Genomic DNA, 51,169 nt, shown 5'->3' with positions numbered 1-51,169 from the left:
GGCTTCAAGAGGCGGTACATACGCGCTGGTCAGCGCTTTGTGATCTTGGTTAACGGAACTTTGGGAAGCGTCAGTCCCAAGGGCCGAAGCGATGCGGAGTGCCCGCGCCTGAACATCAACGCTCCGTCACCGAAGGCGCAGGGTGGATGGTCATATCCGGGGGCGACGGTGGCTTCGTTCGCGGTGTCGGGTACGACGTACTCGATGATGCGGCCGAGGAACCCGCGCCGCGGGCCGGCAGGCCGTAGGCGTCGATGATGGCGCGCATTCACCGTGGCCGAGCAAGCGGTTTGTCGGGTCAGTGTTGCGCGAGCCGGCGATGGACCTGGCCAGCCAGCCGCGATGCCCAGCGGATCGGGCGTGCTGGTCCGCGGCCGCGCGTTCGATCAGCTCGTTGCGCAGCGCCGCCAGCGCGGCACTGGGTGGCCGTTCCGGGTTCACGGCTGTGCCGATCGAGTTCGCGACGTGGGAACGGCCATCGCTCGCGTGGTGGTCAGCAGGGCAGCTTGCGGCGGCAGGTCGACCTGGGTGGGTGGCTCGATCCAGTGCCACAGGCCCAGCGCTTCGGTCTCCGGCGAGGGCAGCACCACCACCGCGGTCTCACCGACCACGCTGACGCCCAGTAGCACCAGCGCGGCCAGCTCGTCCAGCGTCACGGTGCCTGGGCCGCTCAGCAGGGTCCATCGCTGCCCGCCGGGATGGGCCAGAGCCGGGGCCGGCATCGCCCGGACCCGCAGGCTCGCCACCACCTTGCGGCCCAGCCCGGCGGGCATGGTGACCGCGCCGAACACCCCGCCGAGCTGCAGAACGATCCGGTCATCGTCGACGAGCTGGGCGGGCAATCCACATTCGGCCCGGTAGTACTCGCACCGGTGCCAGGTCATGTCGCCAGTTGCTGAAGGGGTGATGTCACAGGGGACGGGCATGCTCGTCGTCTTTTCGCATATCGACGTCAAGCGCGGGGCAGGGAGGCATGACAGCGCTTCCCACCTGGGGCCGCGGCGTGGTCGTGTCGGCGTCGGCCGACGGTGAGCCACTCGATGTCGCGGGAGCGAACCGATCGGGGAAGTGCGGCAGCGCGCGACGCGGCTCCGCCGTGTTGACGCGCGCAGTCCATCCAGTAGCTGCTCGCAAGAGCCCTACCGGGTCTGCGCCTGCGACGACGGCCAGACGCTCGCCGAGGTCGAGATCAGTGACGGAGACGCAGGGGTCGAGCATCAAGCCGCGTCCGAGTCGAAGAGGCTCGCGAGGCGGGCGTGGCGCCCGGTGGGCTCGTCGTCGTCCTCGTGCAGCAGCACCGGGCCCGCCGATGCCGCGTCCGCCGTGTGTCGCCCGGCCGGGACTTCGCGGTGCGGGGTCGGCAGGGGCCCGGGATGACGGCGAGGTGTCGGTGCGCCCTCGCGGGTGGCGCCGTCGAGACGGGCGTAGAGCTCGATCGCCTCCCGCAACGCAGCACGCAACCGGCCGGCGTCCATCGGGTTGAGCACGGCGACGCTGGAACCAATCGCCAGCGCCGGTCCGAGACCCGCCATGCCTGGGGCTACCCCGCCTCCGACGTCGAGCGCAAGGTCATCGACCCGGAAACCGAGCCGAGCGTCATCGCCGCCCACCTCGATGACCCGACACCGCGGCCACCACCGACGAACATCCCGACGACGGCGACGACGAGGCTGGCGAAATGCAGCCCCATCAGCCGGGCCAGGACTCCGACAGCCAGGCGACTGGACGACATCGACGGTGACGGCGGGCCCGCCCAGGTTGCCCTCTAGAACCTCGACGACGTCGCCCGCGTCGACGCGGACGAGGCGGCGGACACGAACGAGGAGACCGACACGGTGGCCGACGTCACCAAACGAGCTGTGTGTTACCCCTACGGCGCCTGGCCCTCCGGCTCAGTCTGCCAGGACGCTCGGCTCGGACGGCTACGCCGGACTGCAGGTCAACCCGGTCGCCGATGCTGTGACCAGCGCGATTGCGAATCGTGATTGAACGGCGGAGCGAATGATACGCAGGCTAATTCGGTGACTCCGAGGTGGTAACCCTCGGCATGTTCGACACGACTTTCACCCAGCCGGCGGCCCGCCACGCGAGAACTTCCGCCCCTTCCCGGCCCCCGGCTTCTTCCCTCATACGCACCAGCTCCAGCAGAGCAAAATCGTTCCCCGCATCAGCGGCCACCAGCATTCGAACGGCAGATCTACTCTGCACCCTCAAAGTCGGGACTTTGACCTCTTACAATTGGTCGCATTTACAGCTCTCGATGCCCTTAGTGAAGCAATAGCGGAGTCCGATACCGAGACCTTGATGACCGCACCGCTACCGTTTCGCACCGCGAAGAATTCAGCATCGCCCGCAAAGTTGCAAGGCGGCCACCTCCTCGGCGTCATAGGTCAACGAGCCGGAGAGGTCGTGGCGGTCGGCGAACCGGGCGCGTACTTCGCCGGGTCTTTGTACTGCAGCAGCTGTACGGCCTGACCGAGCCCGTTAGTGTCAACGCTTCGGGAACTTTGACCCCGGGCGGTCTCCGGAAAATTGACCCCCTGCGCGGTGTTGTCTAGTTCTGGTTGGGGTTCTGCTGCTGGTCGCGGAGCAGGTTGCGGCGTTGGCGGGTGCGGTAGGAATCGCCGGTGAGGGTGAGGACCTCGGCGTGGTGGACCAGGCGGTCGATCATGGCCGCGGCGGCGACGTCGTCGGAGAAGGTCTCGCCCCAGCGGCCGAACGGCAGGTTTGAGGTCACCATCACCGAGCCCTGCTCGTAGCGGGAGGCGATGAGCTGGAAGAACAGGTTCGCCGCGTCCTGGTCGAACGGGATGTAGCCGACTTCGTCGATGATGATCAGCTTGTAGCGGCGGATCTTCTTGAGTTCGGCCTCGAGCCGGTTGCCGTGGTGGGCGGCGGTGAGCCGGGCGACCCAGTTGCTGGCGGTGTCGAACAGCACCGAGTAGCCGGCCTGGGTGGCTTTGACGCCGAGCCCGATCGCGAGGTGGGTTTTGCCGATGCCGGGCGGGCCGAGCAGGATCACGTTCTCGGCCTTGGCGACGAACGTGCCGGTCGACAGATGCGCCAAGATGTCGCGGCGCAGCGAGGGCAGGTGGTCAAGGTTGAAGTCCTCCAAGGTCTTGACCGCCGGGAAGTGCGCGGTGCGGATCCGCATCACGGTGCCTTTGGACTCGCGGTCGGCGACCTGGCGCTGCAGCAGCGCAGCGAGGTATTCCTCGTGCGACCAGTTCTCGTCGCGGGCCTGGCCGGCCAGTTGTTCCCAGAACGCCCCGATCGTCGGGGTCTTCAGCGCCCGGGTGAGGTAGGCGATCTGGGATGGCAGCCCATCTTTCGGCGCTGCGGCCGACGGTTTGGGCTTGGCGGTCGTGCTCACGTGTTGCTCGCTTTCGTTGGTGGTGCAGTGAAATCGACGCCGAACAGCGCGTCGTAGTCCGGCAGGGCCCGCATCGCGACGACGTGTCCGTCGGCGTGACGACGGGTCTCGCCGGAGACCTCGCGGCGCAGGCGTTCGGCCGCGAAGTTCTTCCGCAGCAAGGCTGCGGAGGCTTGGTGGGACGGGTCGGTGACCACGACCTGCTTGGCCCAGCAGCGGTTATGCCGGGCGACGACCTGACCGTCGCAGAGCACCGTCACCTGCTCCGGGGTTGCAGCGATGTCGACGAACCGGCCGATCATCCGCGGGTCGACGGAGTAGTCGACGGTGTCGACCCGCACGTAGTAGTCCCGGCCGAGCCGGACGCGCTGGTTCAGCCCGGTCGGCGGGGCGGCCGGCGGCAGCGGCAGCATCGCCTGGTAGTCGGTCTCCAGCAGCTCCACCGGGCGGCCCTGGATCGACCGGACGGTCCGGTTGTTCGCCCGGGCCAGCCACTCGGCCAGCTGGGTGTTGAAGTCGGCCGGGCTGGTGAAGACCCGACCGGGCAGGAACGAGGTCTCCAGGAACTGGTTGTTCCGCTCGACCATGCCCTTGAACTCCGGGTCCCGCGGCGGCGCGAGCACGATCTTCGTGGCCAGGGTGCCGGCGAACGCCGCGGCCGGGGCGCTGACCCGACCGGTCCCGCCGATCGCGGACTCCCGGTCCCAGACCAGCCGCTTCGTGACCCGGCCGATCCCGTTGACCAGCTGCCACATCCCCGACAGGATGTCGCCGGCCTGCCGCGACGGGATCATCGTCGCGGCCAGGAACCGCGAGAAACACAGCGTCATCACCAGCACCGGCAGCACCCTTTCCTGGCCCGCGGCGACCGGGATCCGTGGCTCGGGGAACCACAGGTCGCACTGAGCGATCTGGCCGGGCTCGTAGACCACCCGGTCGACCGGGTCGATCCCGGAATACTCCGGGCGCAACGCGGCCAGCTTCTTCTTCAACGGCGACATCGAGTGCGGCCACCCGATCTTCTGCGCGATCACCGGTCCCGGCATCCGCGGCCACTCCGCAAGCAGCGCCCGGATCTGCGGCTCGAACGCATCCGCCACCGACCCCCGTGAGGCCCGCTCATACTTCGGCGGGCCCTCGGACCTCAACGCCGCCCGGACCGTGTTCCGCGAGATCCCCAGCCGCCGGACGATTTCCTTGATCGGCACGCCCTCAGCCCGATGCAACCGGCGGATCTCCGCCCAGTCCTCCACGTTCAGCACCCTCCTACCTCAGAGGGGGTCAACTTTCGGAAGACTCCTGGGGGTCAGTTTTCACGAAGCGACGACAGTTAGTGATCGTGGTCAACGCAGTACCACCGACCGGCGGGATCGCACAACAGGAGGCGGAAGAGATGACCGCGACTGCGCTTGACCGGCCGTGGGCCGAAACCGCCGAAACCGCCGCGACCGCAACGCGGAGATTCCTTCGCTGTCGCGCCCCGGCCCGGCCCTCGGCGTCATCGGTGAACGTCTGCGCCGAACCAGCCGGCTCACGGGATTCCGTGCTTCCGATCTGCGTGCAGCCGTAGGTCGTTTGAGTCGTACCCGATGGACCTGAGGTCGTGACAGCCTCGACCGCGTGCGGGCGCGAAGCACCGGGAGCCGGGTACGTCGAGGCCGTCGTGACATCTCCGGACGTGGCGTGCTGGACCTGGGTCTTGCGGTTGTCGACGTCGTCGAACGTCCAGGACGGTGCCGCGCCGCCGAGGTCCACGGTCGTGGGCTGGGTCGTGCAGTCAGCCGAGGACGGCGTCCAGGCTTCGGTGAGCCGCTGCAGATAGTCCTGGCGGAAGCACTGGACGTCGCTCTTCGTGCCCGGCGGGGTGTCGGCGATCTTCGTGAGGTTGCCGACCTGGTTGTAGGTGTAGACGCGGTTGGCGATCCAATAGTCCGACGACGTCGAACGCTGCGCCTGAACCGTCTCAGGCCGGTTGGTACCGTCGGAGTAGGTGTTGGTCACCGACACCTGCTGCTCGACGCCGTCCCGCCGATCCGCGACGTGGTCGGCAAGCCACGTCGCCAACCTTGTCAGCTCTACGCTGACCTCGGCTACGACCGCGACAAGTACCGTCGCCTTGTCCGTGCCCGCGGCATTACCCCGCTCACTGCCCGCCGCGGACGCCGTCTCGGCGTAGTCGTAGCTCGCCCGGCCTTGGACCGTCACTCCACGAGCTCGCCGATGAGCAACACCAACCGCTTCGAACCGAGGTTTTCGGACGCGTTGAGCAGTCGCTTATAATAGTCCGTCCCGACAGGAAGGCTGTCCTCGTATATCCAGGAACAAATCGTGTCGAATGCAAGCGAGTACTCGCCCGCTTCCACAAGTTCTTGAACACTCGAGAAGACACTACCGTGTGCATCGAGCGGAGAATCATTCAACAATGACTCTACTTCACGTCGATATGACAACCAATCCTTTGTCATTGCTATCGCTCCTACCGTCATTGAAGAGGGAACCCAGTCACCACCCGGTCCGTGGCCGGTTCGTAAATGACACGAATTCTAACACCGTCGACCACGCCTTCGATCTTCCACCTCGACGGATCGCCCGACTTAGTGTACAGCGCCCCCGCCTTGCCGGTCTGCTGCTCCCACTTACTCGCCGGATTGGTTGCGACCTCAGCGACCCCGTTCAAGATGCGGTCGGTGTCCCAACTGGGCGGGAACACAGTCTTTCCCGGCTGACCAGGCCACTTATGCCCACCACCCGTCGCATCTCCGTTAATAATGTGGAATTGGGCTTGACCGTCGATCAGGTCACGGCCAGCACACCCCGAATTGTGAACCAGGACTGGCGACCGCCCGGCGAGCACGTAGTAGGTGTGGACACCATTCACAGTGAGGTTGAAGGTGCGCCAGGCCGCAGGGAACCGTCTCAGACCTATGATCTGCGTGAGTTCACCCTGCGGACTCGAGAGCGCATCGCCCACGCCAAGGTCGTCGGCATTCCGCCAAGCGTGCGCGGTGACGTCCCAGAACCGGTGGTGATCAGTTGTCTCGATGGTCTTCGGACCGTCGGGTGTCGCAACCTCGACGTCTACGAACTCGCGATCCTGAGCCGTCGCGTGCAACGCGACCACAGCGTGGTGCTGGACGACGCTATTTTCAGGCTCCGCGTTGGCGACTTCGTCGCCTACCTCGACCGATTCGATTGACTTGGTGCTACCGTCAGCCATTAGCACGGGCGTTCCAGCTACGAAGCTATTACAACCTCGGACGCTACGTCCTCCAGCTTTTCCACCATTAACCCCATCGATCAAAGCAAGGTCTTCTTCGGCAGATTGGACCACCGTTCCCCAGAACACCATATCGTTCGCACGGGAGACGCACTCGTCGTAGTGCTCAGTGCAGTACGTCGCCGCAATACTCTTGGCGCCTGCGACATCCTCCGGGTGATTGATCAGATAGATCCAGGCTTGTTGACAGGCCCAGCGCCCGAAGCAGCTTGTCTCAGCGCCGTGGTCGCCACCTATTTGGGGCAGCCACCAGTCCTTTTGGCTCGTCGTCATCTGGAACGAGTAGTAGAACAGGTCTTTCAGCCGCTGCGAGTCATTCGACGTGGGCGCGTGCTGCTTCACCCACCGTGGCCGGGAGCGTTCGTTACTACAGGCGGAGCCCCGTTTGCAGCCGCTGTTAGCGGCGATGTGGCGGAAGCTGTCGATGGACTGCTGGCTGTACCCGCGCTTCTTCATGAAGTACGCGCGGTTGTCGACGTAGTTGGGGTCCGACATCGCTTCGCCAGTCCCGCACAGGACTCCGTCGGGGCCGCACTCGGCTCCCCACATCAGCCCGAGCGGGTCGCTGAACGAGATCGGGCTGTTGTTGCCGTAGCTGTAGGCGTTCAACGCCTGCGGGTTGCCCGTGTCCAGCATCGGGTCCGCCGTCAGGAACCGGCCGGACAGCGGGTCGTACTCGCGCGCGCCCAGGTGGGTGAGCCCGGTCGTGTTCTGGTAGCCGCCGACGAAGCCGTGCCTGTCCGGCCAGGTCGACGGCGGTGTTCCGCGGCTGGTGCCGTACGGGTCCTGCCAGCGCTTGGTCACCGTGAGTTTGCTGCCGGAATCCACCGTCGCATACGTCGTGCCTTGGTGATCGGACAGCTTCCAGCTCAACACACCCGACGACGCGCGGGTCGCGATGACCTGGCCGTTGTAGCTGTAGAACCGCGTGCCCGAGGCAAAACTGCCGCCGGTGGGGACGAACAGCTCCATGTCCCCGACCGAGAGCGTCGTTCCGCTGGGGTCCTTGGTGATCAGCAGGTTGCCGTCGGCGTCGTAGAGGTAGCTGCTGTCGCCTCCGTTGGCCTCCTTCGCCGTCGCGACACGGCCCTCGGCGTCATAGGTGAACGTCTGCGCCGCACCGGCCGGGCCACGCGACTCCGTGCTTCCGGTCTTCGTGTAGCCGTAGCTCGTCTGGGTTGTCCCCGACGGCCCGGTGGTCGTGACAGCCTCGACAGCGTGTGGCCGTGAAGCACCCGGGCCGGGGTACGTCGAAGCCGTCGTGATGTCACCGGACGTCGTGTGCTGGACCTGGGTCTTGCGGTTGCCGGTGTCGTCGAAGGTCCAGGACATCCAGTACGGTGCCGCGCCGTCGATACCCGCCGTCGTCGGCTGGGCCGCACAATCCCCTGAGGACGGAGTCCACGCTTCGGTGAGCCGCTGCAGGTAGTCCTGGCGGAAGCACTGGACGTCGGCCTTGGTACCTGGTGGGGTGTCGGCGATCTTCGTGAGGTTGCCGACCTGGTTGTAGGTGTACACCCGGTTGGCGATCCAGTAGTCCGACGACGTCGAGCGCTGCGCCTGAACCGTTTCGAGCCGGTTGGTGCCATCGGTGTACGTACTGGTCACCGAGACCTGGTAGGGACTCTGGTCGTCGTTGAAGTTGGTCCGCAGCACCTGCCCCAGCGGGTTGTACGACGTCGACGAGACCAGCTTGGTGAAGTCGCCGGAGGTGTTGACCGCCAGCATCGTCTTCGGGGCGCCGTTGTCGTAATAGTCGAACGACAGTTCCTCCGGAGGCAAGCCGCCTTCCTCGGGCGTGTTCATGGTATGCACCGCACCGGAGTTCGGGTCGTAGGTGATCCCGAACCGGTAGCTGCCGGAGAGACCTTTATCGCCGGGCGGGATGGTGACCTTGCTGCCGGTGGGCCGGCCCGCGGTGTCGTAGCCGGTCGTCTCCTTGGTGTAGGCCTTGGTGCCGACGTAGCGAATGGAGCTGGTCGGCTGCCCAGGGAGCAGGGTGTCATAGGTCCAACCGGCGATCTTCGTGCCGGTCAGCGCCGGGCCATCGTACTCGGCGGTCTTGCGGCTGAGGTTGTCATAGGTGTAGCTGATCAGCCGCTGGCGCGCGTCCGTGGTGGTCAGCAGCCGGCCGGCCGCGTCGTAGGTGAATGTCGTCTTGCCGGTGTCGGGGTCGGTCGAGGCGATCTTGCGGTCCTTCAGGTCGTACTCGAAGGTCCACACGTTCTTGCCGGTCGTATCGGTGACCGTCGCCTGCTTGCCGCTGCGGGTGTAGGTGTACGTCGTCGTGTCGGCCGGCGAACCCGACGTGTACTTCGCCGGGTCCTTGTACTGCAGCAGCTGGACAGTCTGCCCGAGCCCGTTGGTGATGGTGGTCGACGCGGTGCCCCCGCCCGGAGGGATCGTGGTCGTGCGGTCCCCGTCCGGGATCGTCGTCGTCCGCCACTGCTCGACCGCGTGCAGCAGGTACGCGCTGGCGCGCGGGCTGCCCGCGCTGTCGAAGGTCGCCAAGGTCGTGTTCGGAACCGACGCGTCGTCGGTGACATACAGCGTCGCCGACGGGGCCGCGCTGTTCCAGTAGGCGTTGTGGGTCTTGTACGTCCGCCCCTGCGAGTCGTAGAAGGTGTCGGTGATGATCCGGCCCGGACCGTCGTCGGTGCGCGGCGCCTGGGTCTGGATCGTGCGGCCGAGCCCGTCCACAAGTGTGTACGAGGTGGCGTACTGCCCGTTCGCGAGCAGGGTCTGCGTGGTGACGTTGCTGACGCCACCGGCGTTGCGGACGCTGTAGCTGTAGATGACGTCCGCCGGCCAGTTCGCCGCCTTGCTGTGGCCGGGTTTCCACACCGACAGGACCCGGCCGAGGGCGTCCTGCGTGGCGTCGGTGCGCAGGCCGCTGGCATCCGTGCTCGCGACGGTGACGCCGGAGACCGGATCGAGGTATTTGGTGGAGATGAACTTCGGTGCTCCGGCGGCCGCAGTGACCGGCGGTGTGGTCGTGTCGACCTGCGTGACCGGACCGCCCTCAGCAGGGGTGTAGGCCGTCGTGCTGGTCAGACCGAGCGCGTCGGTGGCGCTGACCGCCCGGCCGTACTTGTCGTACACGGTCGTCGCGGCCGGTGACTTGATCTTCTCCGTGCCGCCCGCGGGCCAGTCGTCGAGGCTGTCGATCTGGGTGATGTTGCCTTCGCTGGGCGCCGCACCGAACGCTTGCTTGTCGTAGTAGGTCCGGGTATCGCTGACGATGTTGCCGGGCCCGGGCGGGTTGGTTTTGTCGTCGCAGATCCCGGAGATCTTCCGTACCTGGCTGGAGGAGTTCAGCAGCCAGGCGGTGGTGTTCTCCAGGTAGGTGGTCAGGGTGCAGCTGGTTTGTTTGGGGTCGCTGGTGTCGCCTTCGGTCTGCACGGCGGTCGCGAGCCCGTATTTGCCGTGGGTGGTGTGGGTGCGCGACACCCGCCATGTGCTGGTGGTGTCCAGCCAGGTACGGGTCCGGACCGTGTCGGTGTCGGTGTAGGCCGCAGTGCGGCCGTCGGCGTCGGTGGCGGTCGGGTCCGACACCCACGGCTCGGTCAGGCTGCCTCCGACGACCTGGCCGTCGCGGTAGGTGACACTCTCGCGGGCGACGCCGGCCGACTCCTTGCGGTCGGTGACCGACTCGTGCCAATTCGGGCTGGTGACCGTCGCGCCTTCCATGCCGCGCAGGTAGAACGTCTCGGTGGTCACCGGCGGGCCGGACGGGTCACCGCCCGCCGGGCCGAGCCCGGTGGTCGTCTTGACGTCGCCGTAACCACGCCACTGCGACCACGTCCGGTACTTCGGATCGGAGAACGGGTCGTCGTCGTAGTGCCAGGCCGCGCCGCCGAGGTAGTCGTAGTGCGTGACCTTCTGCTGCGGCTGCTGCGTGGTGTTGGCGTCTTCGATGACGTCGGTGACCCGGAACTTGTTGAAGTAGTCCAGCACCGGATCGGTCGCCCCCGGCGGTGACCAGTACACCGGGTAACACGACAGCGTGTTGCCCTTCAGGTTCGCCGGATCGGGCATCGGGCCGCCGGGCTTGCACTCGGGGTCGGCGTACTTGACCGAGGTCAGGCCGCCCTGCGGGGTGGTGATGGCGTCGATCCGGTTGCGGGTCAGCGCGGTGTACTGGATGTTGGCATTGACCCGGTTGGCCATCGACCTCGGGTGGAACGTCGTCGCGGGCAGCGTGATCGCCGAGCCGACAGTGTTCGGGCTCGAGATCTTCCCGGTCTCGGTGATCGAGTCCAGCCACAGCGCCGTCTTGTTCCCGTCCGTGGTGGGCGGGAAGGACTGCGTCAGCGCCCATTCACGGACCGGCTTCCACCCCGTGCCACCGTCGGAGACCTGGGTGGTGATCTTGGTGTAGCGCTTGCGGGAGAAGAAGGACGGCGAGTTGTACACGCACACCGCGCCCTGGGCGCAGATCGTTTCCGACGGCACGTCCGGCCACGACGTCGCGGTTCCCGAGTTCAGCTGACCGGGGTCACAGGTGATCGTGCCGCTGGGGAAGCATCGTTCGGCCGTGTCGAACAACACTTGCGCCGGCGCGTGGCTGAAGGTGTCGGCGACCTTGGTGTTGAAGCCGTACTCGATCTTCTGCAGGTAGCCGCTGCGGGTGTACTGCGTGCCGGGATTGTTGGCGGTGGAGGCATTGCGGTTGAGGCCGTAGAAGTTCGTCTCGGGCTGGTAGTAGTACGCGATCGCGTTGCCGTGCGGATCGACGACGTAGTCCAGGTTCCACCGCCACGCACGGTTGCACCAAGACGCAGCGTACGTTGCGGCGTTGCACGGCTCGAGGTTGTTGTTGCCGAAGACCGGAGCAGTCCAGGTCGACTGAGTCTCCGGCTTGCCGGACGACCAGCCGGGCAGATGGTTGAGGCCGAAGAAGTACTGGACACCATCAGGCGTGGTGACCTTCCAGTACTCACCGAACTTGTCGCCGTTTGCGCCACCGGTGAGACGTTCGACTCGGGTGCCGTCGTCGTCTTTCGGGTGCCACGTCTGAGTGTTCTTGTCCAGGATCAGGTCACCGTTGGCGCCGGCGAACGAAATGGTGGCGTTGTCGTTGAACCAGCACAGGTCACCGGTCTTCGTCTGGCCGTTGTTGCCACCCAAGTCCTGGCTGCAGCCCTTGTAGCGGCGTTCGATGAACCCACCACCCGACAGGCTCCACCCATCACCGACACCCGAGGCCTGGTTGTTCGTCGCCGAGGTCAGCCCGTCCACCGAACTCGAGGAATAGTTCAGGCTGACCGACGGACCCGTCCCCCCGAGCGCAGCAGGCGTACCGATCGGATAGGAGTAGTCGAAGTCCGCCGACGACCCGCCTGACGACCAGGAGCCGGCCGGTTTGAGGTCGGTCGCGGTGAAGTCGCCGCCGCCGCTCTTGGTGTCGGCTTCCGCGGCCACCAGCATCGACGTTGCGGCCTGTTTCTGCCCTAGGGTGACATCGGCCGCGACGTGCCGGGTCTTGGTGTTGTTCTCCGACGAGAGCGGAGTGCCGACGTGGCATTCGGGCTTGTCCGGCGTCGTCAGCAGGCACGAGGGGTACTGCACCAGGTGCAGGCGACCACCGAAATCACCGCCGTAGGCGTCGCCGAACGATCGGTAGTCGACGTCGACGTTCACCGGCCCGCTCGTGTCACCGAGCACCGGCTCCACCTTGATCAGCACGCCCTTGATCCCGGTCTTGGCCGTCGCGGCTTGGTCCAGGGTGCTGACCCGGACCTTGCCCGGTGTGTGCCGGGCCTCGTCTGTCTTCGCCTGCGACCGTGCCACGGCGACCGCCTGCCCCGCAGGCGCCTTCGCCGCGCCAGCGCCCACGGGGAGGTTGACATCGGCGCTGGTGGCCGCAGGCCAGCTGACCTTCGCGGGACCGCCCGATCCGGCCGGAACGACGGGTTTCGCACGGAAGCCGCCGTCGACGCCGTCCACGGAGCTGGTCTGCTGCAACGGGGGCAAGTCCCAGCCCAGCCCGTGCCAGCCGCCGGCCGCCGCTTCCGCCGCCGCGGTCTGCGCCGAACCCAGCAGCACGACGGCGAGACCGAGTGCCAATGCCCGTCTGCTTCTGGGGAATCGCACGAAGCCATGCGAGTGAGTCATGTTTGCCTACCTAGGTCTGGTGGGCGCTCGACGCCCCGAAGCCGGTGCTTGGCTAGTGGGTGACGCCGAAGAGATCGCCGGGGTCGTCGTCGCGCTTGTCGAGGTTGATCCGGTCCGCGCCGCGGAGGCCGGAGAACACCCGCACGCCGGCGACAGCCCCGTGGAGGTTGTTGGTACGTTGCCCGGTCCAGATCCCGCCGCCCACCAGCAGTCCCCCGGTGCTGGCCCCGACGTCCACCCCGGTGGCGTTCCCGGACGCGGTGTAGAACTTCCCGTGCTGCAGCTTGCCGTTGACGTAGAGGGACATCGTCTTGGTGGCGACGTCGTAGCTCGCGGCGAGGTGGGTCCACTGATTGTCGATCGCATCAGCGTCGCTGTACTCCGTGGACGCGAAGACGCCGTCGGCGCTGGGGACGGTGACGATCAGGCTCCACGCGCCGTGATCATGGCCGGCCGCGTCCTTGTACGGACGGTAGCTGAGAAAGAACGGCGAGAACTGCGCCTCGTCGGTACTGATCAGCGTCCTTGTCCCCGGGTCGACCGGGCCGTAAGCGGCGATGTCGGCCGCGGTCCAGGTGTGCTTCACCCAGCCCTCAACCGTGAACGACTTCTCCGTCCGCAAGTTCGCCGGCCGCGGTCCGACCAGCCGGCCGGTCCAGGTGCTGTCGAACTGCGCGGCACACCCGACCAGGTCACCGCCGGTGTCGCTCTCGGCCTCGAGCGATACTCCGCCGCCGGCCGTGGCGGTCGCGTTGGTGACGGTGTCAACGTACTTCTGGCCGGTCAACGCTGCGATCTGATCGTCGGTGAGGGCGTGTGACCACACCTGCCCTTGGTCGAGCACTCCCTTGAACAGGTTCTTCCCACCGGGCTCGGCGCCGAGCAGCAGCGGCCCGTTCGCCGTCCATGCCGTGGCCACCGTGGCATCGGCTTCGTGCTTCCCGTTCACCGACAGCCGAATGCGTCGGGTGACCTTGTCGAACGCCGCGGTCAGCAGGGTCCATGTCCCCGCTTGCGGCACCGACGTACCCGTCGCCCAGGTCATCGCCGCCGCAGTGTTGTCGGCCGGTGACATCCCGAACGCCCAGCGGTTGGCTGTCTTGTCATAGCGCATAACGAAGTTGGCGGCTTGGCCGCCCGCTTGGGAAAGCACGGTGTGATCGACGTTGAGATCAGCCGGGTTGACCCACGCCGAGACGGTGAAGGACTTGGCGGCGTCAGCGACCAGACCACTGGTGGATCCGTAGCCGCTCAATCCGTCCAATTGCAGCCCACCGCCGTCGTGGCCCGGCACCCAGGCGTGACCACCGGTGAGGCTAATGGTGTTGCCGTAGTCGGTGCTGTCGGTGGCGGTGTTCCCGCTGGTCTGCCCGAGCGCCCAGCTCGCCTGCAGCGACGGGACGCGCGAGGTTGCCGACGTCAGCTCCGGTCCGCAGCCCTCGGCAAGGCCGTAGTTCGCGAGCGGCACGGATACGCCGGCCAGGTCGTGGACGTCCTGTCCGGACAGGGCCCGCTGCCACACCTGCAGGTCATCGAGCGACCCGTGGAAATAGTCGGCGCGGACCCCGGCCCAGTTCGCCGCGCCCAGCACCGCCGGTCCGGTCGCCGCCCACGGATGAGCGATCACCGTGCTCTGCTTCGCGCCGTCGACGTAAAGAGTCGCAGCATGGGTCGACGCGTCGTACGTTCCCGCCACGTGGGTCCACACCCCGACTTGGGCCGGTCCACTCGAGAAGGCCCAGGCGGCCGCCGGTGTCACTGAATCATCTGCCGAGACGCGCAGTGCCCAGGCGTTGGTTTCCTTGTTGTACTGCAGCGCGACCGCCATCGCCTGGGAGCCGTCCTGGGCGATGATGGTTTGCGAATGCGTGGTGTCGGCGAGTTTCGCCCAGGCCGCCAGCGTGAACGACTTCGACGGGTCGAGCGCACGGTCGCCGGTCTGGGCGTAGCCGCTGGTGCCGTCGAGGTCGATCGCGCCTTTCGCACCGTCGCTGTAGCCGCCGGTGTCGGGGTGGGTCCAGCTGGTGCCGTGGTTGTAGCCCGCACCGCGGGTGACACCGCCGGACGTGGTGGCCGGGTGGGTGGGCAGAGTCGCGTTGTCCGGCGTCGATGACGCGGCGTCGATCAACGTGGTGCCGGACGGTTCGTCGGCACCCCAGGCCGCGACCAGGTTCTTGCCCGGCGTGAGCGGCTGGACGTGGTACGAGCAGGAGGGGCCGTCCAGCGCCGGGTTGGATTCGGCGAGCACCACGCACGTGGCGTTGGGGCTGGGCATGCCGGCCTTGTTCACCGACTTGACCTTGATCAGGTTCTGGTTGCCGTTGGCCGCCACCACCTTGATCGACGTCGTGGCGACCATCTTCCCGTTCGCGTCGACGCCCTGGGTGGCCGGCGCGGTCGGCGAGCCCTGAGGCTGGGGCTCGGAACCGTCGGTGGTGTAGATGAAATGATCGATGTCGTAGAGGTTCTCGGTGGCCATGCCGGTCCACACGCTGAACTCCACCGCGTCGCCCTGGACCTTGGGGTTGGTCCACGAGGCCATCGCCAGCACCGGCGGCGCCGGGACCTTGGTGTCCACGACGAACTCGCAGTTGCCGACCCAGTTCGACCACAGTTCATCGTCGTAGGCCTGCATCGACCAGTTGTAGATGCCGTCTTCGTTGATCCACCCCGGCGGGACCGCGGCCAGTTGCGCGGTCGACTCCTGGTTCGACCCGCCCGTGCCCACCGGCACGAGATTGTCGCCGTTGTCGTGGACATAGACGTTGTGGCCGAGCGCACCATAGGCGACGGCGAACTTGCCGTAGAGCGTGCCGCCGTCCGGATCGGACAACCGGCCCGCGATCTGCGGCGTCTTCGTGTACACCCACGGCCGGTCCGGCCCCGACGTACACGGCAGCGTCCCGTTCTGCATCGACAGCGCCGCCGGCGAATTCGGGTAGGAGTCGTAGTTCACCGCGAAGTACGGGTTCAGGTCGAACCGCCGCCACGCCGCCATCCCGTCGCCTTCGTTGGCGGCCGCCAGCACGAACCACGTGCTCTGCCACCGGTTCGCCGCAGCATCCTTCGCCGCCGCGGTGGCATTGAACACCCCATCCACGTTCGGTGTGTCGTGGCAATTCGCGACGTTCATGGTGGACACCTGGTAGCCCCACCCCGGCTGCGCGGCCCAGGTGGTCTCCGGGGATGCGGGGTTCGACAACCACAACCCGGTCGGCCTGGCGTCTCCATCGCACTTGGCGCTGTGCTGGACCTTGGTGTTCAGCGTCGCGCTGTGCACCACCGTGCCACCCAAGCGCTCACTGTTCATCTGGATGTAGGACCGCGACGTCCCGGCGGTGTCGTAGTTCTCGTAACCTGCCTTCAGGTTCGACAGGTCCCCGCCCGTGGCGTTCCAGTTGTGCGCGCCCGCGTGTCCGGACTGCACTACCACATGCGCCTGGTTCCAGCACGAATTGCAGTCGTAGCCCGGGTCCAGCGACACCGGGTACCGGGTGGCCGGGTCGCTCAGAAACGCCTGGTCCGGGCTGATGGTCACCTTGTCGGGAGTGAGTGCGACATCCATCACGGCCTCCCGCCGGCCGCCACCCTCACCGAGCTCCCGCTCGGCCGGTGAGCCGTCACCGGAGGAATCCCACATCCGCGAGGCATCCCCGGAAAACACGACCCGCCCAGCCGCGTCCTTGACCTCGAGCCCATCGGTCGGAGCAGCCTGCGCCGGCGTGCCACGGCCCTGACCTTCGGCAACGCTGACAGTCGTGTTGCGCGTGTGCAGGCCGAACGGGATCTCCCGCAGCTTGGGGTTCTTCGCTGCCTCCGGCGTCTTGATGACCAAGTTCTCCGTGAAGCCCTCAGGAGCCGCCTTCACCGTCAAGTCGACGCCAGGAAGCACTTCCCCGTAGGTGGCCGTGTCACCAGCCAGCGCCGGCACCGGCAAATCGCCCGTCCACTTCAGACCGACCTCTTTGCCGTCCTGCCCCGCCTGCACAATCGGCACACCCGCCGAACCCGTCCCACCAGGGTTGAGCTTGACATCGACCGTGACCGCCTTCGGCCCCACCGACCCATCCGCCCGCCGCACCAACGTGGCATCGACCGGCGCCCACGCCCCGGCCTGCCTCACCCGCACCGGGTGGACGTACTGCGTCATCGTCCACGAACCATCCGGATTCGCCATCACCTGCGACGTCTCGGTCGTCTCCGACGCCACCTCGACCGGCTTACCACCCTCACGGGCATAAGCAGCAGCCGTGACCTCGTCCGGAGCCGAACCCGGAACAACCCGAGGTGCATCCGCATGAGCCGGCGCGACCGTCACAACAGTCCCGACACCGACGGCAACGCACACCAAAAAAGCGCGCCAACGCGCACCACAACAACGCACGAGATCCCCCTCGCCCAAGAGCACCAGCACACAGCCGGGCCCCCGACGAACCCAAGATCACCCTGACCGATCACGCCGCGAAAGAAAAGAGACCAAGTGGGGTATTCAGCCGCAAAGCCACTAGCCACCTGAGTATCGCTCCACGCCATCAGACGCGACATTTGCACCATGTCGGGCATTTCGCCTGGCCGGCACGACAACCTGGATTTCCGTAACGCCACGGATCACCACGGCGATGCCGTCAGGAGCAAAGGAGCAAACTGCCATGACCGAGCACGACGCCGAACACCCGGAGACCGCGGCCGCGCCGCCCCGCCGACACCGAACAGTCTTGTTCGTCGGCGTCGCCGCGGCCGTCCTCATCATCTCCGCCGGCGTCATCCTCATCGTCAAACTCCCCAGCGGGCCACCACCGGTCGACTACATCGTCGGTGCCACCGGCAACCTCAGCGCCTCCTGGGTATCCGAAGACAGCGACGGCCAGCTCGACCTCACCAACGGCGGCAACACCGACAGAATCCGGGCCGGCACGCTCACACTGACCGTCCTCTCGAACATGCCCAGCGGCGCCAGCTGCAGCATCGTCGACCCAGACGGCAACCTCATCGACGCCCAAGTCACCTCACCCACCGGCGGCACCACCGGCGCAGCCGCCTCGACCATGGTCACCTGCAGCACCAAGAAACACTAACCATCAACCTCACCTTCCATCGCGATTCCTAAGGGATGTCTCGTACCCCGGCATCGGGGTGGGTGGGTCGTTGTGGTAATTGATCATGTCGTGGTGCAGGTGATCACAGCGTCGCGACCGGAGTGGATTGCCCCGTTCACCGGGCTGGAACCGGGCCAGTTCCGCAAGGTGGTGCGGTTGGTCGCCAAGCGCGGCGGGACGAGATCGCGGACGGGCGCCCTGGCCGGCAGTCGGCGTTGCCGCTGGCAGACCGGGTTCTGTTGGTCGCGACCTACTGGCGGACGAACCTGACGATGCGCCAGATCGGTCCGTTGTTCGGGGTCTCGCACTCCGCGGCGCATCGGGTGATCGACACGATCGGGCCGCTGCTGGCGCTTGCGCCGGTCCCCAAACGCCGGGTCGACTCCGTGGCGATCGTGGACGGCACCCTGGTCCCGACCCGGGATCACCGGCTGGCGACGCCGTCGAAGAACTACCGATACTCGACCAACGTGCAGGTCGCGATCGATGCCGAGACCAGACTGGTGATCGCCACCGGCGACCCGCAGCCGGGCAGCCGCAACGACTGCACCGTCTACCGCGACTCCGGCATCGCCGACCAGCTCGCCGATCGGCCGGTGATGGCCGATGGTGGTTACCAAGGCAATTCCGGGGTTGTCATGCCGTACCGCAAACCCCGCCACGGCAGCGAGCTGCCGGACTGGAAAGAAGACCTCAACGCCACGCACCGCACGATCCGCGCCCGCGTCGAGCACGTCCTGTCCCGGATGAAGAACTTCAAGATCCTCCGCGACTACCGCCGCGCCGCCAGCACACTGGCCGACACAGTGTCCGGCATCGCGCATCTGCACAACATCCTCCTCACCACCTGACCACAACACCAGCCCCACCAACCACAACACGAGTTACGAGACATCCCTTAGCCCTGGGCATAGAGGAAGACGAAGGCAGAACAGGCCGCTGGTGATCAGCCGAGCCGTGCCGGCGCACCTCGGCGTCAAGACTCGATCCGTATTACGCACTCGGCCTCGTCATCAGCGCGGTGAGCGGCTCGTGGTTCGAGTAGACGATCCGGCCGAGCACCCCCCAGCGTCGAGAAGGCCCCACTTCATCCGCGTGCGCGCCCAACTACCTGTAGCGGCCCGGCATCAGCAGCTCAACTCGCGTTGATGCGCCCCCATTCGGGGCTGCGACGCTTACCACGTCGGCAGACCCGACGCCACGTCTTCCCGCAGACGGCATCCTCGTGACTTAAACCCCGAGCTGATCGGCACTCGCGTTCGAGTCCCACGAACGTTGGAGACCAATCGGCGCCGCGAGCAGTCACAACCACAGGGCTGCTGAGTGCGATGCCGCGATCACGCTGCCCCCGGTCGGTGCGGAAGTCCGCCGTCAGCACAGCACACCCGGGCCCTCGGGCGCCGACTCTCGCGCCACGTCGCGCGAGCTGACAGGCGCCCGAGGATCACGGGTGTGCTCCGGGAGGTCGGGTTCACCCGCACCCGACCCGGAGGTACGCCATGACCGCGACCACCGCCCAGAGCGCACCGTCCGGCTACACCGAATCCGCCTACGCCCGGGCGTGCCGGTTGATCGAAACCGAACTCGGCGGCCGCCGACTCCTGACGGAACCCCGAACCTGGCTCGACGACCTCGCCCGCACCCGGCGGCACAAGACCGCGTTCATCACCGCAGTCTGGAACACCTGCTTCCCCTCCGGTGTCGTGGAAGCCTGCCGGGTCGTCGAAACCGTCTACCCCTACCTCGATCCCGACGGGCTCTGCACCGACGCCGCGCTCACCGCCGCCTGGAACATCCTCGAACCCGACGCCGGGACCTGGCCCGAGCATCTGCAAGACGAGCGGCGCCGCTTCACCGACAAGTGCGTAACCCGCGCGGTCGCCGAGGCGAACACGGCGGTGGCCGACCATGCCTGAGGACCGGTTGTGGTTCAGGCCCCACGACTGGAGCCGCTCCTACGTGCTGCCCGAGTCGGTCGCCTGCAACATCCCCCACCGCGGCAGCCTCCTCGACTACGGCGCCTGGAACGTCGCACGCGGCGTCCTCGTCGAGCTGTGCCGCGCGCTGCCCGCAACGCCGGTCTCGCTGCTCTACGACGAGCCCGTGCAGCGCCGCGATCGCATGCGCGTCGCGATCCGGATCACCGCGCACGCCCGGCGTGCCGACGGGCAGGACGTGCGCGTGATCTACCGCAGCGAACGCACCGACGCCGAGCCATGGCCGGAGTTCTGGAGCGTCGCGGTCAACGGATTCATTCCCGCCTCCGGCCAGGACGTCCGACGGCCGTCACCGCCGTGGATCGCCCACATCGCCGCGCGAACGCTGCGCGCCGAACTCGGCCGGTGACCTCCGGTCTCCAGTCGTGCGCGCCCTTGTTCCTTGCCGGACAGGACGCTCGTGCGACGACATCCGCCGTCGATCCATCGGCGACGTCGCCGACCGACCAGCGGCCGATCGGGCCACCGGGTCGCCGCCACTTCCATACCAGCCGCACCATTCGTCCACTCTAGTCAGCGAGGTTCCCTGATGCCCGAACCGATTTCCTTGACCGACGAGGATCTCCTGGCCGCCATACCCGCCCTGATCGGGTTCGTCCCCACCGACTCCCTCGTGATCGTCGCCGCAGTCGTGCACACCGACGGCACTGTCCGCCTGGGCCGCACAACCCGATTCGACCTCGACCCGGCCATGCGGCTGCCCCGCGTGATCGTCGCAGACCTCAACCGCGCACTGGGCGACCAGCCGATCCAGCGCCTCATCGGCGCCGTCGTCCACGACGCCAGCGACACCACCGACCTGCCCTACCGATCTCAGCTTCACCAACTCGTTCACCAGCTGCACGAATCCGGTTTCACCAACACCGAGTTTCTGCACGTGCCTAGCTTCACCCCCGGTGCTGCCTGGTCCTGCTACGACGTCGCCGACCACACCGGCACCCTGCCCGACCCCGCCATCTCCCCGCTCACCGCCGACCGCGAAGCGAAAGGCAACCGCGTCTACCGCAACCGCGACGCCTTCCTCGCCCAATTCGTTCCCGCGCCCGCCGACATCCGCGACCGCATCGCAACCCTGGCCGACCCGATCGCCGAAGACGTCCAGGCCGAAGAACTCGCCGGTGACTTCCCCCGGCTGCGACGGCGCCTGCAGCTGATCGACGATGCGGTCACCGCCGCCACCCACGGCCGGCTCCCCACCGACCAGCACCAGATCGCGGAACTGATCGCCGCCCTGTCCAGCTTCCTTCTCCGCGACATCCACCTCATCCAGGACACCGACCAGCGATGCGGGGCGGCCCAGGCGCTGTGGCTGCACCTGTGGCGACACGCCTCCGACCGATACGCGCCCACGATGACCGCGCTGACCGCCGTCACGGCATTCCTGCGCAAAGACAGCGGCGTCGCCGGGCTCATCATCCAGCGCGGTCCGCGCCCCACAAAGCTCACCCGGCTCGTGCACCGATGGATGCGCGAGAGTGTCGACTTCACCGCTCTGCACACCGACATCGCAGACGTCGCGCAGCAGTTGCGAGTCACTCTGACTACTTCCACCGAGAGCTGACAACGCTCCTCACCGTCGACGGGCTATCCCGCCCTCCCGCCACGCGGACGCTGCACACCGAACTCGGCCGCTGGTCTCCCCACCCCGGTCCTCACCGACAGTCCGTGCTCGCTCCTCCCTGAAAGGACGATCGTCGATGCCGCTCACTCCCGCCAGCACCAGCGTCGTAGTCGCCAGCATCCCGGCGCTGCTCGGCTTCATACCCGAGGACTCCCTGGTGCTGATCGCCACGCTCACAAAGGACCCCGGCTCGGCCAGCAGCGGCCCGCTCGCCCGAATCGACCTCGCCCACCTCGCCCACGATCCGGAAGGCTGCGCGCGGCACTTCAACCGGCAGTGCGCCGATCTGCCCGTCCTCTGCGTGACCGGTGTCGTCGTCCGCAGCGTCGACGACGACACCGCCGGCGACGACGCACTGCCGCTGCGCGCCGACGTCGACAGCGGCATCGCGCAGCTGGCCAAGCACGGATTCGCCGACGTCGACGTCGTGTCCGTGCCGGACATCGCCGAAGGCGCGCGCTGGTGCTCCTACCGCGACACCGACCGCACCGGTGTCCTGCCCGACCCCGCAGCCACCACCGCCGCGGCCGCCGGACACACCATTGCCGCCCGCCGCGACGACCTCGCGGCGCGATTCACCCCAGCCCCCGAGCCGCTCCGCGCACGGCTGCGCCCCCGCATCGCCCACGCCGCCGAATCCGCCGCCATCGACGAATCCTGGCACCTGGCCGCGCACGTCCGCCTGAATCGCGCCGACGCCGCGATCCGCGCCGCCGGCCACGGCAAGCTGCCCACCGACGAGGCCGACGTCATCGATCTCGCCGCGACCTTCGCCGTGCCCGCGTTCCGCGACGCCCTGCTCGCCCTACCCGACCACACGGCACGCCTAGCCGCCGAGAACCTGGTCCTGCACCTGTGGCAACACAGCCGCGATCCCATCGCCGCCCAGCTCGCCACCATCATCGCGGTGTACGCCTACCTCCGTGGCGACGGAACCGTCGCGCGAATCGCGCTCGAGCACACCGACCCCGAACAACCCCTGGCGGGACTGCTCTCGACCGTCCTCGCCCACGCAATCGCTCCGTCGAAGGTCCATCACGTATTCCAGAAAGCCAGCGCCGATGCCCGCCGCACGCTGCTGAGCGAGCCCGCGACCGACCAGGCGTGACACCCACCTCTGGTCGCTGTTCGCGCCGAGCGGCCGTGCCGTCAGTGCGAGGGCATCGGCCAGCAGTCACCGGCCCACCACACGGTGCGGAGTCGTCGTGGGTGGTGGCGTGACGGTGAGTCGGTGTCACCGGCGGTGGCCTCGCCCGGCTCGCCGGGTCGTGGATCGCCCGAAGGTAAGCACACCCCGGCCGGGGGCAGTGCGTCCCCGAAGCCCGGCCCGATCCGCCCGGGTGAACCAACCCCCGCACCCAGATGAAGTCGCTGTCGCTGGATACCAGGCAGAATCCGTCGAAGCGGCCGGTGTAGAGCAGGTCCATCGCGTCGATGATCATCGCCGCGTCGGTGGCGTTCTTGCCGGTGGTGTAGGCGAACTGCTGCATCGGCTGGACCGAGGCGGTCAGTAGCTGTTCCTTCCAGCCGCACACAGATTCGTGCAGGTCCAGTCGCCGTAGGCGCGTTTGACGTGTGCTGTGCCGTACCTGGCGACTTCGGCCAGGAGCCCGTCGATGGTGGCGGGCTGGGCGTTGTCCGCATCGATGAGCACGGCCAGCTTCGCCGCATGGGAATTCGCCATGAACTTCGTCCCTTCGCCCGCACCATCGATGATCGTCCCGGCGACACGGCCGAGCGTGCGTCTCCGCGATCTTTCCTGAGCGTGCAAGACATTGGCGCACGTGGCAACAGGACGTCCCTAGATGGCTTGGAATACCGCTACGTCGGGGTGCCCGCACGGCGGCACGGGGATGCCAGGTAATGCTGGGCCGCGCCACAGTCCGAGCGCGTCGTTCATCAGCTGCGTGCCCTGTTCGAACTGCTCCTCCGCGATCAGCTCGCGGGCCGTCGCGGTGAGCGTTGTGAATCGCTGAATGTCCAGCGCTTCTGCGGGTAACTCGAGGACATAGCCCGAGCTCCGGGTGGCGATCAGGGGTTGCGGCAGCACGCGGCGCACCCGCGAGATCAAACCGTGGATCTGCGTCTTCGCGGTCGCCGGCAGGCGCTCGTCCCACAACTCGTCGGCGCGATTTTCTCCCAGGTCACCGGCTTATTCACGGACAGTAGCAGTACCGCGAACACGGCACGTGCCTGCGGCGACCCCAGGTCTGTTTTCGACGCCTCGCCAACCCCACCCACAACGGCCCGGGAACCCGGATATCCCAACTCCCCTCTGGCATGACGAAGCCGTATCAGCCAACACGCCCAGTACCAGAAGAAGTGCAATCAAGACAGGGCCGATTGGGCGAAGTAGCGCTATGCGAATCGTCTCCGGTCGCACAGCGTTCAAAAGTGCGCACTGCGAGCATCTCACTATCGGCAACGGCATCGTCACCTGCCAACGCGTTGGCGAATTGGAGGGCGACGCCGGCCATCGACTGATGGCGATTAGCAACACGAGAACGTGCTGACGATGGACTCGAACTGATGGGCGGCGACAGGCACAACCAGTGCAACGGTGGACCGCGGGTCTCCCACGGTCGCCGGAAACTGAATCGATCGGCAGGCAAAACCGGACAAGGTTGAATCACCAATTAACATGCAGATTACTCCATTCGAGTGTTCTCTGCACGCTCCACTCAACGCCGGAACCGTTCGGGCGTGAAGACATGGCAACGTCCGACAATGAGGGAGGAACAATGATCTCGAAGGTACGGAAGACCGCGATCGGCCTCGTCCTTGTCGCGGCCGGGCTCACCGCAGCCCCGGCCGCCCAGGCAACGACCGCGAGCCCGGAGGCCCCCACCTGCACCGTCGCGCATTTCTGCTTCTACTTCAACAGCAACTACGCCGGCGCATACGCCGACTACCTGAAATCCGACGGCAACCTCGACAACGAGACCTTCAACAAGGTCGGCACCACCAACAGGGGTCTGGGCGAGGTGGTCAAGAACCACGCCGCATCGGTCTACAACAACTGGTCCTACCAGGCGACGGTCTACTACAACAGCGGCTGCAACGGCAGTTACGCATCGCAGTCGTTCGCCCCGTACCACTCGGGGAACTTGAACGCCACCATGAAGAACAACAACGCCAGCTTCGACTGGCCGTCAAGCTACGGCGAGTACTCCGACTGCGGGCTCCGCGACCAGTTCTAGCAGGCCAGATCGGGGTCGCGCCAGCTCGGCGCGGCCCCGATCGCGACCGGGAGGTTCAGCCGTGCTCACATTCCGCCGCCTGGGCGCCGTCACGCTGGCACTCGCAATCATCGCCGGCTGCTCGAGAGCACCCGCCGCAACTTCTGACGTCGGCGCGGCCGAGCTCGCCGCAGCGCTGGACAAAGTTCCCCGGGACCTGTCGACCGTGCGTGGCCTCGACCTCCCGCTCGACCGGTCACAGCTGACGCCGGCGGAGGAACTACAGGTCATCAAGGCGCGCAACATCCTGATCGAACGATGCCTCGCCAACCACGGACTTCGGTTCACCTTTCCACCGGTCGATCCAGTGCGGGACGCCACCAAGCCGAGGCGGCATGGTCTCGTTGACGCGGGCGAAGCAGCAGCCTACGGCTACCGCGACCCAGCCGTATTCAGACCCCGGGCCGCCAACCAACAATCACCACCACCTGACGTCATCGCGGCGATCACCGGCAGGGGCGATCGCCGAGACGTCCGGCCCGGTGGCTGCGCGGGCGAAGCAGACCGGATCCTCGTCCCCGACGCGAACCCCGGTCAGGAGCCGACGAGCTTTGGACTGAGCCAGCAGAGTTACGAGATCACGCGGACTACCCCGCCGGTGACCGAGGCCGCGGCGGCATGGTCGCGGTGCATGGCCGAGGCTGGCTTCCGTTACCCCGACCCGCAGGCCGCGATCGGCGACCCCGCGTTCAGCACCGGCCGGGCATCGGCGCACGAGATCGCCGTCGCGATTCGGGACGTACGGTGTAAGGACAGCACCGGCTACGTTCGGACGTGGGTCGCAGTTGAACGGGTCGTGCAGGACGCGCTCATCCCGCACCACGCGGCCGACCTGTCCCGCGAGCAGCAGCACAAGGACCGGCAACTGGCGACAACCCGCGAGATCACCGGGTGACGACGGACAGTGGCTGGTCTCACGCAAACCGGCTATGGCGGAGCGGTCCAGCTCGCAGTCACGACTGGTTACCTTGTGGTCTTGGCTCCCTTTCCGGCGCAACGATCTCCACGTCATCCACGGTTGTAGCGTGGCTGTCGGGGCTGGACACCTTCTTAGACGCCAGGCTGAAGCGGTCGGTCAGCGGTGTCGCGCCCACGGCCTTATGGACATCGGTGAGGCACTGCTGGTGAGTCCACTAGGTGATCATGCGTTCGGCGAATCCGGCTCGCCACCGGTCGTGCCAGTACTGGGCGTCGCTGGCCTTGGCGCCCTTGCCGACGTGCGCGGCCCGCCACGTGTAGGCCAGCGTCGCCAGCTCCGCCACCAAGCCGGGATGCTGTGGCCAGCAGTCCGGGATCGCGACCGCGCGCGTCCCGCCTTTGCCGACGTAGACGGCGTTGTAGTACTGCACGAAATTGGTGACCGTGAACACCGGGGTCTGCTCTCGGTGCTGCTTGTCCTCCGCGGCCGGCGGTGCCGGGAACGGCAAGCACGGCGCCAGCCGCGGTTTGTCTTCGGCGTCGCTCTCCAGCTCCGCGATCTTCCCGTTGAGCTGCTCGATTTCCGACTGCTGGGCCTGCACCCTGTCCCATAGTTCCTCGGTCATCGCATCGAGCTCGGCGCGCGACCGCGCGGATTGCTGCGGTTCCGGCTGCGTTGCGTCGTCCGGTCGCTCGGGATCCGGGGTGGTGATGTTGTCGTCCTCGGTCATCGGAGCGGCTCCTGAATGTGCGGACTGTTCACCATCGCTGGCGGGAGCGGGCGGAGATAACCGTCTGCGCCGACTGGAGCGTCGCCGCAGCGGATCGCGGCGACATCGGCCTGCAGCTGGGGCCAGTCCGGGCGTTGTCCGACGTCGACGGTGCGGCCGAGGATCGGGCGGAGGTTACCGTGCAGGATCAAGACCCGGTCGCGGTCGAGGGTGCGGATGTCCCCGGCGCGCAGCGTCGGGACGGTTTCCTCGCCGCTGGCGCCGCGTCCGGGGCTGAAGATCCCGTCGCTGTGGTGCTGGTGGGTTCGGCGGCGGTGGTGCCCGGACAATGTGGACAGCCACTCGAGGGTTTGTCGTCCTTCAGCCCGGGAACGCGGTGAGGGTGAGGGTGTTGTCGATCAGCTGCAGCCGCCCGGGTTCGCCGTAGAGCTCGTCCAGCTGCGAGCGCGACTGCGCGGACCAGTGGATCAGGACGCCGCGGCCGGCGGAGTCGCCGATGATCGCCGGCAGCCGCGGCACCGGTGTCCCGGCGAACAGCTCGTCCAGGATCGCCGTCGCCGGCGGTTCCAGACGACGTCGTTCGTACCGCAGCCGTGGTGAGGATCTGCTCGGTGCTCATGCGGCATCACATCCCACCTCTACCCTGCAGGACTCGAATACCCGGACGGGACCGTCCCAACCGGATGCGCCGACCACAATCGGCCCGCCTGCCCGGTGGCGCTACGGGCCGCTCGTCCCCGCCGTGGCGGGCGGGCCGCTCACGCCCCTCTGTCCTCCCGAGCCGCCGCGGGGACCCGCTTGGCGAGCACGGCGATGCCGGCCACCGTCAGGCACAGGGCCACCGCACCGCCGACGCCGGTGGAAACGCGCTCGCCGAGCCACAGCACCCCGAAGCCGATGCCGGCCAACGGGTTGAGCACCACCATCACCCCGAGCGAGGGGGCCACCGCGACGCCGGCGCGGAACGCGTGCTGACTCAGCACGAACCCGGCGGCCGCGCAGGCCAGGGCCGCATAGCCGGGCCAGTCCCGCACTACCTCGCCGACCCCGCGGTGCAGGTCGTTCGCCGCGACCTTGGCCAGCCCCGCCGTGACACCGAACAGCACGCCGGTCGCCGCGGCCAGGCTCAACGCGCGACGAGTACCGCGGCCCCACCTCGCCGCCACCCACGATCGCCACCACGCCGCCGCCCAGCAGGAGCGCCTCGCCCGGCCGGGGCACGGTGGTCCCCGGCGTCGGAGCGGTGAGCAGCAGGAACGCCGCCAGCCCACCCGCGCACAGCAGCGCGCCGCCGACGACGACCCGGTCCGGCCGGTGCCGCCGGAGCACGCTCGCCCCCAAGACGGCGAAAAGCAGGTCCAGCACCAGCACCGGCTGAACCAGCGCCACCGGGGCATGGCTCAACGCCACCACCTGCAGGACCACCCCCGCCCCGTTCACCAGCAGCGACGCCAGCCAGACCCGCTCCCGGGCCAACGACCGCACCACCCCGAACCGGCCACTCCGATCCGTCCGGCGAGCCACGTGGTGCTGCAACGCCCCGCTCGTGCCGAACGCGAGCGCCGCGCACACCGCCGCGGCCATCGCCGGCCACGGAACCGCGGCGGTCACCACGACCGCGAGCGGTGCTGTCTCCCGAGTCCCGGCATCCGGCCCTCCTCTCGTCGTCCCGCCGATACCCGCGAGGCTCGCCAGGAAACCCGGCGGCAGGCTCTGGGCCGCTCGCCGGGCGCAGTGACGGCGGTGGCACGCGCGAGCTGCCGCCATCGCCGGTACCACTCGACGCCCGTCGCGGTGTGGTCGCTGAGGTTCTCCCGCGTGCCGTTCCCGCGGCGCGTCACCTTCGCAGCGCGACGACCTCGCGCCACAGTGACGATTCGCGCGTTTTCTCCAACCCCCGCGGGGTAGCCGAGCCGCATGCGCAGCGGGGTGTGGCGGGTGGTCGTCGCGGGTGGTCTCCGGTTGTTCCTCGCCGCCGCCGGCAGGCCGGTGTCCAGCACGATCGTCCTGTGGTTGGTGGTGACCGCGATCGTGCTGCTCCTTCCGCTCCCGGCCTCACGGCACCGGCCGCCACCGGCGAAGTGACCGCAGGCGACTCACGATCGCTTCGCAGATGCCCTGCCGGCCATCACGGCCGACGGGCGAGCGATTCGGGTGGGATGGGGCCGGCAGGGAGCCCGGGCTACAGGCTCCAGGTTCCTCGGCCGAGGGCGGCGCCTGTTACGTCACCGTGCACCTGTCCTTCCTCGGCGACGATCCCCGCAACCACGGCGGAGCTCCGGACGAGGACGTCGACCAGCAGCTTCGCCGTTCCCTCGACCGGCTGACCGATCTCGTCGCGCCCGGCCGGGGCTGAGCAACGGCGGCGCGGCGCGGTGAGCAACGCGGTCGCGGCCGACGCCACCGCGCACAGGTGCCAAGCCTTCTCGAAGCCGCTCGCGTCGCGGAAGCGGTCGGTGAACACCACGGCGAGCAGGAACCCGAACAGGATCTGGACACCGGCCAGCGCGACCCTCAGTTCCTGGAGCAGCTCGCCGAGGTTGCGCGCGAGCCGCTCCTCCGTGGACTCGCCGGTGTGTCCGATCATCGGCGAAGATCCGTGGAGCCGGCGCCGCAGGATCAGGTGTTGCCTTCTTCGGAGCTGATGTCGGCCAGCGCTGAGTCCGGGTCCCGGTCCACGGCCGCGTCGCCGAGGGAAAGCACACCGACCGGCCGGCCGGCCGGCCTCGACCACGGGAATGCGGCGCACGGCCGCTTCGCGCATCCGGGCGATGGCGGCGTCGGCCTCGTCGTCCGGGGCCGCGGTGAGCAGCTGGTCGCTGCACACATCGCCGAGCGTGCAGGTGGAGAGGTCTTCGAAGTCCGCCAGACCGCGGACGACGATGTCGCGGTCGGTGACGATGCCGCGCAACTGCCCGTCTTCGACGACGAGCACGTCCCCGACGTCCTTCTCCCGCATGGCCTGGGCGGCGCGGCGCACCGGAGTGTCCGGCGCCAGCGCCACGAGGCCGGTCGTCATCAGTTCGCGGACCAGCTGAGTCATCGCGATGTTCCTTTCCTCGTGTCCTCGGCGGCCGGCTCACGGTGCTCGGTGCCCGCGACCGCCCGCACGACGTGTGCCTGATCTGCGACCGGGTACCCGCACGTTCCCCATTCATCCGGGAGGTCGATCGTGGAAAGTCGCGTCAAGGCGTTCGGTCACGCCATCCATCCGATGTTGATCGTGTTCCCGTTGGGGCTGCTGGCCACCGCGGTTGTTTTCGACATCCTGCACCTGATCACCGACCGGTCCGGGTTCGCGGTGGCCGCCGCCTACGCGATCGCCGCCGGGATCATCGGCGGACTGGTGGCCGCGTTGCCCGGGTGGATCGACTGGTCCGCCATTCCGGCCGGCACCCGCGCCAAGCGGGTCGGCCTGTTCCACGGTGCGGGCAACATGCTGGTGCTCCTGCTGTTCGCGGTCAGCTGGCTGCTGCGCGTGAACGCCGGCGACTGGGTTCCCGGTGCGTGGGCGTTGATCTTCGGCTTCGCGGGTGTCGCGATCGCCGGGGTGACCGGGTGGCTGGGCGGCGAGCTGGTCGAACGCCTCGGTGTCGGAGTGGACGACGGAGCCGGCCTGCAGGCCCCGAGTTCGCTGTCGCACAACAAGACAACCCGGCGGGGCCGCGTCCGGCACGAGCCGAGCTGATCGCCACCGCGACATCGGCTCGGTCACCGAGACAACCCCCTCGGCGACCGAGCCGATTTCCGTCGTCGGTCTCCTACCGAGCAGGTCTGCTGCGAGATGGCCCCCCTCGATTCGAGGCCGGTATGCAGCGCAAAACGGCTTTGGCACGCCTCTGACCTGGGCGTAAAGCGGTTTTGAGGCGCCTCGGCGGGCTTCCTGGCGACGTCGACTTCCGCTCGCTCAGGAGTGCCGCCATGGACCAGCCCTCGTCACCGAAACACCCCGCAACCAGTCCGACGACGCGTCCGCGTGGCGAGCCCGGCGTGTTCGATACCGCCCGCACCGCGTTCGCCTGGCTGGTCACCGGACCGCACCCGGTCACCCTCGACGGCCGCCAGGTCCGCGGGCTACCGCCGCGGCTGGTGCCGCTGGACGACGTCGGCCGGATGACCGTCGCGAAGGGATGTCCACAGCAGACGCGGGACGCGGTGTGGACAGCTCTCGTGACGCGGTCCCGTGCCGAGGGTGGCACGTGGACGGTCGCGTGCGTCGGGCTCGCGCTGCCGATTTTGATCCCGGTCGCGGCCAAGCTGACCAACCGGTTCCGCGGCGAGGTCCACGACATCCACGCCGCGGTACTGACCGGCTTCCTCGAAGCCCTCACCGACGCCGATCTCACCCGGCCGGCCATCCTCGTCCGGCTGCGCTGGGCCGCCTACCGCGCCGGCCACCGCGCTCTGCGCGAGGGTGTACTTCATGCCGGCGGTCCGCGCGGCCGGCTCGGGCCGCCTGGACACCCGGTCACAACGAGCCCCGTGCGCCGACCACCGAGGGCGGCGGCCTGGCGGATCCCATGCGCCGCTTCGGCAACTCGACGCGCAGCCCTACCACCGTCAGGGCAATGCCGGTGCGGTGTCCTGCAGTGTCCACCTCGTCCCCTCGGCCACGACGTCGCGGACCTGCCGCCGCGCCTGCCACGTCCGTCGTTGCCGGGTGGCGCCGTTGCCGGTGGCGAGCACCCGATCGAGCAGGGTGACCGTGCGGCGGTAGTCGCCTGGCCCGGACAGCTCCGGCCGGAGATGCCGCAGGAGCGATCCCAGTACCTGCCGGGGCGGGACGAGGTGACCGGAGCGGACGTCGAGCCAGGTGTCCTCGAGTCCGGCGCGAGCGGCGCGGAAGTGGGCGGCGCGGACGAGTTCCTGGGAGAACGGCGGTCCGGGGTCGCCGGCCCGGACGGCGCGGGTCGCGGTGGCGACGAGGGCGCGGACGAGCGTCGCCAGCAGGACGGTTTCGTCGATGGTGGCCGGCACGTCGCTGACCCGCACCTCCACCGTCGGCAGGTGCGCCGAAGGCCGGATGTCCCAGTAGACCATCCCGTGGTCGAGGATCGCGCCGGAGTCGACCATCAGGGCGACGGTCTCCGCGTAGTGCTCAGCCGACGTGAAGTAGGGCGGCACACCGCCGCACGGCCAGTGTGCCGTGGTGACCGCGCGCCAGCTGGCGAACCCGGTGTCGCCGCCGGCGTGGATGGCCGAGTTGGCCGTCAACCCGAGCAGTGCCGGGAGCCAGGGGCGCAGGTGGTTGCCGACAAGGACGGCGGTGGCCTGATCGGGGACGGCGACGTGGACGTGTGGGGTTCCAAAAGTCGGTCACCAGCGCTGGCCAGTGGCTTTACGCGGCTCGTTCGTACTCGTTGATCAGACCTCCGAGAAGCCGGCGTCGCTTGATTCGCTGAAAGTTGAGGTCTGCCGCGGGGTGGGTCGGCCGGGGTGGGCGAAGCTCGCGGGAACGGTGCGGCCGTCGACCGTTGTAGTGCCGGACGTACTCGGCGAGCAGATGCCTCTCGTTGAGGATCAGCATACGGTCGGTGAGCTCGGTTCTGGCGGTGAGCACGAACCGCTCGGCGTAGCCGTTCGCCCGTGGGCAGCGTGGTGGAATCCTGATCGTCTCGGTGCCCACGTCGGCCAGGACGGCATCGAAAGAGGCTGCGAACTGGCCGGCCCGATCGCGGATGAGAAATCTGAACTCGTCGACTCGATCACCGAGATTCATCACGAGGTTGCGGATCTGCTGGGTGGTCCACCCGCTGTCCGGATGGGTGGTCGTGCCGAGGACGTGGACGTAGCGGCTGCCGACCTCCAGTACGAAGAACACGTAGATCCGCTTGAGGGTGAGCGCGCAGTCGATGTGGAAGAAGTCGCACGCCAGCATCGTCGAGGCCTGCGTGCGCAGGAACTGCCGCCAGGACGTGTCGGTGTGCCGGGCCGGCGCGGGAGGTATGCGCGCCCGCTTCAAGATCCGCCGGATCGTCGAGGAACTGACCCGGTGTCCAAGCTTGAGCAGCTCACCTTGAATCCTCTTGTACCCCCAGTGGTGGTTCTCGATGGCCATCCGTTCGATTAACTCGGTGAGCGCCTCATCGACGGGCGGACGGCCAGCTCGGTGTGGGTAGGTCCACTTCGCGGCGACCAGGCGCCGGTGCCAGCGCAGGATCGTGGCCGGGGTGACCAACCGGTGCAGCCGCAGCCCTGTGGGCAACAGGCGGACCAACGCAGCGATCACCGCCCGATCGGCCCAGTCCAGGCGAGGTTTCGGGTTGCCTCTGCGCAGCACAGCCACCTCGTGGCGAAGCACCAGCAACTCGACGTCCTTGGACGCCGACGAGCGCCCGAGCAACACCAGCAGACCCACCAGCCGGAGTAAGATCAAGTAGAGCAGACGCAGCGTCACGGCTGTCGATCATGCCCTGTCCGTCACGTGTCTGTTTCCGCAGGTCGGGCGCGTGAACCGATTTCTGGAACCCCACAGCCTGGACTGCGTCGACACCGGTATCGCGGTGGCCAGCGCCGACTTGGCGACCGAGTCCGATCGGTGGCCCCAGTTCGCGCCGGCGGCGGTGAACGCGGGATTCCGCGCCGCGTGCGCGGTCCCGATGCGGCTGCGCGACGACGTCATCGGCGCACTGACCCTGCTGGGCACGCCCCCGGGAGCCATCGACGACGCCAGCGTCGCCCTGGGCCAGGCACTAGCCGACATCGCCACCATCGGCATCCTGCAACAGCGCGCGATCCGCCACGACGAGGTCGTGTCCGAACAGCTGCAAGCGACCCTGCACCATCGCACGGTCGTCGAACAGGCCAAAGGCGTCCTCGCCGAAGCCAGCGGGCTCGACATGCACCAGGCCTACCTCGCCTTGCGCGGCTACGCCCGCGCGCACCACCGACGGCTGTCCGACGTCGCGCACGACGTCGCGACCTCGGACCTCGACCCCGCCGAACTGCTGACCGGATCGACCGATGCGTCGCGGCCGTGAGACCTGCGGGCTTCCAAAAGTCGGTCATCGGCGCTGACCACGGGAGCGGTGCCGTGAGCACGAACTGCTCGGCGTAGCAGTTCACCCGTGGGCAACGCGGAGGAATCCTCACCGTCTCGATGCCCACTTCGGCCAGGACGGCCCACAGGTTCGCCTGCCCGTCCCCGCCGAAGTGGGCATCGACGCGGGTTCCGCCGCACTCCCGGAACGAGGCTTTCCGCCCTGCGATGGGCGTCACCTCGGCTGCGCGGGCCGATCCGCGTAACGGATCCCCGCGGCGGGTATTCGCGGGCTGAGGTCAGCCGGTCCTGCGGCGACGCCGTCCGGAAGAAGCACCATGACGAAGATGGCGACTGCCGCGCTGAGCGAGATGATGGGCGGTCTGGCTGCCTTGGCCCGGGCCGGCTCGCAATTGCCTGCTCTGCTCGCCCGGGACTTCTGGACCACCTCCGTCCTCGAGTCCGCTACCGGGCACTACGCCACCGGCCTCGCCCACGGGATGTTCGGAGCGCAACTCCCCGCGGCCTCCCGATCGAACGCGGAAATGACCGTCCGATGCGAACGACGACCGGTCAGCCTCGACCACCGTTCCCTGGCCGGCGCCTTCCCTGGCGCGGCCGGTCGCCTGGTGGTCTTCCTGCACGGACTGGTCGAAACCGAACGCTGCTGGTTCCGCGGCGCCGACTTCGGCGCGCGCCTGGCCGACGATCTGGGCACCACCTCCGTCTATGTGCGGTACAACTCCGGCCGGCACGTCTCCGAAAACGGCGGCGACCTCGTGACACTGCTGACCCGGCTGATCGCCGCGTGGCCCGTGCCCGTCACCGACATCGTCCTCATCGGACACTCCATGGGTGGCCTGGTGGCCCGGAGCGCGCTCTACCAAGCACAAGAACAAGAAGCGCCATGGTGTTCCCGCGTGAGCCGGCTGGTCTGCCTCGGCACACCGCACAACGGAGCACCGCTGGAACGACGTGTCGCCCAGATAGCCGGGCTGCTGGGCAAATCACCCCTCGCCGCTCCCCTGGCCCGCCTGCTCGCGATCCGCAGTGACGGCATCCGGGACCTCGGACACGGCTACGTCCACGAGACACAATGGGCAGCCGGCGCGGAATCCCGCCGGCCGGAAAGCGAAGCGGGCATCCGCCGCTTGTTCGTGTCCGCGACGCTGTCCCGCACCGAAGGAAGCATCTGGGGCCGGCTCGTCGGCGACCTCCTCGTGGCGCCGGTCACCGTGGGCGATCTGACTGAAGACGCCGACATCGTCTGGCTCGGCGGGCTGAACCACTTCAGCCTGCTCCACGACGACGCCGTCTACGAAACGCTTCTCGGCTGGCTGCGCACGGACGCCGGACCGCGCCGAACCACCGTTCCCCGCACGGCCAACGCAAGGCATAGCAACGCCAGTCCCGCGACGAGCAGCAAGGCATGGTGGTGCCCGAGCGCGGCGGCCGCCGGCACGACCGGCACCGCAGCGAGCGGCCACGGCCAGACCGCCCGCCAGGAATGACTGCTGCCGCCGAGGACGAGGGCCGACCCGATCAGGAACAGGACGACCCCGGCGGCCAGGGTCCAGCCGGCGGCCGACGGGAGCGCCGCCTCCGGGTGCAGCACGAGTTCCTCGATGCCGACCCCGGCCAGCACGATGCCCAGGGCGAGCGGCAGATGGCCGTAGACGAACAGGTCGTGTCGTTCGTCGGCCGGCGCACCGTCCCGGGTTTCGTCGTCGCGCCGGCGCAACGCCGCGGCGCCGACGGCGGCCGCCGTGTCGAAGTAGATCCACCACAGCGCGGCGGCGATGACGAAGCCGGCGACGCCGACAGCGACCGCGTCAGGACCCCACTCGGCGTCGCGCACGCCGATGGCCGCACCGCCCACGGCCTCCCCGAGGACCAGGATCACGAAGAGCCCGAACCGCTCCGGGAGGTGCTCCAGGTGCAGCGGGAGGTGGTTGTCGCGCCAGGTCGCGACGACCGGGCCGACGGCGTCGACGGCCACCGCCGCGCCCCACAGCCAGTACCGGACCAGTCCGTCGACAGCTAGCGACACCGCCCACAGGACCGAACTCACCCCGAGGGTCGCGAGGTAGACGCCGATGGTGCTCCGGGCGTCTCGGACGTGCCGCCACGCCCGGGCGTGGAGCACCAGCAGGATCACCCGGCCGGCGAGGAAGCACACCGCGAACGACGTGGAGAAGGCCGAGGTCGCGAACATCGCGCTCGCGGCGCACCCCGCGATGGACAGCGTTGCGGCGAGCTTCCCGATCCGGAACAGGACGTCGTCGGTGTCGAACCGGTTGGCGTAGAGGGTGAAACCCACCCAGGACATCCAGACGGCGGCGAACAGCGCGACGAACGTACCGAACCCGGCCCACGTCAGGTGCTTCAGGAAAGCGACCGCGAGCTCGTTCACGACCAGGACGTAGGCGAGGTCGAAGAACAGTTCGAGGTTGCTCGTCGACGCCTCCTGGCCGGTCCTCAGTGCCGGCGGCCGGACCATCGGCTCGCGTTCGGTATCCGCACTCACGAGCACCTCCTGTCCTCGGGCCGGGTCGTCCCGGGCTACCCGTCCTCACGGCGGCGAACCCTCCCCCGGCGGCCGGGTAGCGGCCTTCGCAGTGGGTAACCAGGCAACCCCAGGACCCAGGGAGGCCTAACCATGCCCGAACCCGAAAACCGGCTACCCGAGGAGAGCTCGGACGACGGGGGCACCTTCGCCGACGCGGAAGCCGCCGCGGCCGAACTCAGCACCACCGCGCAACCGCTGGGGGCCAAGGGAGAACCCCTCAACCGTCGCTCCCCGTTTCTGCTCGGCATGGCCGGCGCCGCCGGCGTGGCCGTCATCTACGCGCTCGTGCAGATCATTGCCGGCCTGGAGCACGTCCTGGTCCTGCTCGGGCTCGCGCTGTTCCTCGCCATCGGCCTCGAACCCGCCGTCGCCTGGCTGACCCGCCACCGCTTCCCACGCTGGCTCGCCGTCACCACCGTCTTCGTCGTCGGCCTGCTCGCCATCGGCGGCTTCCTCACCGCCGCGATCCCCGTCCTGGTCGAACAAGCAACCCAGTTCGTCGGCAAAGCGCCCGAATACCTCCGCGACGCCCAGAACCACAACACCGTCCTCGGCACCCTCAACGAACGCTTCCACCTGCAGCAACAGCTGGAGAGCCTCGTCAGCGGGCCCGGCATCGGCAGCGGACTGCTCGGCGCCGGCCAAGCCGTCTTCAGCGCGTTGACCAACGTCCTGCTGCTGATCGTCCTGACCGTCTACTTCCTCGTCGACCTCCCCCGGATCCGCGCCGGCGGCTACCGGCTGATCCCCCACTCCCGGCGCCCCCGGGCGATCCTCATCGGCGACGCGATCTTCACCAAGGTCGGCGGCTACGTCCTCGGCAACCTGGCGATCTCCGTCATCGCCGGGGTGCTGACCCTGATCTGGCTGCTGATCTTCGGCGTCCCGTACGCCGCGCTGCTCGCGATCGCCGTCGCGATCCTCGACCTGATCCCGGTCGTCGGCTCCGTCGTCGGCGGGGTGCTCGTCAGCCTGGTCGCGCTCACCGTGTCCCTGCCCGTCTGCCTGGGCACCGTCGGCTTCTTCATCGGCTACCGGCTCGTGGAGGACTACCTCCTGGTACCGCGGATCATCGGCGGCGCGGTCAAGGTCCCCGCGCTCGTCACGGTCGTCGCCGTCATCCTCGGCGGTGCGCTGCTCGGCGTCGTCGGCGCCCTCGTCGCGATCCCCGTCGCCGCCGCACTCCTGCTCCTCCTCCGGGAAGTCCTCTACCCGCGGCTCGACCACACCTGACCGGAAGGACCTCCTGCGTGCGCACGTTCACCTGCCCGCACTGCGCGAACCTGCTGTTCTTCGAGAACTCGGCTTGCGTGGTGTGCGGCACCGAGGTCGGCATCGACCGCACCACCCGGTCGATGCTCCGCACGACCGACAGCGATCGCTGCGCCAACGCCGAACTCGCCGGCTGCAACTGGCTCGCCGCGGACGGCCCCCTGTGCGGCTGCTGCGCGCTGACCCGGACCCGCCCCGCCGACGAAGACGTCGACGCCCTCGAAGCCTTCCGCGCCGCGGAAGCCGCCAAACGACGGCTGGTCTACCAGCTGGACGACCTCGGCCTGCCCGTGACACCGCGGACCGCCGATCTCTGGCACGGCTTGGCGTTCGACCTGCTGTCCAGCACGGACCGCCCGGTGACCACCGGGCACGCCGGCGGGGTGATCACCATCGACCTCGCCGAAGGCGACGACGGGTTCCGCGAAGGCCTGCGCGCCCGGCTGGCCGAGCCGTACCGCACCCTTCTCGGCCACTTCCGGCACGAGATCGGCCACTGGTACTGGGACCGGCTGGTCGCCGACGCGCCCGCCGCGTTCCGGGACCTGTTCGGCGACGAGCGGGCCGACTACCAGCAGGCCCTCGAGAAGCACTACGGAAGCGACGCCGGCCCCGGCTGGGCGGAGGACCACGTCAGCCACTACGCGGCCGCGCACCCCTGGGAGGACTGGGCCGAAACCTTCGCTCACCTCCTGCACATCCGCGACACCGTGCAGACCGCCGCGGCGCTCGGCGTTCTCGTCGCCGGCACGCCGATCGCGCCCCACCCCGGCAGCCAGGTCGACGCCGTCCCCGAAGACCGGACCGAGGACGTCGACGAACTGATCGCGACCTGGATCCCCTTGTCGCGCGCCCTCAACCAGCTCAACCGCAGCATGGGCAAGGACGACCTCTACCCGTTCGCGCTGGCGCCCGCGGTGCACACGAAGCTGCGGTTCGTCGGCGCGATCGTCACCGGGAACCGGACGGCCGTGCGCGGTCAGGGATCCGGCGGCCCCGGGTCGCTGAGTCCGTGGCAGATGTTTGAGGCAGCACGTCAAGGGCACTCGCCTCGCGGAGAGCCACAATGGCTCGACGACACACCCGAGACCCCGGTGTTCCACGGCGAGCGGACGCCTGCAGTTCGGGTGTTCTCTTCACGATCGCGTCTCTGAAAGCCGGCCGGTCCGCTTGGCGGATGAGGGCCCCTGTGACGACGGTGCGCACGCTCACGACGGATACGGCCCGCCTCCAGGCGATGTGCGGTCGGTGTCCGCGACGACCCAGACCACCGAAGGAGACAGCCATGACCACCGGACGCGCGGGCGACGAGCATCGCGGCAGCACCGCTGCCTCAGCGCACCCCGCCACCCAGAACCCCGGCCCGCAGGAGTCTGCGGCGCGAAAGAATGCGGCCGACCGGCCCGGTCCTGAACAGAACCCGGATGGCGGCCGCCCCGAGCCCGATCACCACGACCGGCTCGAGCAGGGCATCGCACCGTCGCGCGGAGACGTCCTCCACCGGCAGAAGGACCGCTTCGGCGGCATCAAGTGGGGCTCGGCGTTCTTCGGCTGGCTCACCGCGATCGGTACCGCCGTGCTGCTCTTCGCGCTGCTCGCCGCCATCGGCGCCGTGATCGGCGTGTCCCTCACCGAGGGCACTCGCCGAGCGACCGGCCAAGCCGCGCAGAATCCCGACGTGACGCAGACCGCGGGCATCGTCAGCGCCATCGTCGCCGCCGCGGTCCTGTTGATCGCCTACTACTGCGGCGGATACGTCGCCGGACGGATGGCCCGATTCAACGGCGTGAAACAAGGCATCGCCGTCTGGGTCTGGACGATCGCCATCACCGTCGTCGTCGCGATCCTCGCGGCCATCGCCGGCGACCGGTTCGACGTCATCAGCGACGTCGGCGGACTGCCGAAACTCCCCGTCGGTGACGACGCCACCACCATCACCGTGATCATCGGCGCGGCCGTCGCGCTCGTCGTCGCCCTCGTCGGAGCGATCCTCGGCGGCTTGGCCGGGATGCGGTTTCACCGCAAGGTCGACCGCGCCGACCTCGGCACGTACTGACCATGAAGGTAGCGATGGTGTCGGTGCACGCCAGTCCGCCGGCAAAGCCGATGCCGGCAGCCAAGGCGTACACCTCGACGAACTGGCCTCGGTGATGACCAAGGCCGGGCACGAGGTGACCCTGCACACCCGGCGCGCGTCCCGGAACGTCCGGTCCAGAGTGGATAAACCGGCCGGGTACCACGTGCCGGCCAGGCCGCCCAGGTTGACCTCGAAGGACGACCTGCTGCCGTTCACCGGCGAGTGCAGCGACTTCCTGCACGACCACTGGGCGACCGCACGCTACTCGTGTGACCGGATCGCCGCGGACACGATCCGGGCGTACGCCGTGGCCGCTCCGGAACCCGTTACGGCCCGGAAGCCGCGTTCCCGTGCGGAGGCCCGGTGAGTCCCCGCTACTTCCCGGCCCCGACCCGGGCACACCCGAGACCCCGGTGTTGGACGTCGACCGTCGTGCACCTGGACACCCCCGAGGTGTTCTGCCTTTCGAGCAGGTCCCATCCGGCTTCGCGAAAGACGGTTATCCGCCGCCGTCGAGGGAAGCCGAGCAACTCCGCGGCGGCACCTCAGCCGCCGCGAACGTTCCGAGAGGTCTCCAGTGTTCCGTCACACGACACTCATGCAGTTCGAAGCCAAGCCCGAGAAGCCCGACACAGAGCGAGTCTTCGGTCTCTGCGTCGAGGTCGATGGGACCGCCCGCAAGAACGTCGAAGCCAAGATCATCCCGCCGAACTGAGGGCCCGACCGTTGGCAGTCCGCCCCGGACCATGCTCCCATGCCGCCGACCGCGCCCCAACGTCCGCTTCTGCCGATGTGAGCGTGATGGTAGTCGGCTGCTGACGGAATCGAGTGGTTCCTGGATCGACCGAAGTGGCTGTGCGTGCGGCATCATGGTGGCGTGGCGATCAGTGACAAGGACCGAAAAGTGTTATGGGCACGGTCAGGCAATCGGTGTGCGTTGTGTCGGCGGCAGCTTGTGGCTGAGCGTACGGCGACCGATCGCGAGGCGGTCGTCGGCGACGAAGCCCACATTGCTGCTCAGTCGCCGGGAGGTCCCCGTTATGACGAATTCCCGACCAACTTGACGGACAGTTACGACAACCTTGTACTACTTTGCCGAGTTGACCACAAGAAGGTTGACGACCAGCCGGAATATTACACCTCAACCGTGCTCCGTCAGAAGAAATCCGATCATGAACTGTGGGTTGACCAGTCGTTGCAGAGGGCTAGCAGTTCGGAGTCCGACGGAATGGTTGACGGCGCAAAACATGCCGAGTGCTGGCCGACGCCTCAGCAGTTGCCGCCGGCACCACCTCGATTTGTCCGCCGGCAGCCCGAGCTGCGAGCAATAACCCAGGCCGCAGCGGGGGCCGCTGAGGACACCAAGACCGTGATTCTCACGTTGACGGGCCCGGGCGGCATCGGCAAGACGTCGGTAGCGCTCCGCTGGGCTCACCTGCATGCCCATCACTACCCCGACGGCCAGCTATACGTCGATCTGCACGGTTTCAGCCCGTCTGGCGAACCGATCACGGCCGCCACCGCGCTGCGCGGGTTGCTGCACGCTCTCGACGTGAAGCCCGACCGCGTGCCCGAACACGTCGACGCACAAACAGCGCTGTACCGGAGCCTGGTAGCAGGCAAACGGATGCTGATGGTGCTCGACAACGCTGCCACCATTGAGCAGGTCGTACCGCTACTACCTGGTAACACAGCCGGCATCGTGCTGGTCACCAGCCGCCATCGCCTGACCGGACTGACCGTGAAGCACGGCGCCCAGCCAATCCCCGTCGGCTTCCTCACCGAGACCGACGCACGTGCGCTTCTCGAGGCCAGCCTTGGCGCCCAACGCATGGCCGCGGAACCCGCGGCCATCGATGCCATGCTCGTAGGGTGCAAGGGGCTTCCACTAGCTTTGTCCATCGTTGCCGGAAACGCTCAGACTCATCCCGAGAGAACTCTGTCTACGCTGGCCGACGAGCTGCGCGACACAGCGACCCGGTTCGACGCGCTGGATGCCGGTGACCCGGCCACAAGTCTGCGTGCCGTGTTGTCCTGGTCCCAGGACGCGCTCACATCCCAGCAACACGAGACCTTCGCCCTGCTGGGGTTGGCTCCAGGCTCGGACGTCAGCCTGTCGGCTGCCGCACGTCTGACCGGCCAGACCAAGGCCGATACAAAACGACTGCTGACCACTTTGGAAGAGGCATCCCTGCTCCACTGTGACGACCGCGGTCGATACTGGATGCACGACCTGGTTCGTGCCTACGCCATCACTGTCGCCGAGCACGACCTCACCAAAGGGGCCAGCGAGCACGCAATACGGCGACTGCTGGACTTCTACGTGCACACCGCCCACAAAGCCGACCAGCTTCTCCATCCTCAACGCCGGCCTACCGAGCTCGCTCCCTCAACCCCCGCAATCCCTACAGACGACCTACAGCATGCATCGGACGCGCTGGCGTGGTTCACCGTCGAACACTCCAATCTCCGCGCGGCCCAAGACAGCGCGTCAACCCTGCGGTGGTGGCCAACCACATGGCAACTGGCCTGGGCCATGGCGACATACCACCAGCGGCAGGGATATCGAGACGACCGCATCGCCGTGTGGATCGCCGCTCTCGACGCCGCTACCAACCTCGACAACCCCGCCGCTCGCATCCGCGCCCATCGGCACCTTGGCCATGCCTACGCGGACCTGAACCAATTCCCGGACGCGTTCGAGAACCTGAATCTTGCCCTGATCCTGGCCCAAGAACACGATGTCACCGTCCAGCAGGCGCACACCCACCGGACTCTGGCGTGGATGTGGGAACGTGCAGGGAAACACCAAACAGCGTTGGAACACGCCGAGCAGGCGTTGATTCTCTACCAATACCTCGGCCGCCCTGTGGATGAAGCCACCTCGCTCAACCAGGTGGGCTGGTTGAAGGTCTGGCGCCGCGACAGCATGGGCGCCCGCGAACACTGCAACGCTGCACTTGTTCTGCACCGCAGTCATCACAACCATGACGGCGAAGCGCACACTTTGGACAGCCTGGGGTGGATCGCCGAAAACAGTGGCTGCCACCATGAAGCGGTCGACCATTACCTGCAAGCCCTGCGGATCCACCGCACCCTGGGCAACAACTATTCTGTTGCCAACACTCTCGATCGGTTAGGCGTTCCCTACCAATCGTTGCGCCTATACGAGAAGGCTCAAGCAACGTGGCAAGAAGCATTGACCTTGTACCAGCAACAGGAACGAGACGACGTGGAGCGCGTACAGAGACGCCTGGATTACCTCACTCAGCTCTCTAGCCACCGAGCCAGTGTTCCGCGACAAGTGTCACCGAGTTCGGCTGTCCACGAAGCAAGCACCGAGTAATCTCCAGAGCGCACGCTCATGGCTCCGCTTTATGTCAAGGGGTGGCCTTGGCGAGGGTAAGCTGGCCGATGGCAGGTTCGGGTTGTGGCTCCTGCGGCTGCAACGTCAAGCGGGCAACCGCGCGGTGGCCTCAGCCGTCCAGGGGGTGGCGGTGGGACCGCTGCCGGACTTCAAGAGCAAACGAGGTGACACCCTTGTCACGCGCATCACCCACCGGCAGGTGGGCACCCTGGCGATCGACCTCGATGCGCTCATGGCCGCCGAACCGGCGACCCTCCTGCTTCACGAACGGATGTACCTGTTGCGCAAGCTCCAGCATGCCGCGAGCCAGCCAGCGCACATCGCCGATGTCGCGGCCGCCGTCGAACACCTCTTCGCCGGTCTAGCCGAGACCGGGGGACAACCCCGTGGCGGCTCCACCACCACATCGAACACCACCATGGTGATCTACCACAGCCCCAGCAACTGACGCTGCAGTACTAGCTTTCGATGGAATTCCTGAATCTCCAGGCTTCCTGAACCGCCAACCTCGACTGCTCGATCCAGGTTCGGCCAAGGACATCAATTGTGAACCCGACTTTTCCCGGATTCGTCGCCGATGTCGCCTGATTGAAGGTCTGGACCAGCGACGGTCGCAGCGGGACCCAGTCGACGGCGGCGTGCTCGTAGCCCGAGTGCGCTTGGCCCACCCGGGCACGCAACTCCTCTTTTGAGATCCTCAGCTTCACGACGGCGACCACATGACCTCGAAGGATGCAGCGCAAGATACCGATCCAGGTGATCTGGATCGGATTATAGTCCCTGGGCCGCAGCCCTAGTTCTTCGTTCAGACCTCTTTCCGCGAGACTGAAGAGATCCTCTGGAGATCCGGGTCGATTCGGGTCGGATTGCTTCATCGTCTCGAAGACGCCAACCGTCCACCATCCGACTGCGCTGTCGACGGCCGTTGACCGTTCAACGCAGAGCAGCTCATCATTCTCAGAAGAGACCACCACGAGATTTACCGCGAGGGACGATGGTACGGCCATGCCCAGATAATCGCGGACGTTCCGCTCAAGGGCGCGATCGCAGTCTTCGAAAAGTTCAGGACGTCGACTGCGAAGATCCTCGATCGCCAACACTTCGGAATAAACACTTGGGGCCTGATAGACGCGGCAGTACTGCGTTTCGTCGGACTCTCTGTGATCGATACGGAAACCGGTCAGGTAGACGGTCTCGCCGGACGCTGTCCGACTGAAATCCTCAACCGCCGCCAACAAGGACGCTTGGTCAAGATATGGCTGGACGGGCCTGTTCTCGGCTGCCACGGTCTCGGTTAGCAGCCTACTTGGATCCAGCTTTCGGGCTGGGCTCCAAATACCGAGCGGAAATAGTCCGTCCTGTCGAACGTCGTAGCCGGATATCTCTGGATACGTCATCAGCTTGGCAAGTTCCTTGCCGCCGGCGGAATTCGGCGACCGATCCCTTCGTTGCCGCGGATATGTCTGGTCGTAGTGATCTCTCCAGGTCAGCATGTCAGTCGCGTAGTCCGATAGCGGGCGTTTGTGGACCTTGGCGTATCGGACACAACCGTCGACAAACGCTTCAACGGTCGCCCATCGAGGCACACTGTCGCTCTCCGTGGTCACCGCGGCCAGTGCGGAGCGGCTTGGTGTCCGTCCTTGTCTGTCGGTGATGGGTCTGTCGGTGATGTCGTGCGGCCCGGTGCTCTGAAGGCCGCCGCGACCCAGCCTGTTGCAGCCCGGCGCGACGGGACAAGCGCCCGGGACGGGATGGGAAGTTGGGATGGAAACTCGCCTTCCACCTGCGAAGACGAGCGTCGGTGGGACGCCGTCACGCCCCGGTTCGCAGGTTGATCCGCACGGGACTGGTGGTCACGTCCACCGGATCGCCCGCGGCCAGTGACTTTTCGGTACCGTCCAGCCGGTCTTCGGCATAGCTTCCGGGGTCCGCGCTCATCGACGCGCGGCCGGCCGCGGTCCAACGAATCACGAACGGGTCGTGGCCGTCATCGAAGCGGCACTCCCACACGGCCGCGGGCAGGCGCGCCATCGTTCCCTGCCCGCACGAGTGGATCCGTGCGCCGCGCAGCCAGCGCCGCAGCTGCTCGACCGCGAGCGCGGCCGGGGTCGGCGCCCCGCCGTCGGGTTGCAGGATGATGGGGATCTTGGTGCCACCCCAGTTGTAGAAGAAGGCCCGGCGGTAGTGCGCGAACAGAGCCACCAGGTAGAACCGGACCGCGTGGTCGGCCGCAGTGGCCGGGTCGAGTGGCCGTTGCAGGCTGATGTCGTAGCGGGTCCCGGTGTCCCAAACCGGCGGGTGGAGGCCGGCGCGCTGGAAAGTGTTGTCGATCCCGGCGACGAGCGGCAGCATCGTTTCGGGCGGTGCCGCCGCATCGGGCTGGGTCAGCTTCACACCGGCGACGTCGCAGTACCGGTAGCCACCGAGTGCGGCGAACCGGGTGAGGAACTGCTGGGCCTCGGGCCGCTCCAGCCCGCCCATCGAGGGGCACACGATGGTCGCTCCGGGATCGGCCGCCCGGATGATGTCGTGAGCGCGGCGTGTCATCGCGGCGAGGGTTTCGACGCTGCCGGTGTAGAAGTGCGCGTCGTTGACCACGGCCCACAGTTCGTAGGCCCCGATGTGGCCGCGGTAGCGCCCGGCGACTTCGCCGACGAACCCGTCCCAATCGCGCAGATCGGTGGGGGGCGATGCCTTGGAGCCGTCGTCGTACAGCGTCGGTGCGCCGCCGGGGCTCGCCCACTCCGGTGTCCCGCCGAAGCTGAAGACCGAGCGCAGGCCGGCCGCCCCGGCCCCGGCCACCAGCCGGTCGAGGACGGACCAGTCGAAAATGCCCCGCCGCGGTTCGATGTTGGCCCAGCGTGTGTGACTGTCCCAGAACCGCACCGAATCCAGCCCGAACGTCGGCATCGCGCCGGTCGACGAATTGATTGTCGCGCCGAACAGGCCCGGATCCAGGTCGGTGGCGGTCTGGGCCCACATCGGTGCCGACAACACGGCGAGCGGCGCTTCCCCCGGCGAGGACGTGGTCGTCGAAGTACTCGCCGCGGAGAGCACGAGCGTCCCGAGCAGCACGAAGACCAGGGTCGGGACGGTGAGGCGGTGCCGTGCCGTGGTGCGCGCCCGCGCTGGCGACGCGCTCGTGCTGCCCGGCGCTGGAGGCGGAACCGCCGGTGCCGGCTGCGAACCGGGTCGTTCGTCCACCGCGCGCGCCCAGCACCGGAACAACCGGGCGAGCTCGGCGCGGTCGGCGCCGCAGACCGTGGCGATCGATTCGAGAACGCCGAACTCCGGGGGGACGAGCGCGGCCGTGCAGTACCGGTGGACCGAAGAACGGCTGAGGTGGCAACGCCGGGCCAGTGCCTCGTAGCTCAGCTTGCTGCGCGCCTTCAGCTCACTCAACGAACGGGCGAGTTCCTCCCGGCCCTGCGACGGCGACATGGATCTCTCCCCTGATCGTCAGATCGCGTCCGCTCCAGCCTCCCACACCGACGGCGGCCGGAGCGGCGTCCCGCCCGAATCACCCGATCGCTCGAGCGACGCGGGCGGGCGGCGGCGTCAAGCACCGGACCTTCACACCCAACCAACGGAACTGGGCGATGAGGTTCGAGGGCCACACCAGCGAGTGGCTGCGCGAGCGGACGTGGCGGATCCCCTCCCGCCCGACTTCACCGGGCTGCAGATCACCACCGACGTCATCGTGTCAGTCATCATCGGCGAGCCGGACTGGAAGCCGTGGCGATCCGGCTGGAGCCGACCGGCCGGTTGATCAGCGCACCGGGTGTTGCTGGTGGAGTCGCCCCGGAGATATACCTGCAGCTGCGCCTGCTGCCTCCGCTGTGGAACCGACCACGCGGTCTGGTGGGACCGTGTCAACCGCCGGATCGGTCCTGCCCACGTCCCAGCGCAGGGTCGAGGTCACCCGACGGCGGCGGATGCCCCGGCTACCGCGACGCGACGGCGTGGAACCGCGCCGTGACATCCACGCCGAGCCGGGCGCCGGCGGTGATCCTGATCAGGCGTCCGTTGACGTGTGCAGAGTGCCGGCCAGCAGATTCGAGGTCGACGGCCGGCACCTCACGAGCCCAGCGCAGCGCGTAGGTGGAGCTGTCGAAGGTGATCAGCACGGCAACGTCAAAGTCGAAGGAACGGAACACCGAGAAGACAGCACCAGCCCGAGTGTCCGGGCCGACGGTCCTTGCCTTCACCTGCACTCGCCTACCGTCGGCAGCGAGCAGGTCATAGGACTTCACCGAGTTCGCGGCCAGCGTCCCGCCGTAGACCTGGGCGGCTAGGTACTCCGCGTAGTCGCCCAAAGGGGCGTTGCGGGTCCGCACGACGCCCCGGTCTTGCAGCTCCTGCAGGATCGCGGCATACCTGCCCAGCAGGTCCGGAACGGACGCTCCGCTCAAGCCCCCCACAGCCTGTTCACGACCGGTCATCAGCAGCCCTTCATCCACGACGAGTCGCCAGCGTAACGTGCACAGACCGGCCAGGCCGATGTGAACGAGCTGCTACTGGCACCGGTGGCGAGCTGCGGAGGCACCACTCCTGCACGCACATTATTCAGTTGGAGACCGGTTCGACGGTCAGCCACCGTCGTCACGCACCGCGTGCCCCGGCAGCTCCTGCGGCCGGTGGACCGTGCCTGAACACACTGCGAGGACAGGCGCCACGAGTTCCAATGCCGTCGTCATTTGCCCCGCGCGATGTCAATCTGGAGCTGGATCTCTTCGTCAACCTCATGTGCGAGTCGCTTCACCTGCTGCTCGATCGGCTCGAACGCACCTTCGAGATCGGCGAAGGCAGCGAACGCCGTCAGGTCGTCGATCTCGGTGGCCAGATCCGCGGCGGCCTCCCGCCAGACGCAGCGCCATGCCCGCCGATCATGCCCGGCCCGTCGAACACCCCCGTCGCCACAGGTCAGATGCGTGGGGCCGGCTTCTGGAACCCCACAGGTGGCGATGGATCGCTCCGCGGGTCGATCACCGCCAGTGCGCGCTTCAGGCTGCGCCGAGCTTGGCCAGCTGCTCGGCCAGCTTGACCTGCTGCTCCAGCTCAGCGAGCTCTGCGGCCCGGCCATGGGTGGCCGCGAGCTGCGCGTACTCGGTCGACGTCTTCAGCAGACCCAGCTTCGTCTGGGCTTCGTCGAGTGCTTTCTTGACTGCGTCTGGTTTCTCAAGTTGAGCCTTACGAGCGGCGGCAACTGCGTCGAGCACGCTCCCGGCAGCGGTAGCCAGCTCCGAGAACATCGGAGCGGACTTGATCGAATAGGTATTGATCGAACCGTCGGCGTGGAACGTGACATCGACGTTGTTCTTACGCGCCAAGGCACTGTTGAAACAGATCTGGTCTTGCTGGCTGTACTCGTCGACGACGTCCAGCTCGCGAACCGTGGCCCGGTCAAGCCGCCAGGGCGCGCCGGCCTCTGTTCGGGTGTAAACACCCAGGCTCATCGGGCGCGGCCTGCGAAAGACCAACGCGTCAACGAGTTCGAGGTCGTCTGAGGCCGCGCTCGTCGCTGCCATCGCCCGCCTGCCAGCCAACGCCACGAGGACGCCCGCCTGGCCGGCCAATGTCATCTGCGCTGCAGGGATCTCAATGCCGGCGTCGAGCTCATCACGCAGGTCGTCTGTCTCCGGCCGGTAGAGATCGCTGGGAGCGAACTCGCAGGTGATCGCGGGCTCGGACTTCGCCTGACCGACGATCCACTCACGACGCATGCGGTCGAGAGCACCGAGTTCCCGTTCGAGGACGTCCAGAGCAGCACCGATTTCGGTGATCTGCACGGGTGTTGCGGCAGCCAACTCGCCCAGCAACGCCGCCATGCGTTCCGACAGCACTGTGATCAACGTGTCCTGTTCTTCGAATCTCCCCCGCCAACGCTCATCCAGCGATTTCTCGAGCGCAACCGGCTCCAGGGAGAACGCGGCGAGCACCGGAACCACCTTCGCCACGAGGCTGATGACGGGCGACAGATCTCGGCCGCTCTCGGTACCCACCGAAGTGATGACTCCGTTGTCGTCCAGTGTCACGGACATCGAGGCTGACTCCAGGAAGTCGACATCCACCGTCGTGGTGCAGGCCGCGCGGTGGTCGGCCGCGATCCCCGGCGCGATCGTCACTTCGGAAACCGGCTCGAGGAAACTCTCCGAGCGGATGCGGCCGTCCACCTCGACTTCCTTGGGAACGATCTCCAGACGACGGCTCACCGTCACCGTGAACCGCGTGATAGGCAGCCAGTACCGCAGGGGAAAGACCTTCGATGTCATGGTGGCCCTCCGCGAATCGCCAATGTACGGAGATGTCGCGCCAAGGAAGACAGACGTTACGCCATCTGGCCCAAAAGCTTCCGCTGTGCACCACGCTTGCTCGGCGATCGCCGCCGGTCTCGCGGAGTCAGCCGACCGTGGCGACCGCGTCGGCAATGATCGCGGCCTCCTGCCGTGAAGCCGACCCGCTTGGGTCGCCCACGGGGCGACACGAGAGGCCACCGCCGGGCACTCTCAGGAGTGCCTCACCTACGCACGGTCGCAACCAGTACGGCGCAATGGGTGGCTCGCAAGCGCGGGAACCACCCCGTCGGGTGAGCCAGGTCGACGCCGCGCGAACCAAGGAGACGAGCGTGCCCCTGAGCTGAGGGATGCCCGGTGACTGCAGCTCACGATCCTGCTCGAGTCGCTTCCGCGAGTAATGCGAAGACCAAGGATCGATGCCCACGAGCCATGTCGTGCGCCACCTCTCGGACGGCCGGTGCGACAATCGGGAGTCGACGGGGAAGGGAGCACGGATGCCGGAGAGTCGTCACGAGTACCTCTACGAGCGTCTCGGAGATCACGACTTTCAACAGCTGGTCAACGCTCTGCTAACCGCCCGCTACAAGGACTTCCTTCCACTGCCGTTGCGGCAATGTGATGGCGGCCGCGCCGGCGTGCGGATGAACGCATCCGGACAGAACGTGGTCTACCAAGTGAAACGGGAGACGACATGGACACCATCACCTCGGCCGACGGCACCGATGTCCGCGTATACGACGAAGGACGAGGACCGGCCGTGCTGATCATCGGTCCCGGGCTGGACGACGGGACCAGAACCAAGAAACTCGCCGGCATCCTCGCCACCCGGTTCCGAGTCGTACGCCTGCACCGCCGGCAGTACCGGATGGACCTCAAGCCCAGCGGACCGTGCTCGATCGCCGACGAGGTCGAGGACGTTCTCGCGGTCGCCGCCGCGGTCGGCGAGCCGCTGATCGTCTACGGCCACTCCTCCGGCGGCGTCGTCGCGCTCGAAGCCCTCGCGGCATCCGCGCACTCATTCGCCGGCGCGGTGATCTTCGAGCCCGCCGCGGTGACCAGCCGGCCGCTGGGCGGCGACAACGGCGAGGTCACCACCCGAGCGCGCGCCGCGATCGCCGCCGGCAAACCCGGCACCGCCCTGACGATCTTCATGCGGGACACCGTCGGCCTGCCACCGTGGCAGGCCCGGCTGGCCGGCACGCTCAGCTCACTCGTTCCGCACTACCGCGAACTCGTCCCCGCCCAGATCGACGACCTCGAAGCCCTGGACCGGCTCGGCGTCCGCCTCGACACCTACGCTCAGGTCACCGTTCCCACCCTGCTGCTCGGCGGCGATCGCAGCCCAGCGCATCTCACCGAACGACTCGACGCCATCGAACACGTGCTGCCTCAGGCCGAAAAGGTCGTGATGCACAACCGCGACCACGGCGTGGACCTGAAAGCACCGAAACTCCTCGCCGGGATCATCGAGACATTCGCCGACAAGGTGCTACACGACCCCGAATAACGGGACGGAGACGTCTGGTCGTGGTCAGTCATTACCAGCCTCGCGATTGCCTACACGCTTGGCTGCCGTTGCAGTACTAGACCTCGTTGTGGGAACCCATGATGACTGTGCGTTCGCGGGCAGGCCGAAGTACTCCGCGGCGTCCTCGGTAATGCAGGACGTCGCGATGAATAGATGAATAGCCGTTTGCGTCAGCTCGCCATCGTCGGCTCCCGCCCGCGCCGGAGCTCAATCTTCGACAGGCGCCCCAGTTCTTCGACCGTCACCCGCTCCCCGGCCAGCACCCGTGGAACCGGCTGCCACCCCGGTCGAGGAAGACGGCCGTGCCAGGAACGCGCTGCGTCGGGGGTTTCCCGGTCCCGGAGTTCCTCCACGAACTCGTCAGAATTCACGTTCGTCATATTCGTTTCTGCTACGCCCTGGTGCGTCGCCCGGGTCTGCTCGTCGTCCTCCGCCGGGCGAGGAGGCCACTTGGCGGAGGGAGTCCCGCCGACTGGCGATCGGATCAGTTCAGCACAGGTCGAGGAGGATGAGCGTGCTCTCCCTCCGGGTGAGCCTGGCCGGTCTCGATGAGGTCGGCGGCGCAGGCGAGGAATGTCGTGAGCGACAGCGCTTTCGGCTCGTCCAGGACGGGCACGTTGGGACGGAACACGACCTGGCCGACGGTGCCGCGGTCGCCGGACTCCAGGTCCAGGAGGTAGCAGTCGCCCTCGAACGCGAGGAAGGGCAGCCA

At 67.7% G+C, this 51,169-nt stretch carries 41 protein-coding genes and 7 pseudogenes; 22 read left to right on the top strand and 26 right to left on the bottom strand.

Translation table 11 applies throughout. The features are described from left to right. Window positions 1–437: 437 nt before the first annotated feature. The 5 genes from ACFVYA_RS31380 to istA all read right to left on the bottom strand — a co-directional run bounded on the left by ACFVYA_RS31380 (window position 438) and on the right by istA (window position 4,635). Complete coding sequence (locus ACFVYA_RS31380; RefSeq protein WP_387050114.1) at window positions 438–884, bottom strand: hypothetical protein; 447 nt, start codon at window positions 882–884, stop codon at window positions 438–440. A 333-nt stretch (window positions 885–1,217) separates the two neighbouring features. Next, window positions 1,218–1,532: a hypothetical protein gene (locus ACFVYA_RS31375; protein ID WP_387050112.1), complete on the bottom strand. Its 315-nt coding sequence runs from the start codon at window positions 1,530–1,532 to the stop codon at window positions 1,218–1,220. An 8-nt stretch (window positions 1,533–1,540) separates the two neighbouring features. Next, entirely contained in the window at window positions 1,541–1,732 is a 192-nt protein-coding gene (locus ACFVYA_RS31370; RefSeq protein ID WP_387050110.1) for a hypothetical protein, read from the bottom strand. Window positions 1,733–2,554: 822 nt separating this feature from the next. Further along, window positions 2,555–3,373, bottom strand: a complete 819-nt coding sequence (gene istB / locus ACFVYA_RS31365; RefSeq protein WP_387050109.1) for an IS21-like element helper ATPase IstB — start codon at window positions 3,371–3,373, stop codon at window positions 2,555–2,557. Continuing rightward, window positions 3,370–4,635, bottom strand: coding sequence for an IS21 family transposase (gene istA, locus ACFVYA_RS31360; protein ID WP_387050107.1), 1,266 nt, complete (start codon window positions 4,633–4,635; stop codon window positions 3,370–3,372). Before istA ends, istB begins: the two co-directional genes overlap by 4 nt. A gap of 748 nt (window positions 4,636–5,383) precedes the next feature. Between istA and ACFVYA_RS31355 the strand changes: the two are divergent. Beyond that, window positions 5,384–5,533, top strand: a pseudogene (locus tag ACFVYA_RS31355) (IS5/IS1182 family transposase); the annotation flags it as partial. Window positions 5,534–5,574: 41 nt separating this feature from the next. Here ACFVYA_RS31355 and ACFVYA_RS31350 read toward each other — a convergent pair. The 3 genes from ACFVYA_RS31350 to ACFVYA_RS31340 all read right to left on the bottom strand — a co-directional run bounded on the left by ACFVYA_RS31350 (window position 5,575) and on the right by ACFVYA_RS31340 (window position 16,977). After that, on the bottom strand, window positions 5,575–5,838 hold the full coding sequence (locus ACFVYA_RS31350) for a MafI family immunity protein (protein WP_387050106.1): 264 nt from the start codon (window positions 5,836–5,838) through the stop codon (window positions 5,575–5,577). 17 nt (window positions 5,839–5,855) lie between these two features. Beyond that, on the bottom strand, window positions 5,856–12,719 hold the full coding sequence (locus ACFVYA_RS31345; protein ID WP_387050105.1) for an RHS repeat-associated core domain-containing protein: 6,864 nt from the start codon (window positions 12,717–12,719) through the stop codon (window positions 5,856–5,858). 100 nt (window positions 12,720–12,819) lie between these two features. Beyond that, the gene (locus tag ACFVYA_RS31340; protein ID WP_387050104.1) at window positions 12,820–16,977 is read right to left on the bottom strand and encodes a LamG-like jellyroll fold domain-containing protein; all 4,158 of its coding nucleotides are present in this window, start codon (window positions 16,975–16,977) and stop codon (window positions 12,820–12,822) included. Between the two features lie 439 nt (window positions 16,978–17,416). On the opposite strand from ACFVYA_RS31340, the gene ACFVYA_RS31335 reads away from it, so the two are divergent. The 6 genes and pseudogenes from ACFVYA_RS31335 to ACFVYA_RS31310 all read left to right on the top strand — a co-directional run bounded on the left by ACFVYA_RS31335 (window position 17,417) and on the right by ACFVYA_RS31310 (window position 22,589). Continuing rightward, complete coding sequence (locus tag ACFVYA_RS31335; RefSeq protein WP_387050102.1) at window positions 17,417–17,842, top strand: hypothetical protein; 426 nt, start codon at window positions 17,417–17,419, stop codon at window positions 17,840–17,842. 93 nt (window positions 17,843–17,935) lie between these two features. Continuing rightward, a pseudogene (locus tag ACFVYA_RS31330) lies at window positions 17,936–18,714 on the top strand (transposase family protein). 648 nt (window positions 18,715–19,362) lie between these two features. Beyond that, entirely contained in the window at window positions 19,363–19,779 is a 417-nt protein-coding gene (locus ACFVYA_RS31325) for a hypothetical protein (protein WP_387050101.1), read from the top strand. Next, the gene (locus tag ACFVYA_RS31320; protein WP_387050099.1) at window positions 19,772–20,209 is read left to right on the top strand and encodes a hypothetical protein; all 438 of its coding nucleotides are present in this window, start codon (window positions 19,772–19,774) and stop codon (window positions 20,207–20,209) included. Before ACFVYA_RS31325 ends, ACFVYA_RS31320 begins: the two co-directional genes overlap by 8 nt. Window positions 20,210–20,389: 180 nt before the next feature. Next, entirely contained in the window at window positions 20,390–21,421 is a 1,032-nt protein-coding gene (locus ACFVYA_RS31315) for a DUF4192 domain-containing protein (protein WP_387050116.1), read from the top strand. 136 nt (window positions 21,422–21,557) lie between these two features. Continuing rightward, a complete protein-coding gene (locus ACFVYA_RS31310) occupies window positions 21,558–22,589 on the top strand; it encodes a DUF4192 domain-containing protein (protein ID WP_387050097.1) in 1,032 nt (343 codons plus the stop codon). Between the two features lie 310 nt (window positions 22,590–22,899). Here the strand turns inward: ACFVYA_RS31310 and ACFVYA_RS31305 are convergent. The 3 genes and pseudogenes from ACFVYA_RS31305 to ACFVYA_RS31295 form a co-directional block, all read right to left on the bottom strand. After that, window positions 22,900–22,971: pseudogene (locus tag ACFVYA_RS31305) on the bottom strand (hypothetical protein); the annotation flags it as partial. Between the two features lie 17 nt (window positions 22,972–22,988). Continuing rightward, entirely contained in the window at window positions 22,989–23,165 is a 177-nt protein-coding gene (locus tag ACFVYA_RS31300) for a hypothetical protein (protein WP_387050095.1), read from the bottom strand. 117 nt (window positions 23,166–23,282) lie between these two features. Continuing rightward, window positions 23,283–23,600 carry a BTAD domain-containing putative transcriptional regulator gene (locus ACFVYA_RS31295; protein WP_387050093.1) on the bottom strand — a complete coding sequence of 106 codons (318 nt, stop codon included), beginning with the start codon at window positions 23,598–23,600 and terminating at the stop codon, window positions 23,283–23,285. 622 nt (window positions 23,601–24,222) lie between these two features. On the opposite strand from ACFVYA_RS31295, the gene ACFVYA_RS31290 reads away from it, so the two are divergent. Continuing rightward, the gene (locus tag ACFVYA_RS31290) at window positions 24,223–24,681 is read left to right on the top strand and encodes a peptidase inhibitor family I36 protein (RefSeq protein ID WP_387050092.1); all 459 of its coding nucleotides are present in this window, start codon (window positions 24,223–24,225) and stop codon (window positions 24,679–24,681) included. A 61-nt stretch (window positions 24,682–24,742) separates the two neighbouring features. Next, entirely contained in the window at window positions 24,743–25,615 is an 873-nt protein-coding gene (locus ACFVYA_RS31285; protein ID WP_387050090.1) for a hypothetical protein, read from the top strand. A 238-nt stretch (window positions 25,616–25,853) separates the two neighbouring features. Here the strand turns inward: ACFVYA_RS31285 and ACFVYA_RS31280 are convergent, their stop codons facing one another. From ACFVYA_RS31280 to ACFVYA_RS31265, 4 genes are all read right to left on the bottom strand, one after another. Continuing rightward, a complete protein-coding gene (locus ACFVYA_RS31280) occupies window positions 25,854–26,369 on the bottom strand; it encodes a hypothetical protein (protein WP_387050089.1) in 516 nt (171 codons plus the stop codon). Further along, a complete protein-coding gene (locus ACFVYA_RS31275) occupies window positions 26,366–26,698 on the bottom strand; it encodes a hypothetical protein (protein WP_387050087.1) in 333 nt (110 codons plus the stop codon). Before ACFVYA_RS31275 ends, ACFVYA_RS31280 begins: the two co-directional genes overlap by 4 nt. A gap of 31 nt (window positions 26,699–26,729) precedes the next feature. Next, window positions 26,730–26,888, bottom strand: coding sequence for a TraM recognition domain-containing protein (locus tag ACFVYA_RS31270; RefSeq protein ID WP_387050085.1), 159 nt, complete (start codon window positions 26,886–26,888; stop codon window positions 26,730–26,732). 239 nt (window positions 26,889–27,127) lie between these two features. Then, window positions 27,128–27,535 (bottom strand): DMT family transporter, encoded by a 408-nt coding sequence (locus tag ACFVYA_RS31265; protein WP_387050084.1) that lies wholly within the window; start codon window positions 27,533–27,535, stop codon window positions 27,128–27,130. Between the two features lie 751 nt (window positions 27,536–28,286). Between ACFVYA_RS31265 and ACFVYA_RS31260 the strand changes: the two genes are divergently transcribed. Beyond that, the gene (locus ACFVYA_RS31260; protein WP_387050082.1) at window positions 28,287–28,454 is read left to right on the top strand and encodes a hypothetical protein; all 168 of its coding nucleotides are present in this window, start codon (window positions 28,287–28,289) and stop codon (window positions 28,452–28,454) included. A gap of 97 nt (window positions 28,455–28,551) precedes the next feature. On the opposite strand, the pseudogene ACFVYA_RS31255 reads toward ACFVYA_RS31260, so the two are convergent. Both ACFVYA_RS31255 and ACFVYA_RS31250 read right to left on the bottom strand, forming a co-directional pair. Further along, a pseudogene (locus tag ACFVYA_RS31255) lies at window positions 28,552–28,953 on the bottom strand (DUF6328 family protein); the annotation flags it as partial. Window positions 28,954–29,136: 183 nt separating this feature from the next. Then, window positions 29,137–29,388, bottom strand: a pseudogene (locus ACFVYA_RS31250) (CBS domain-containing protein); the annotation flags it as partial. 153 nt (window positions 29,389–29,541) lie between these two features. On the opposite strand from ACFVYA_RS31250, the gene ACFVYA_RS31245 reads away from it, so the two are divergent. Next, window positions 29,542–30,057: a DUF2231 domain-containing protein gene (locus ACFVYA_RS31245; protein ID WP_387050081.1), complete on the top strand. Its 516-nt coding sequence runs from the start codon at window positions 29,542–29,544 to the stop codon at window positions 30,055–30,057. Window positions 30,058–30,443: 386 nt separating this feature from the next. Here the strand turns inward: ACFVYA_RS31245 and ACFVYA_RS31240 are convergent, their stop codons facing one another. The 3 genes and pseudogenes from ACFVYA_RS31240 to ACFVYA_RS31230 form a co-directional block, all read right to left on the bottom strand. Then, window positions 30,444–30,794 carry a hypothetical protein gene (locus ACFVYA_RS31240; RefSeq protein ID WP_387050079.1) on the bottom strand — a complete coding sequence of 117 codons (351 nt, stop codon included), beginning with the start codon at window positions 30,792–30,794 and terminating at the stop codon, window positions 30,444–30,446. Between the two features lie 135 nt (window positions 30,795–30,929). After that, window positions 30,930–31,661 (bottom strand): annotated as a pseudogene (locus ACFVYA_RS31235) (glutamate-cysteine ligase family protein); the annotation flags it as partial. A gap of 46 nt (window positions 31,662–31,707) precedes the next feature. Next, entirely contained in the window at window positions 31,708–32,766 is a 1,059-nt protein-coding gene (locus tag ACFVYA_RS31230; protein WP_387050077.1) for an integrase core domain-containing protein, read from the bottom strand. A gap of 52 nt (window positions 32,767–32,818) precedes the next feature. Between ACFVYA_RS31230 and ACFVYA_RS31225 the strand changes: the two genes are divergently transcribed. Beyond that, window positions 32,819–33,349, top strand: a complete 531-nt coding sequence (locus ACFVYA_RS31225) for a GAF and ANTAR domain-containing protein (RefSeq protein ID WP_387050075.1) — start codon at window positions 32,819–32,821, stop codon at window positions 33,347–33,349. 337 nt (window positions 33,350–33,686) lie between these two features. Beyond that, window positions 33,687–34,610, top strand: a pseudogene (locus ACFVYA_RS31220) (esterase/lipase family protein); the annotation flags it as partial. 53 nt (window positions 34,611–34,663) lie between these two features. Here ACFVYA_RS31220 and ACFVYA_RS31215 read toward each other — a convergent pair. Further along, window positions 34,664–35,875, bottom strand: coding sequence for a low temperature requirement protein A (locus ACFVYA_RS31215; protein ID WP_387050073.1), 1,212 nt, complete (start codon window positions 35,873–35,875; stop codon window positions 34,664–34,666). Window positions 35,876–36,007: 132 nt separating this feature from the next. Between ACFVYA_RS31215 and ACFVYA_RS31210 the strand changes: the two genes are divergently transcribed. The 6 genes from ACFVYA_RS31210 (at window position 36,008) to ACFVYA_RS31185 (ending at window position 43,081) form a co-directional block, all read left to right on the top strand. After that, on the top strand, window positions 36,008–37,150 hold the full coding sequence (locus tag ACFVYA_RS31210) for an AI-2E family transporter (protein WP_387050071.1): 1,143 nt from the start codon (window positions 36,008–36,010) through the stop codon (window positions 37,148–37,150). A gap of 17 nt (window positions 37,151–37,167) precedes the next feature. Further along, a complete protein-coding gene (locus ACFVYA_RS31205; protein ID WP_387050069.1) occupies window positions 37,168–38,343 on the top strand; it encodes a putative zinc-binding metallopeptidase in 1,176 nt (391 codons plus the stop codon). A 35-nt stretch (window positions 38,344–38,378) separates the two neighbouring features. Continuing rightward, window positions 38,379–39,245, top strand: coding sequence for a hypothetical protein (locus tag ACFVYA_RS31200; RefSeq protein ID WP_387050067.1), 867 nt, complete (start codon window positions 38,379–38,381; stop codon window positions 39,243–39,245). 91 nt (window positions 39,246–39,336) lie between these two features. Further along, window positions 39,337–39,633 carry a hypothetical protein gene (locus ACFVYA_RS31195; protein WP_387050065.1) on the top strand — a complete coding sequence of 99 codons (297 nt, stop codon included), beginning with the start codon at window positions 39,337–39,339 and terminating at the stop codon, window positions 39,631–39,633. A 510-nt stretch (window positions 39,634–40,143) separates the two neighbouring features. Further along, the gene (locus ACFVYA_RS31190) at window positions 40,144–42,612 is read left to right on the top strand and encodes an NB-ARC domain-containing protein (RefSeq protein WP_387050063.1); all 2,469 of its coding nucleotides are present in this window, start codon (window positions 40,144–40,146) and stop codon (window positions 42,610–42,612) included. A 151-nt stretch (window positions 42,613–42,763) separates the two neighbouring features. Continuing rightward, window positions 42,764–43,081 carry a hypothetical protein gene (locus ACFVYA_RS31185; RefSeq protein ID WP_387050061.1) on the top strand — a complete coding sequence of 106 codons (318 nt, stop codon included), beginning with the start codon at window positions 42,764–42,766 and terminating at the stop codon, window positions 43,079–43,081. A 10-nt stretch (window positions 43,082–43,091) separates the two neighbouring features. Here ACFVYA_RS31185 and ACFVYA_RS31180 read toward each other — a convergent pair whose 3' ends face one another. Together ACFVYA_RS31180 and ACFVYA_RS31175 are read right to left on the bottom strand one after the other, a co-directional pair. After that, the gene (locus tag ACFVYA_RS31180; RefSeq protein WP_387050059.1) at window positions 43,092–44,240 is read right to left on the bottom strand and encodes a hypothetical protein; all 1,149 of its coding nucleotides are present in this window, start codon (window positions 44,238–44,240) and stop codon (window positions 43,092–43,094) included. Between the two features lie 205 nt (window positions 44,241–44,445). Continuing rightward, complete coding sequence (locus ACFVYA_RS31175) at window positions 44,446–46,074, bottom strand: helix-turn-helix domain-containing protein (protein ID WP_387050057.1); 1,629 nt, start codon at window positions 46,072–46,074, stop codon at window positions 44,446–44,448. Window positions 46,075–46,276: 202 nt separating this feature from the next. On the opposite strand from ACFVYA_RS31175, the gene ACFVYA_RS31170 reads away from it, so the two are divergent. After that, window positions 46,277–46,402 (top strand): hypothetical protein, encoded by a 126-nt coding sequence (locus ACFVYA_RS31170; protein WP_387050055.1) that lies wholly within the window; start codon window positions 46,277–46,279, stop codon window positions 46,400–46,402. Between the two features lie 175 nt (window positions 46,403–46,577). On the opposite strand, the gene ACFVYA_RS31165 is transcribed toward ACFVYA_RS31170, so the two are convergent. Further along, window positions 46,578–47,093: a DUF6998 domain-containing protein gene (locus ACFVYA_RS31165; RefSeq protein WP_387050053.1), complete on the bottom strand. Its 516-nt coding sequence runs from the start codon at window positions 47,091–47,093 to the stop codon at window positions 46,578–46,580. A gap of 224 nt (window positions 47,094–47,317) precedes the next feature. Between ACFVYA_RS31165 and ACFVYA_RS31160 the strand changes: the two genes are divergently transcribed. After that, window positions 47,318–47,677, top strand: a complete 360-nt coding sequence (locus tag ACFVYA_RS31160; RefSeq protein WP_387050051.1) for a hypothetical protein — start codon at window positions 47,318–47,320, stop codon at window positions 47,675–47,677. Here ACFVYA_RS31160 and ACFVYA_RS31155 read toward each other — a convergent pair. Further along, window positions 47,637–48,905, bottom strand: a complete 1,269-nt coding sequence (locus tag ACFVYA_RS31155) for a hypothetical protein (RefSeq protein WP_387050049.1) — start codon at window positions 48,903–48,905, stop codon at window positions 47,637–47,639. The two genes, ACFVYA_RS31160 and ACFVYA_RS31155, sit on opposite strands and share 41 nt — an antisense overlap. Window positions 48,906–49,620: 715 nt before the next feature. Between ACFVYA_RS31155 and ACFVYA_RS31150 the strand changes: the two genes are divergently transcribed. After that, entirely contained in the window at window positions 49,621–50,436 is an 816-nt protein-coding gene (locus ACFVYA_RS31150) for an alpha/beta fold hydrolase (protein WP_387050047.1), read from the top strand. A 505-nt stretch (window positions 50,437–50,941) separates the two neighbouring features. On the opposite strand, the gene ACFVYA_RS31145 is transcribed toward ACFVYA_RS31150, so the two are convergent. Continuing rightward, window positions 50,942–51,169: hypothetical protein (locus ACFVYA_RS31145; protein WP_387050045.1), on the bottom strand; the 228-nt coding region annotated here is incomplete at its 5' end.

This window comes from Amycolatopsis sp. NPDC058278 (assembly GCF_042881395.1).
Lineage (GTDB): Bacteria > Actinomycetota > Actinomycetes > Mycobacteriales > Pseudonocardiaceae > Amycolatopsis.
This window is presented reverse-complemented; position numbering and strand designations above follow the sequence as displayed.

Excerpts from the sequence above, each read along its gene's own strand:
- ACFVYA_RS31160 (WP_387050051.1), top strand. The coding sequence starts at position 47,318 with ATGCCGTCGTCATTTGCCCCGCGCGATGTCAATCTGGAGCTGGATCTC.
- ACFVYA_RS31335 (WP_387050102.1), top strand. The coding sequence starts at position 17,417 with ATGACCGAGCACGACGCCGAACACCCGGAGACCGCGGCCGCGCCGCCC.
- ACFVYA_RS31155 (WP_387050049.1), bottom strand. The coding sequence starts at position 48,905 with ATGACATCGAAGGTCTTTCCCCTGCGGTACTGGCTGCCTATCACGCGG.
- ACFVYA_RS31315 (WP_387050116.1), top strand. The coding sequence starts at position 20,390 with ATGCCCGAACCGATTTCCTTGACCGACGAGGATCTCCTGGCCGCCATA.
- ACFVYA_RS31150 (WP_387050047.1), top strand. The coding sequence starts at position 49,621 with ATGGACACCATCACCTCGGCCGACGGCACCGATGTCCGCGTATACGAC.
- ACFVYA_RS31370 (WP_387050110.1), bottom strand. The coding sequence starts at position 1,732 with ATGTCGTCCAGTCGCCTGGCTGTCGGAGTCCTGGCCCGGCTGATGGGG.
- ACFVYA_RS31175 (WP_387050057.1), bottom strand. The coding sequence starts at position 46,074 with ATGTCGCCGTCGCAGGGCCGGGAGGAACTCGCCCGTTCGTTGAGTGAG.
- ACFVYA_RS31375 (WP_387050112.1), bottom strand. The coding sequence starts at position 1,532 with ATGGCGGGTCTCGGACCGGCGCTGGCGATTGGTTCCAGCGTCGCCGTG.
- ACFVYA_RS31280 (WP_387050089.1), bottom strand. The coding sequence starts at position 26,369 with ATGACCGAGGACGACAACATCACCACCCCGGATCCCGAGCGACCGGAC.
- ACFVYA_RS31320 (WP_387050099.1), top strand. The coding sequence starts at position 19,772 with ATGCCTGAGGACCGGTTGTGGTTCAGGCCCCACGACTGGAGCCGCTCC.
- ACFVYA_RS31300 (WP_387050095.1), bottom strand. The coding sequence starts at position 23,165 with ATGGCGAATTCCCATGCGGCGAAGCTGGCCGTGCTCATCGATGCGGAC.
- ACFVYA_RS31325 (WP_387050101.1), top strand. The coding sequence starts at position 19,363 with ATGACCGCGACCACCGCCCAGAGCGCACCGTCCGGCTACACCGAATCC.
- ACFVYA_RS31240 (WP_387050079.1), bottom strand. The coding sequence starts at position 30,794 with ATGAAGTACACCCTCGCGCAGAGCGCGGTGGCCGGCGCGGTAGGCGGC.
- ACFVYA_RS31290 (WP_387050092.1), top strand. The coding sequence starts at position 24,223 with ATGATCTCGAAGGTACGGAAGACCGCGATCGGCCTCGTCCTTGTCGCG.
- ACFVYA_RS31210 (WP_387050071.1), top strand. The coding sequence starts at position 36,008 with ATGCCCGAACCCGAAAACCGGCTACCCGAGGAGAGCTCGGACGACGGG.
- ACFVYA_RS31260 (WP_387050082.1), top strand. The coding sequence starts at position 28,287 with ATGCGCAGCGGGGTGTGGCGGGTGGTCGTCGCGGGTGGTCTCCGGTTG.
- ACFVYA_RS31350 (WP_387050106.1), bottom strand. The coding sequence starts at position 5,838 with ATGACAAAGGATTGGTTGTCATATCGACGTGAAGTAGAGTCATTGTTG.
- ACFVYA_RS31310 (WP_387050097.1), top strand. The coding sequence starts at position 21,558 with ATGCCGCTCACTCCCGCCAGCACCAGCGTCGTAGTCGCCAGCATCCCG.
- ACFVYA_RS31380 (WP_387050114.1), bottom strand. The coding sequence starts at position 884 with ATGACCTGGCACCGGTGCGAGTACTACCGGGCCGAATGTGGATTGCCC.